Origin of the sequence: Desulfobacula phenolica (assembly GCF_900105645.1) — a bacterium.
GTDB classification, from domain to species: domain Bacteria; phylum Desulfobacterota; class Desulfobacteria; order Desulfobacterales; family Desulfobacteraceae; genus Desulfobacula; species Desulfobacula toluolica.
In genome coordinates, this window is the sequence record NZ_FNLL01000004.1 from 346,029 (window position 1) to 403,699 (window position 57,671).

The window sequence follows — 57,671 nt, forward strand, 5'->3', positions numbered from 1 at the left end:
CAGATCCATCACATGGATTACCGGAATGATCCCGTGGTTGAAAATTCCATGGATGACATGGATAAACTCGACAGGATACTTAACGCAACACTTGGGAAAGATGCTCTGTGGGCAAAAAGGATAAGAGTCAATGCAGTTGCCTCCAATGCCAGGCACTCCGGGGGCGTGATCCTTGTGGGGATTGAACCTGAAAAGGAAAAAAAGATCTCATTCATTGGAAACAGCGTAATATCGGGACGGTATCTTTCATTAGAAGATACAAATAAGATTGTGGTAGGAAGGGCGTTTCTTGAAAAATTCAATACCAAAATCGGCCATAAGCTGATTCTCATGTCCCAGGATACCCGAAAAGAGATTGCATCAAAGGCGTTCAAGATTGTGGGGGTTTTCAGTGCGGAATCAGAAGCAATTGAAAAGCAGTTTGTTTTTGTTCCCATTTCACAGGCGGCAAAGATGCTTAAAATGGGGCGTTCTATTTCAGAAATATCCATTTTGCTGCCCGGATCCGACATTGACGGCAAACAGGAAACCCGTGCCGCAGAAAAATTAAAATCAAGTCTTGCGGATGATACATTTCATGTTGAAACATGGCACCAGCTTTTGCCCATGATGAAAGCCTACCTGGAGATGTCGGGGTTTTTCCTTTATATCTGGTATGGTGTGGTTTTTGTAGCAATGGGCTTTGGCATTGCCAATACAACCCTTATGGCCGTGTTTGAGAGAACCAGGGAGTTCGGCCTGATGAAAGCCCTTGGCATGAGGCCAGTCCAGGTGATTAAAGGGGTTGTAACAGAGACGTTTTGTCTATTGGTACTGGGAATATTTACAGGAAACATACTGGGATTTTTAAGTGTTGCTGCCATTGCAAAAAACGGGATTGATCTGTCAGCCCTAGCAGCAGGCACTCAGATGTGGGGGATACCAAGAATACTGTACCCGGAAATCTGGACTCAGGATGTTGCCGTGGCAGGATTGATGGTACTGGTTTTAGGCATATTGGTAAGCCTGTATCCGGCTGTCAAGGCTGCCAGGTTCACCCCGACCCAGGCCATGCTAAAAAATTAGGACAAAATATTAGGATAAAAAAATAGCAGGTGGAGACAGGATATGGCAATTGTTGAAGCAAAAAATATTAAAAAAACATACAAACAGGGAAAAGTAAAAGTTGAAGCCCTTCGCGGCGTTGATCTTACCGTCGATAAAGGAGAGTTTTTTGCGCTTGCAGGCCCGTCAGGTTCGGGAAAAACAACACTGCTCAATATTATCGGCGGCCTTGACGTGCCTGACTCGGGTATTGTTATTGTTGACAACAATACCTTTAAAGACATGAACCAGGCAGACCTTGCCACGTTAAGACTGCATAAGATAGGATTTGTTTTCCAGGCGTATAATCTTATCCCGGTGCTGTCGGCCATTGAAAATGTCGAATATGTCATGCTGTTGCAGGGAGTGCCCAGAACAAAAAGACGCAACAGGGCAAAGGCCATACTGGATGATGTGGGCCTGGGAGGAAAATATGACAGGCGACCTGCCGAACTTTCAGGCGGCCAGCAGCAAAGGGTTGCCGTTGCCAGGGCTATTGTTTCCGGGCCGGCAATTGTGCTGGCGGACGAACCCACGGCCAATCTTGACTCAAAAACAGGCGAAGGCCTTTTATTAATGATGAAACAGATGAACCTGGAAAAAAAAGTCACCTTTATTTTTTCAACCCACGACAGCATGGTCATGGAGTATGCAGAGCGCCTTGTCACAATAAAGGACGGACGTATTGTAAACGATGAAAACAGATCATGATTCTATTGGCCGGCTTATTGTCTTTTTTTTATCCCTTTTATTTACCCAAACCCTTTGGGCAGGGCAGAATGCTGCATGGTCTGAAAAACTCGACAACCACTTGGGCGGGCATTTTAAATTTAAAGGGAATATAACCGGATATGATAACGGATCTTATTTTCAACCTTTGGGAACTAGTACCGGTTTCGACGGTCTTGCCAATACCAGGTTGACAGACAAGCTTATTTTATCGGAAATCGTTTATGTTCAAACCCATTATGAAGCTTTTCTCAAATTCGGGAACACCTATGAAAAACAGTATGCGGGCGGGAGGTCACCGGACACTTCGAATATTGATAAACGGCGGATTTTCGATTTAACCCAAACTGTTAAGGAAACAGCGGATTACATTTTATGGCATAGGCTTGACCGTCTGCTGTTGTCAATAAAACCCTCTTGGGGGGATATCATAGTTGGAAGACAGGCAGTGACATGGGGAAATGGTCTTATTTTCAACCCCATGGATCTTTTCAATCCATTTTCGCCTTCTGATACAAACCGCGATTACAAAATGGGCGATGATCTTGTGTCTGTCCGGTTCACCACCCAAGAGTCAGGAGAATTCAACCTGCTCTACGTTCCCAGAAGGGATGTGATAACAGGAGAAATTGATTTCAAAAGTTCTTCTATTGCAGGGAAAAATCACTTTTTTATAGGCGACATGGAAATGGATGTAATGGGGGCCTTGCATTATAATGAGACTGTTTTAGGTCTGGGGGCCTCAGGGTGTCTTGGGGATGCAGCATGGCGATGGGATCTTGTCTGGTCAACCATAAAAAAAGGGAACAGGCACAAAAACGGATATATTGAAGTTGTGCTGAATATGGATTATTCCTGGGTGTGGTTCAAAAAAAATATATACGGCCTGATTGAATATTATCATAACGGGCTGGGGAAAAATAATTATACAAATGCCTTGAAAGACACTGAAGTCGTGGAGAGAATCGACAGAGGGGAATCATTTGCCCTGGGGAAAAATTATGTAAGCTTGCAGATCCAGGTAGAACTCCACCCTTTATTTAATGTTTATGTCAATGTCATCAACAATTTCAGGGACCCTTCCGGCATTATCCAGCCCAGAGCAGTATGGAATACCACCCAGAATTCAAATATTCAGTTGGGTGCAAATTTTTATTACGGCAGGCCGGGAAGCGAATACGGCGGATTTTTAATACCGGACACGATCCATCATACCAATGCGGCACCAAGTGCCTATGTCCTGTTTACAACTTATTTTTAACAACACCGCCAATATCAAATTGGCCCCCCTTCCCTAAGGAATGCAGACAAGAAGGATATTGGCAATCCCAAATTGTTCTGATATATCTGACCCAGATTATGTTTAACATCTTTATCATGATTGGAGTTAAGATATCGGATACATCAACAAACAGATCCTGACGGCTGTGGTGGCGGCTGAAAACGGAGAAATCTTTGAACTGGAAGGCTATGGTGCGGTTGGGATGTCCGGCAACACCCCTGTTGTTCTGAAAAAAGATGCCACCGTGCCCATGCCCCACGGCAGCGAACTCATGATGCTGCCCCAAAGAAAACCTGTTGTCTATAATATTGCAACAGACCGGTTTGAAAGCATTGAGCAAAACCCATTTGCCCCGGAAGAAAAAATTTTCCCGGTTGCCGTGTTTAACTCACCGGGATATGTAAACCGACATTTCTGCGCTTATGATGACGAGGGCATCAAAGACCTGCTGCCATTGTTCTCCTATGGTGCCGTGGGATTTGGGAAAAACAATTTCAGGTCTGCGGCCATTGTTGTTGACACGGAACCCCGCCAGGATTTAAGGCTGATGCCCCGCAAAGGCATTGTCAAAGGCGTCAGCCAGATGCAGAAAAAATATCCAAAAAACCGCCTGATGCGGCATCTTGAAACCTGTGCATTGCAATACGGGTGTCCTGCCGGGAAAAACTTTTTTCTCAAACGTTATGAAGCCCCGCTGCCCACATCAACGGTGTGCAATGCCAACTGCTTAGGATGTATTTCCCTTCAAAAGGAAAACAACCTGTGTGCCTGCCAGGATCGAATCTCTTTTACCCCGTCTCCTGAAGAGATCGCCCAGGTCTTTTTAGAACATATTTCCCATGTTAAAAAAGCAGTGGTCAGTTTCGGCCAGGGATGTGAAGGAGAGCCGTTGACCGCCTTTACGGCCATCGAACCGGCCATACGACTGATACGGAAAAAAACAGACAAGGGCACCATCAACCTGAACACAAATGCAAGCCTGCCGAACCGGGTTGAAGAACTTTGCCGTGCCGGGCTTGATTCCATGAGGGTCAGTATGAATTCGGTCAGAAAAAATTGTTACACCGCCTATTTCAGGCCCAGATCCTATCATTTTTCAGATGTCCTTAAAAGTATTGATGCGGCAAAGCAGCAGGGAAAATTTGTTGCCATTAATTATCTTAACTGCCCGGGCTTTACGGATTCCCAAAAAGAGTTTGAAGTATTGAATGACTTTATCGACAACTTTAATATCGATATGATCCAGTGGCGCAACCTGAACTTTGATCCCAAAAAATATTGCGAACTCATGTCAACGGTTGAAGACGGCGGCAAGCCTTTGGGAATGGATCATATAATCCAACAATTGTCAAACCGGTTTCCCAAATTGATACACGGCTATTTTAATCCGCCCGTACGTTAATTAAATCATATTTTAATCCACCAATATTTTATCCAATAGGGGGAATATCATGGACAATAAAAAAATCACCATCATTGATGAAACCCTAAGGGAAGGCATGCAGTACAGGGGAGTGATGTTCTCCCAAAAGCAGCGGATAAAAATTCTTGAATTCCAGGAAAAACTGAACGTGGATATCTGCCAGGCAGGGTATCCGCCTGCCCATGACCTTGAAGCAGATGCCGTCAAAACACTGTGCCGGCATGCCAAAAAAAACGATTATAAAATCCGCATTGCCGCCATGGGACGGGCTAATCTTCATGATGCCGCAATCCTGCTGGACACCGGGGTGAAAGATCTGCATTTCCATTTACACATCAAAAACACTGTCACACCAGGTCATCTTAATAATGTTCTTGCAGACCTTTTAACCACCATTGAGTTTGTCAAAAAAAAAGCCCCTCACGCAGTCCTGTCAATTGCCATGCTGGATATCGGCAGATCCGATGATGCTATTATGGAACACTGCATTTCAATCTTAAATCTTCATTCTGTAGACATACTCTCTTTGCCGGACACCTCGGGAATCATGTCACCCAACCAGATCTTTGACAAAATACACCGGTTTTCCGCCAAAACCCAAAATCCCCGCATATCGGTTCACTGCCACAATGATCTGGGCATGGCCTCAGCCAATAGTGTGATGGGAATCATAGCCGGTGGACAGTTTCTTGAGGCGTCCGCCCTGGGCATTGGAGAAAGAAATGGGATTGCCGACCTTTACACCACGGCAAAAACACTACAGAATCAAGATTTTGATATCAATCTCAACACAAATGATATCAACACATTCAAAGCCTATTATGAGTATGTTGATGCCATCGTTTATGAGCAACACAATCACCACTTGTTAACCCTCAACACCCCTGTCTTTGGTGATGCAGTCAAAACCCATGTGGCCGGAACTCATGCAGGAGGCAACTTTGGCCTGGCATCGGAAGAAAAGTTCTTTTTAAACATCTTATGCGGCAAAAACCTGGTAAAAAAATACCTGGACCTTCACGCCATTGAGTATCCTGCGGACATGCTGGATATCCTGACCTTGAATATCAAGTCAAAAAGTACACAACTGAATCGCTGCCTGACCCTGACCGACATTAAATGCCTTGTTGCTTCATTATTGGATTAAAAAACCATTGCAAACCTATGAGGGTTTGTATTTGACTAATGTGCTGTTAATAAATATACTAAACGGATTGAAAAATTTTATTTTAAGGAAAATTGTTTGAATATTGATATTAAAGGAATTGTTATTATTTGCGGTAATTACGGCAGCGGTAAAACCGAAACAGCCGTAAATCTTGCCCTGAAACGAAAAATGGATGGCCTTGACGTAAAAATTGCGGATCTTGATCTTGTCAATCCCTATTTCAGAACCCGTGAGGCAAAAGGTTTGCTCGAAGATATGGGCATTGAGGTGGTCTTGCCTGACAAACGATACATGCATGCGGATCTGCCCATTCTCACCGCTGAGGTTGCCGGGATGATTCAGCAGCCGTCGGAATTGACCATCCTTGATGCAGGTGGAGATGATGTTGGGGTAACAGTGCTGGCTTCACTGGGAAACCATCTGTCCAAAAAAAAGGTTTGCATGCTGCAGGTGATCAATCCGTTCAGGCCTTTTACAGAAGATGTCCAGGGCTGTATCAAAATAAAAGAGGAGATCGAAATATCTTCAAAAATGAAAATAACAGGACTTGTCGGCAATGCCAATCTTATTGACGAGACAACCCCTGATCATATTTATAGCGGATATGACCTGTTAAAGGAGGTATCTGCGGCAACAGGAATTAAAATCGAATTTATCACGGTTTGTTCATATTTAATACCACAACTTGAGATGGGTCGTTTTACCTGCCCGGTATTGGAAATAGACAGAAAAATGAATCCACCCTGGAAATTGTTTTAAACCATAAGGAGTAGTTTCAATAAGGAGTAGTTCAAATGAAGTATCAACATATCATTGATTCTGAGCGTTGCAAGGGCTGCGGCCTGTGTGTCAATGTCTGCCCGAAAAATGTTCTTGAAATCACGGACAAAGTGAACGCAAAAGGACATTTTCCAGCCTTTCAGGCCCGGCCGGATGATTGCATTCACTGTACCATGTGCTGCATCATGTGCCCTGATGTTGCCATCAGCATCGTTGAAATCGAAAAAGAGACCATTGAATAATTAATAAGGATAAAAAATAATGGCAAAAGTGTTAATGAAAGGAAATGAAGCAATTGGCGAAGCCGCAATCCGGGCCGGATGTAAAAATTATTTTGCATACCCCATAACCCCCCAGTCCGAAGTTGCCGAATATCTGGCAAAAAGACTGCCGGAAGTTGACGGTGTTTTTTTGCAGGGAGAAAGTGAAGTCGCGGTCGGATACATGATTTTTGGTGCTGCAGGTGCAGGTGAAAGGGTAATGACAACATCTTCCAGCCCAGGTATCAGTTTGATGAGTGAAGCCCTCTCCTATATTGCAGGGGCACAATGTCCTGCCGTATTTGTCAATATTATGCGCGGCGGCCCTGGCCTGGGCGGAATCCTGCCGTCTCAGGGAGATTATTTCCAGGCCACCAAAGGCGGCGGACACGGAGATTACCACCTGCTGGTGCTGGCACCGGACGGTGTCCAGGAAGCCGTTGAAATGACCATGAGCGCGTTTACACTGGCGGAAAAATACCGGGGCCCCGTGATGATAATGGGTGACGGCTTGATCGGGCAGATGATGGAGCCCGTAGAGTTCCCCGAGGATCTTAAAACGGAACCGTCCGATAAAGACGACTGGGCCACAACCGGCATGGACAATCGAAAAAGCGGCAAACGCAATCTTGTAAAATCGCTTTTTCTTGATCCCACGGAACTCAACAACAACAACCTGGCACTGAAAGCCAAATATGACCAGATGAAAAAAGAAGACGTGCAGTATGAAGGATACAATACTGACACGGATTATAAGGTACTCATTGTCAGTTACGGCACCATGAGCCGAGTTTGCAAAACAGCCATTGACATGATGAAAGAAGAAGGGATCGAAGTCGGCCTCTTAAGACCCAAAACCCTGTTTCCGTTCCCGGAAAAAGCGGTTTTTGATGCAGCAACCAAAGAAAGCTGCAAATCGGTTATCAGTATTGAAATGAGCATGGGACAAATGGTCGAGGATGTGGAGCGCTGCGTTAAGGGCCAGAGAGAAGTTGATTTTTATGGCGAATGCGGGGGAGATATTCCCACACCTGAAAAAATTACCGATATTATCAAAAGACTGCTCTAACCGCAAAATTTAGGAGAAAGATATAATGGGAAAAGCATTTTCAAAGCCGGAAGCACTCAGTGATAATATGACGCATTATTGTCCCGGCTGTACCCATGGTATTGTTCACAGGCTTATAGCAGAAGCCATTGATGAGCTGGGTATCAGGGGAAGGACTGTAGGTATTGCTCCGGTGGGGTGTGCAGTGCTGGCGTATAATTATTTTAACTGTGACTTCCAGGAAGCCGCACATGGAAGGGCACCTGCCATGGCAACTGGAATGAAACGGGTGAGACCGGATCTCATCGTTTTTACTTACCAGGGCGACGGCGACCTTGCCAGCATCGGCATGGGTGAAATTATCCATGCAGCCAACCGAGGCGAAAAATTTACCACTATTTTTATCAACAATGCCATCTACGGCATGACCGGCGGCCAGATGGCACCGACCACCATGCCGGGTCAGAGGGCCACCACAGCCCCTGCCGGACGGGATACTGATCTGACCGGGATGCCCATCCGAATGGCAAACCTGCTGGGCGAACTGGTCACCCCGGGATATGTTACCCGGCAGGCAGTATTAAAGCCCCAGCAAATCAATAAAACTAAAAAAGCGATTAAAAAAGCATTTGAATACCAGATCGAAGGAAAATGTTTCAGTTTTGTGGAAGTGATCAGCACCTGCCCGACCAACTGGGGCCTGACCCCTCTGGATGCATTAAAATGGGCCGAGGACACTCTGCTGCCCTATTATGAACTGGGAGACTACAAAGTACCTGAATAGAATTTGAATTTAAATTCGTATTTTACTTTTATAATCGTTTTTTTGAAGGAATAAAAACCAATGCAAACAGAAATAAAATTTGCAGGATTTGGCGGACAGGGAATTTTGCTGAGCGCAAAGCTTTTAGCATATGCCGCAATGAAGCAGGGATTTTTTGTCGCCTGGGTCCCCTCATACGGACCGGAAATGAGAGGCGGAACCGCCTATTGTACCGTGGTTATCGGTGACAAGCGCATCGGATCGCCCATCATTAAAAATCCCAGCCATCTTGTGGCAATGAACCGCCCGTCCCTGGAAAAATTTGCCGATGACGTAAAACCGGGCGGTGTAATTTTAATCAACAGCTCTCTTATTCCAACCCGAAGCGGAAGAGATGATATTATAGAATTAATTGTTCCAGCCAATGAGACAGCCATAAAAACCGGCAGTGTCAAATGTGCCAACATCATAGCATTAAGTGCATTTGCCGCGAAATCAAAGGTTGTTGACCTGGATCTTTTAAAAGAGTGTGTTAAATCGGAATTTTCAGCCAAACCAAAAATCATTCCGCTGAACATGAAAGCGTTTGATGAAGGCGTAAATATCGCAAACAACAGTTAAGGTTAGGTTAACCTTAACCACTCAATTTTATGACTTAAGCTGTCTAATATGAGGGTCAGGCTTGTTTTATTGTGCTTTTCAAAACATATCATCAATCGGCAAAAAAAACGCAATAATGAAAGCCTGACCCAGCAAATTTCAGCAACTCCTAAAGTCGGGTTACAAACTAAAAAAAAAGGAGGCAGCATGATCAGAATAGAAATATCACTTTTTCTTAAAAATGCACCCGGAGAACTGGCACAATTAACCGAGCTTTTAAGTGAAGCCGATATTAACATTGATGCCATCACGATCCAGGATGCCTCTGCCTATGTCCAGAACCTTTTTGAGGCCAGGGGCAAATCCTTAAAACGGCTTGCATCCTCGGCAAGCTATAGCTCTATGAGCAGGGATTCCGCTCAATTTGCCCTTATCCGGCTTGTTGTGGACAAGCCTGAAAAAGCCATGGATCTGTTGAATGAAAAAGATTATCTGTTTGATTCAAAAGAGGTTGTGGCCATTAAGATCACCAACAGTCCTGGAGAATTGACAAAAATTACCAGAAAATTTGGCGAGGAACAGATCAATATCAATTATGTTTACGGGTCTGTTACGGATTCGGCCGGCAAATGCCTGTTTGTCTTCTGTCCCGAGGATGTCAAATCGGCTGCCGGCTTTTTTCAAGATGGTTATTAGCAAATTATTTTTTTTATAACCGATTTAAATTGCTAACCAAATCTGTTTGCAATTATCAGTTGAATAAATTATTTTTATACGTTAGGTATATCCGGTTAGTGTCATTAAGATGAGTTCTACTTATCCGAGATTTGTTTTTAGAAAGACGGTTATGAAAAATGATGCATGTGGTTTTACTCTAATTGAAGTCATTGCTATTCTCCTTATTGTCGGCATCTTGGGATCGGTCGCAGCAAGCCGATTAATTAATATCCAATCGGTTAATTCAGTGGTTGAGGCGGACACCATCAGGAACCGCATTCGTTTTGTCCAGTCCATGGCAATGAAAAGCAGCAGCTTCGGAAGCACTTCCGGGGAAAAATGCCGGGGAATCAAATGCCATCAAAACTTTTACTGGTTTTTCATTGGAAACGATTCAGAGGATGCAGGCAATCAGTTGAAGTTTCCAGGCGAACAGGATGTAAAAATAGCGCTTTCAGGTGTAACCGTTACCCCGTTCACAATTTTTTTCGATGTCTATGGCATTCCCTACACAGCCTTTACCGATGAAACCACAAATACCAGGCTAATGAACCCTCTCCAGATAACGGTAGGAAGCAAAACCATGACCCTGCTTCCCGAGACAGGATTTATTCAATGAAAACAAACGACCTTTATTCTATCCGGCAGATGGGCTTTACCCTTGTGGAGGTCATTATAACACTGCTCATGAGCGCTATTCTCGGAACGATCCTGGTTCAACTCGGGGGAACTGCCCTAACTAAAAGCGGCAGCACGGTGATAACCGTCATGGATGAAGTTGCCGGGCAGAAGTTGATGGAGGAGGTGGTTGCAGATTATGTAAGAGAGATCAATACAGATCCTGATAATGCCCTTAACAGCACCATGAACAACAACTACGGTACGGGGAACCAGGTGGTAAAACAGTATGTGACTTTTACAGGAGGGGTTATCTCCCCCCAAGGAACACCCGGCAATACCTTGATGGTTACGGTGAGTTCAGGCGGACATAAACTCACCACTCTTTTTGCAAAAACAAGAACCGCTTCATCCAATGATCCCAAGGAAAAATATTGAACATGAACAATCTCAGGAACGAAACAGGGAGTTCATTGCTTTTCATCATCATTACCATAATTGTTTTGGGGGTTCTCGGCACTGGAATGCTCTCCTTGTTTACCTCCTCTACGGTCTCGGTCTTCACTCCGAATTATTCTCTCAAGGCCCGTTACATGGCAGAGGCGGGAATTAGATATGCAAAAGGTGAGATGAGAAACGCAACTGACTTGGCAGCTGCGGTATCCACACTTAACAATAACGGTAACGATTATGTGCCGGAGGATGGAAGCGGTTTTACCTTGAATATATCGGGAAATTCCTCACCATACACCATCGTCTCCACAGGTTTTTCGGGCACAGGGGCTGCCGCTTCATACATAGAACTTTCAGACACCTTCGCGTTTGAAGATGGCTCCGGATCAGGCGGCAAGGATTTCGAATTCGTGGTTTCCGGAGGCAGCGGAACATCAATCCATGGGGCTGCGTCTGTAGAAGGGGGCATCAGCACTGCAAATGACTTTTCAATTCACGGAAGCGGAATACTGAAGGGGGATGTAAATGCCGGAGGAGATGTAACGGTCAACGGAAGCGGTAAAGTAGCCGGAGATATTGTTTCAGGAGGAGATATTGATGTCAGGGGAAGCGGAAATATTACCGGGAATATTGATGCCCAAGGAGATGTAAGCCTCACAGGGGATGCTCTTGTCGTCGGGGATATCACAGCCAAAGGAGATGTGGTGATCAGCGGCAGCAGCAGAGTTCTTGGAACTATCAATGCGGGAGGAAGCGTAATCATCAGTGGCAGCGGAAGCGTCGGGGGAAATATTGTCGCGGGCGGTGATGTGACACTCAAGGGTGGAAGCGTCGGTGGAAACGTTGACTCCGGGGGCAGCATAAGCCTTCATTGGGGATGCTCCATCGGGGGAAATGCAACTGCCGCAGACAGCATAGACTACAAAAGTTCAGAGGATATCGTCGGTTCCATATTGAAGCATACCGCATCTCCCCCAAGGCTTCTTCCACAAGACCCCGAAGAATATTACGAACCTGCCATACAATTCCCGGATATCCTGTTCACGGCAGGAGGAACAGATATCTGCGGTACAGGGACTCCACTCGCTCCGGGTAAATACGGCGTTCTTGAGACTATCTGGTCTTGCAAGAAAATCTACCTGAAGCCCGGAAAATACTATTTTGAGGAAATTGATGCAAAGGCCTGGTCCTCTGCCCTGTATCTTGATCTCTCCGACGCCACTGAGGAAAAGGGCATTGAAATTTTTGTGGTGGGCAATGCAAATTTTGGATCAGATTTCAAGGTAATGGTCTCCACGGACGGCATAAATTACGAAGATTCCGCCACGGTGGATAATTCGCTTGCCGCTCATCTTTATCTTGAAACTAGAGGAGAGTTCAATATGGGGTCGGGCGGACAGTGGTTCGGAGCTGTTTACTCCTGGGACAAATTGAGCATCTCCAGTGGACACAGCAGTTATATCGGTTCGTTTTATTTAAGAGATTTGACTAAGTTGGATATTAACAGCGATATTAATATCATTCTGATACCTTCAAACTACATAAGGAACAACTGGTAACAAAATGATAGACAAATCAGGTTTTACGCTTGTGGAAATCATTACGGTAATCGTTCTATTGGGAATCATCGGCCTGTTTTCTTCTATGTTTTTAAATTCTGGGGTAAAAACATTCCTCTTTAGCCGGACAAATTCGCAAACTGCATTGAATGCCAGCATTGCGTTGAACCGAATCGGCCTGGAACTCAAGGATATAAAGAATGTTTCCATCCAACCCAATGTTTCCATTGCCTACAAAAACAACAGTCCAAGCCTGCCAGGTTCACGAACCCTCACCTTTGGCTCTGGAGATAAAATCATTCTCACCGTTGACGGAAACGCTTATACCCTGCTCGATAATATCAGCTCCCCCACACTCACTGGCACCTATGACGACCTCGACTATGACGGGATTTCCGACAATATCTCCGGTATAGAAATCGGTTTTAATGTTGACATCAACGGCATTTCCAAAAGATTCAGTACAAAAATTTATCCTAGAAATTTTTGAAATAGTCATCTCGATTCTTTTTAAACCGTAACAAAGGTATTACTGGAATGTAGACCCATAAAGATGAAGGGTTGAGCATGATAATAAATGCCCAACCCTTTTAAAAAACTTTCACTCATCACGTTTCAATTAAATAACCTCAGACAAACAGGAATCCTAAGAAGTGAGTGCAATTATTATGGTAGAGTCCAGGTACCTGATGCCGCATATTCAGTATCACCGTTACGATCTGCCACTCCTATCGTGACAACATTACCTGCTACTGAAGTTGTCACTGTCCAAATATCAGGAGCAGTTCCTATGGTTTGCGTAGCACCTAATCCCGATGCGGTCATAACTTGAGTAATTGTTGCAGTACCGCCATTGTTCAACATCGCCTTTCCCCATGCTATTGAAAGAGTCCCTTTCATTTCCGCTACTTGCCCAACAGCAGCTTTAGCTTTTGCATCCGTTTGCAGATCCAAGTATTTAGGTACTGCAACTGCAGCCAGAATACCCAGAATAACCAGAACAGCAATGATTTCAATCAAGGTAAAACCTTTTTGATTTCGAATAATGTTTCTTTTTTCCATTTAAACGAACTCCTTTTAAAATATTAACTATAAACCCGAATTTACCCGACAGAGGTATATTCACAAACCTTCTGTCAAACATCTTTTACAACAACATAGCAGACACTAATATACACAAAACGTGCCGCCACAAAATATTTTTGTTAAAAAAAATCACACAGGACAATATTGCAGGGTTCACAACTTTCCCCTGTCATTTCACGGCAAATTTTCAGCAGCAAAACAGATGCAAGGTTCTCCAGATAATGGAGACGATTCTCCAGATCATGTAGGGGTCATCGGAAAGCATTCACATCAATCTTGTATTTTTTCACCCGGTTCCAGAGACTGCGCTGTTTGATGCCGAGGATATTGGCCGCCTTGACCTGAACTCCGCCAGTGCTTTTCAAAGCTTCGCAGATCATGGTTTTTTCAAATTCAATAAGGGTTTCATCAAGAGACAGACCATTAACCTTGAGGGCAGTTCCTGCCGAAAAGGCCTGAACTTTGTCCCGGGTTGATTTCAATAGATCTGGCAGATGTTCACATCCCACCACACTTTCGGCATCTGCCAGGACAACGGCACGTTCCACAATATTCTGAAGTTCCCGGACATTGCCCGGCCAGGAATGGCCTTTGAGCAGATCCAGGGCGGCGGGATCAAATTTTTTTCCAGGTGCGTTACAGCTCAGAAAATGGATGGCAAGAACTTCCACATCTTCTTGTCTTTCCCTCAAAGGAGGCAGAAAAATAGGAAAAACATTGATGCGGTAAAAAAGCTCCTCCCTGAAACTTCCTTTCCTGATCATGGTTTCCAGATTTTTGTTGGTGGCGGCAAGGATGCGGACGTTGACCTTAATCACGGTGTCTCCCCCAACCCTGAGAAACGATTGTTCCTGAAGTACCCTCAAAAGCTTTACCTGTAGTTCCAGGGGCATATCGCCAATCTCGTCTAGAAACAAAGTACCCCCGTCAGCCTGTTCAAAACATCCCTGCTTTTGGGCCACAGCCCCGGTGAATGACCCGCGTTCATGGCCAAAGAGTTCGCTTTCCATCAAATTAGGGGAAACAGCAGCGCAGTTAATAGTTATAAACGGGTTGTCTTTTCTGGAACTGTGTTCAACAATGCTCCCGGCAACAAGTTCTTTTCCAGTGCCGCTATCTCCGCAAATCAACACCGTGGCATCTGTCCGGGCCACCTTGGCAACCTGGGCAAGAACCTGGTGCATGGCACGGCTCTTTGCGACTATATCCGGAAAAAGGGTCTCATTGTCCAGGTTGGTCAGGGCATGGGCTGCCTGGTTAAATATTCTGGTAAATTTTTCCATCTCATCAGGGGAATGCTCAGGCTCATCCATAATCGTCTCTTTGGTCCGGACAGCCTGGGAATCTTTAATTTTTTCAATAAAGGTTTCAGACGGTTTCAGGATAAATCGGGTCAACACATACCCAATGGCAAGGGAAAGCAGAAAAATCAAACATCCGGCAGCAGCAAAAAAAAATTTTCCTGATCCGTGTTCATCGGCAAAATAACCGGTTATCCGATAGGTGACAACAAAAGAAAAGACTGTATACAGCCCGAAAATCAGTGGAACAATAAAATAGATATTGAAAAATATTTTTTTCATGGCCCTTATTGTACCATCTGAGTCAAATCCCACATGGGCAGAAAAATCGCAAGTGCAAAAAAACCCACAACCGCAGCAAGTCCGATCATGAGTATTGGTCCGATGGCCTCTGACATGCCTTTTGTGGCATATTCAACCTCGGCATCATAATGAACGGCAATCTCTTGAAGCATCTCATCAAGATTCCCGGATTCCTCGCCAACCGCAACCATATTGATCACCATGGGGGTAAAATACCGGGCCTGTCCCAGAGGCCGTGAAATACCTCTGCCCTCTTCCAGAAGCCCTCTTATTTTCTCAAACTCCCGGGAAATGGCGGCATTATTGATGGTATCCGTCAAGATCTGCATGGACTCCAGCACGGTGATGCCACTGGACTGAAGAATGGAAAAAATACTTGAAAACCGCGACATTGAGGATTTGACAAACAAAGGGCCGATGATGGGAATGCGCATCAGCCCGATATCTTTTAACAGCCTTCCCAAATCCGTTTTAACGAACCAGACAAGACCGACAATAAAAATGATTAATATAATACACATATAAAGCCAGTAGTGGTTTAAAAACTCATACATCATCATGCAGATCTGTGTTGGAACAGGAAGTTCTATTCCCGCTTTTTCAAAAATAGACACAAACTTAGGCACCACAAACGTAAGAAGGATCATAAATGCCACTGCAAGAAATGTCAACACAATCAAGGGATACCGGGCTGCTGATTTAATATCGTTCCTGACCTTTTCTTCATGCTCAATAATATAGATCAGCCGCTCCAGAATTCTGGGAAGGGAACCTGACTCTTCTCCTGCTTTTATCATGGAACAATACAGACGTGAAAATGCGGATTTATGGGCGGAAAAGCCTTTGAACAATGATGAGCCCTGTTTGACGTCTTCCTTCATTTTAGCCGTGACCTTTTTTAAGGACTTGTTTTCCGTCTGAGCCTCCAGAATCTGAAATATCATCAAAATAGACACCCCGGCCTTTAACAAAGTCTTAAACTGCTTGGTATATAAAATCAGATCCTTTGCCTGCACCTTGCGTTCCAGGAACTGAAAAGCCGATGCCCGGGAAATTTTTTCTTTCACGGATTCAGGAATATGGCCCTGGCGGGACAGAAGTTCCAATGCAGCCTGAGAAGAATCAGCTTCGATTTCCCCGGAAATGGTCTTTCCGTTTTCATTAACAGCTTTAAACAGATATATTGCCATATTATTTCACCAAAATAGCGGACATGGCCTCTTCCGAAGTGGTAATTCCCTGCACCACCTTGTGGGCCGCATCAAATTTAAGACTTTTCAGCCGCCCGGTTTTCCGGGCCAGCCTGGAAATATCCCGGGCTGATTTCTTGTCAATAATCATCTGACGGACATCATCATTAACATACAGGATTTCATAAAATCCCACCCGGCCTTTATACCCCGTATTCATGCACTGGCTGCACCCTTTGGCCTTCACAAACTCATATGCCCCGTCTTTGAGGTGCCAGTATTTTAAAACCTCAGGCGACGGAGTATAAGGCACCTTGCAATAGGGACAGGCCCGTCTGACAAGCCTCTGGGCAATGGTGACCAGCATGACCGACGCGACCATAAAAGGTTCGATTCCCAGATCAACAAACCGGGTAACGGCATCAGCAGCATCATTGGTATGTACCGTGGAAAAAACCATATGGCCGGTCAGGGCCGCCTGGACCGCTACGCTTGCGGTTTCCCTGTCCCGTATTTCACCAACCATGATTACGTCAGGATCCTGGCGCAGGATGGACCGAAGCCCCGAGGCAAAAGTCATACCCGCCTTATGATTTAACTGTACCTGTCTGACATGCTCCATCCGGTATTCCACCGGGTCCTCAAGGGTGATAATGTTGACGTCGGGCGAATTAATCCCCTGCAGCATGGAAAAAAGACTGGTGGTTTTTCCACTGCCAGTAGGGCCGGTACACAAAATCATGCCATAAGGCATTTTTATCATTTTCTCCAGCAGCCTTATATCCCGGGGTAAAAAACCCAGCTGATCCAGGCTGTGGATGCCGGTACTGGTATCTAAAAGCCGCAGCACCATATTTTCACCATGAACCGTGGGAATGGTTGAAACCCTGATATTAATTTCTTTTTTATTGATGATAACGGTCATTCGGCCGTCCTGAGGAATTCTTGAAACGGAAATATCAAGATTGGATAAAATTTTAATCCTGGAAACCATGGGGAGAAACATTCTTTTAGGCGGAGTGGGAATGGTGTGGAGTTTGCCGTCCACCCGGAAACGGATTTCAATATAATCCTTTTCAGGGCTGAAATGAATATCAGTGGCCCCTTCCCTCACCGCCTGGGACAAAATGGAATTGACCAGTTTGATCACCGGTGCTTCAGCAGCCATATCATGGAGTGTTGTTTCTATGGCATCGGACAGATATTCATCGTCTTCTGTTTCCCCTTCCATTTCAGCAATGTCCTGAACCTGCTTCATCACACCATCTTTGCCGGCATAAACTCCATAGAGGCCGGACATCAGGTAGGTGAAATTCTGTTCCGAACATATAAGGGTTTCAACCTCCATATTGGTCATGACCTCAATGGAGTCTATGGCAATAATGTCCAGGGGATCCACCATGGCAACGGTGAGAACCCCCTCTTTTTTCTCAACCGGAATGGCGTTTAATTTAATTACCGTGTCCACATCCATAATATTGGACAACTCCTGGGCCACGGTATAATCATTGGGGTTGTATTTTTTCAAATTCATCTGTGAGGCAACCGCCTCAAGAATGGCATTTTCAGATACAATATCATTTTTGATCAGGTATTCACCAAGTTTCATTCCGCTGGCTTTTGAGCCGGCTAATGATTCTTGCAGCAGGGTCTCTGAAATCAACCCCTGATCAATGAGAATTTCTCCAAGTCTCTTGCGTACAGCCAAGCCTATTCCTCCTTAATGATTAACCTGCAGGATTTCAATGATGCCGCATTCTGAGGGACAGCCGCAATACCCGGCGGGACCTTCCTCAAAAAAGCCAACGCTGTTTCCAAATTATTAAAGGGTGTGTCAACAACCACATTAAACTGGTAGCCTATGTCTTGACAATGAAACGGAAGAATCCTGACATCCAGATCCCTGTAAACGACTGAAGATGCCAGGTTAAATGCACGATTGAACTCCCTGGTCTGATAAATAACAAGGAATGTTGTGTGATCGGGATAATCCGTTTCCTCAGCCGGAACCGGAAAACGGACGGGAAACCCGGACAAAAGCCTGTCAGGAGCTGAAATTGTGCTGTTATACGCCATCACCTGGTTAAGCAGCTCAGGGGAAAACTTTCCATACACAAGGGTGATCATTCGATAAATGGTCGCATCTTCCGGCACAAGAATGCTTCCGTAAACATCTGAAGATGAGGACGGAAGAACAGGGGCAGGGGAAGGAGGAACCGTTTGGATGGAAGGGTTCTTATGGACGTCAATGCCGGTATGGGAGACGGGCATACTTCGGGAAACAGGATAAAGGATCTGTTTGGGTGTCTTTAACGGCCTGTAAAAATAACCGAAAGAGTAACCTCCGGCCAGAATAATACCGGCCAGAATAATACCGGCCAATAAAACACGGCGTTGCCTGTTGGATTTAGGAATAATCATTTTTTTCACACAGGACCTGACAAAAAAAGCCCCTGCTTTTTCCCGATCCTTGATAATCAAAGCGAGAATCACCTGGTGACAGAGAGTGACCATTTTCCGGGGAGACCCCTTGGTGGCAGCATAAATGATAACAAATGCTGCAGCTGAAAAAACAGGCCGCTGCTTTCCCTGGACAAAGGACTGATTCAACCGGTGTTGAATCAAGGCCTTGGATTCTTTAAAATTCAAGGCTGTCAGCGTGTATCTGAAATTAATCCGGTCCTGGAAATTTTTCACCTGATCCAGGGATTGATCAAATTCATTTTGTGCAAAAATGACGATCTGCAACAGCTTTTGAGAATTGGTTTCAAAATTCAGCAATTCTCTTAAAACTTCCAGGCAATCCAGGGATAATTTCTGGCCTTCGTCAATGACCAGAACAGTATTGATATTCTCATCAACCCCCCGGGTAAACAAATGAGTTTTAATGCGCTCTTTAAGGTTGCTTTCATCCAAATTCCCATCAAGGGGTTCACCCATCATTAATTGAACAATACAGGTTAAAAATCCATGGACGGATCTGAATCCGGGATCAAGAATAAGATAATATTCAATGGCTGTGTCATTGGAAATTTTCTGGATCAGCTGCCTGCTGACCGTTGTTTTTCCTGTGCCTATATCTCCTGCAACAACATTGAGTCCCCTTTTAAGGCGGATGGAAATCTCCAGTTTTTGTAAGACTTCAAGGTGCTGCGAAGAACGATAAAAGAGCCTGGGATCAGGGGAATTAGAAAACGGCTCCATTTTAAAATCCAATAATTTATAATAATCCATTATCTGTGCCTATTGTGTACGGATATTGACAGTTTCTTCCTTTAATATATGGGGAGTAATAAAAATAAGCAGTTCTTCCATTTCCTCTTCCTTGCCCACGCTTTTAAACAGCCACCCCAGACCCGGAACATTTTTCAACCCCGGCACCCCGTCTTCGCCGCCACTGGTTTTTTCCTTGTTCAACCCCCCGATTACAGTAGTCTGGCCATCAAAAAGCATTACAGTGGTTTGAGCATTTTTAGTGATAATAGTAGGATTACCGTTCACTTCATTGGTAAAATCCAGTTCATCCTTATGGGTCACAATTTCAAGCCTGATAATCTGGTCGTCTATTATGTGCGGAGTCACCTCAAGCTTGATGACCGCTTCTTTCCATTCAATACTGATTTCTCCGTCTTCAACTGTCTGGAACGGCACTTCCTTGCCGCTTTTAATGATGGCCATGCGGTGATCCAGAGTGGTAATTGACGGCTTAGACAAAATATTGAGCCTGCCCTGCTCTTCCAATGCCAGCAACTGGGCATAGAGAACATATTCACCCGCTTTCTGGGCCATGACCCCCAGACTCATGCCGGTTGCAGCCATAGTGGGCAGGTTGACGATATTGCCGTCAACCGGCTGATAGGGTTGATTAACACCATTTTCATACTTCAGGGACTGTGCAAACTCCGTCATGTTTCCACCAATGGAAAAGCTTTCTCGACTGGTTGTTGCAGCCGTTCCAAGCCCGCCCCACTGTACCCCGAGTTCCTTGCCTGTATTAGACTCTGCTTCAACTATATGGGCTTCAATGAGAACCTGTTTGATGGGCTGATCAAGACGCCGGACAAGGGGCATGATTTTTTTGATATCGGACCGGGAGACATGAAGGATAAGGGAGTTTGAAAATTCATCAATCATGACACTCCCGTGAAGTCCGGAGTCTTCTGGTCCGGCTGCAGGGTCCGTTGTCAATGCGGCAACAGTCCCGGCACCATCTTGTTTTTCCCGGGCAGACAGGTATTGAATCAGATTTTTCTGCAACGACGGCAAATCAGCATAGTGAATCTTGATGATTTTGGTCACCAAAGGTTCCAGTTGTTTCTTTTTTTGTGCCTGCTGCATAAGGGTCAGATCATGTTTGTTTTTCATTTTTTCATAATTTTGCCGGGCTTCCATCAGCTCCTGTTTTTTTTTTAGATCTTCAACACTGACCACCCGCACGATATCCCCGGTCCATTCATAGGTAAGGCCAAATGTATCCAGAACTCCCAAAAAAGCCTGATTCCATGGAACATCGGTAATAACTATTTTGGTCTGACCTTTAACGCTTTCATTGATCATGATATCCAGATTCGCCACTTTGGCAAGGGTACGGATCAATACGGGAAGGGAAATGTCATACATTTTCATGGTGACCGGCATGGTAGGCAGTTTTCGGGTATCGACTGCTTTTGTAGCAGACTCTGCTTCATCGGTGTTTACGGGTGGAAACATATCTTCCAGCACGGAATCATCATGCTTTTTTGCGACAGGCACAGGCGTTATGGATACGGATTTATCTGCCAGGGCCTGCCATTTTTTAACCTGTTCGGCTGTTTGCGTTTTTTTTTCATTCAACTGCGGCGAGGCACATCCGAACAGCAAAATAGACATGCCCAAAAAAACACTCCCTGTTATCAACCCCATGCGTGACAATAGTGTTCTCATAGCCTCCTTTTATTATTCTTCTTTTAAGCGTATAACAACCCGGTCTGTATTCTTTTGAAGAACCACTTTTTTTGGGGTTATGGTTATCACTTTATAACCATTTTCAGGTATGATTTCACCCGGCCTGTATTCAACCCCGTTGATGATGGCAAATAAAACATCTCCCACACGCATATACCCTGAATAGACAAAGCCGGGAACCTGAACAGATGAAGAAACATCCTGTTCAGCAAAGGTTTCCGAGTCCAGGGTCTTTGCAAAAGGATCATGTTCCCAATCGGATTCAATTTTTGAAATCAGGGTCTTCATATGGTTCTGTTGTATAAGATTTTCAAATTTTGAAATCTCGGCCATTGACTGGGTAGCAAACTCCGCAATGCTTTTATTGGTCCTGGCAATGGCCTGTCCTTTATCAGTACTCTTATTGTTTTTAGGCAGAACAAAAAAATCAATCAGTCCGTAAACCGACACCATAAAAGTCAAAATTAATATGATTTTTTCACGTTTATTCATGAACCATTCTTTTTTATTTTAATGTTCAGGGTCACGTTAAACTCTTTTATCGGGCCTTTGTGTGAGCTGATGCTCAAGTTCTCGATTGAATCAAAAAAATCCAATGCTATAATATCGATCAAAAATCGTCTGAAATCAAACAATTCCCCCTTTAATTTAACGGTTATGGAAGCAAACCTGGAATCATTCTTCAACGAATTGATATCAAAATCACTTTCAAACAAGGTCAATTGATTATGATTGGCCGTATCAAAAATTTTACCGGACAGTTGTGACAAGGCATCACGATGAATCCTAATCCTGTCTGGAAACGGCAGCAGGTGTTCAAAAGGATTTTGTTCCAAAGTTTTGGATCTGGCCAGTACCGGGTACAGTATCTTCAAACGGTCAATTTTTGCGGTTTGCTCCACAACAGCCTGCCGGGTTCTGGAAACTAAACGATAGGACGGATAAATAAAAAACAAAGCGTAAAGACAGATTACAGCCAGAAATACACCTCCCACGATAAAGGCTTGCCGGGAAGAGTGCTGTTGCCGATGGATTCCATCCATTCTCAAAGAACCTCCAACGTGGCTTTAAAAAAAAGTTTTTTATTTTTACCGTCCTGATATATCCGTTTGTCAGTGATTTTAATGTCTCCGAAAACAGGGGAGCCGGATAACTTTAAAATATAACTGCCAAGCTCTGAATCCAAAACATACTGATGGGCGGAAACCCGGCCTTCAATAAACAATTTTTGAAAAATCATGTCAGAGTTTTTTTTTTCTTTTATCTGATCATAGGTCATGGACGTAAGATCAATATGTTCCGGGGTAAAATGACAGATATCATAAATAACCGCCAGAGGAAGATAATTATCAATATATTGAGTTCTGGCAGAACTTTGTTTCTCAGCTTTGTCAATGGCATCGGTAATGGTTTGAGTCTGTATATCATGTTTAAATTGTGTCTGTTCCTGATTCAATTGAACCAGGGCGGACAGATTTTTTTCATATGTAACATTCAGCAGAAAATGGGCGCAAAAGCATATGACAAGCAGGATGATGCCGGCCATAACCGTTGCCATAGTAATTTTTTTTTGTTTTTTTGCCCGTTGCCGGTCATCAAAAGTAAATATAAAGTTTGGGGTGATATCATTGCCTGACAAAGCAATCCCAAAAGCTGTCAAAACACAATTGCGCTGTTGTGCGATAGCGGGAAGGCCGGATTCATCTGAGCCGGGAAGCACTGCCACAACCGGGTCCAATATGTCGACAGGGGCCGGGATCATGACGGATACCTGGTGCATAAACGGCTCACAATAATCTGTATCCCCATAAAAAAGATACCGCTGAATGGGAATATTGCCGGTATAATTATTGGTGCAATAATCACCGGTTCGAACAATTTTACTGATTAACCGCTCTGAATTCTCCTTAATCCTGGAAAATTCGTTTGTACCGTTTTTTATTGAAGAAGACAAGTAATCTACGGGATCGGTTTCCATTGAGGTGTCAAGCTCTTCTACAAGGCTCAGGGAACCGGTTCTAAGAGTACGAATCAGAAGAATTCCAGACTGGGAAAAACAATAAATATCGGAATTTTTCCTGGAGATATTGATTATGGAAAAATAAGGAGCATCCACCAGAATCTGTCCGGTCCTGATAAAATTTTGAACGGCAAATGGAGTGGCAGTAACACCTGCAAGGCCATATCCTGCCCGTTCAAAAATCTTTTCCAGAGATCTGACTTGATCGGTTGGAACACTGAAAACCAATAAATTTTTCTTTTTTATTCCTTCAATGGTAATATCACCGAGAATTTCAAAATCAAAAATTTCCCGGTTTTCGTTAAAATCTGTTTCCTTTTTCAAGCCCCAGAAGGCTGCATTGGCAATTTTAGGGTGTGGCACATCGGGAATGGTTATGTTTCTGATGTTCAAGCTGGAAGAATCCATGGCACACCAGATGGATATCTTTTTCTTGTCTTCCAGAAAATTATCCAGACAGGTGCCGAGAAAAGCGGAAAAATCATTGCTGTCAGGCTGCAGATTTGGCGGCAGGAGAATATGCTGCCACTTGACCAGTACCTTTTTAACTGCACCTGCCTTATCCGATGTCATCACCAGAGTAATATCCCGATGGGTTATCCAGACACCGGCATTCAAATGTTTATCTTTGATTGTTACCGGCAAAGAAAGCCCGGAATTATCTGAAACAGAATCACCTGAAAAAGTATCATCTAAATGGTCTTTTCCACCAGTTCGAATCAGATTCAGCAGCTTTTGAGTAGAATTTTCTTCTTTGAAATTTTTCAACAACACTCCAGCGTTTCAAATTGGTTGGAACACAAATTAGTTGAAACAATAAAAATGGCTTACTCTATTGAAAGGTCAGGTGTCAAGAAAAATGATCCAATCAAAAGTTTCTCCTGTCTTTAAGCACCTGATTTGAAATGACAATCCTCTGGATCTCACTGGTTCCTTCATAAATGGTAAAAACCCTTGCATCCCGATAAAATCGTTCAACATCATACTCCTTGGTAAACCCGTATCCGCCGTGTATCTGAATGGCCCGGGCCGTGATCTGGTTCACCATTTCAGAGGCAAACAGCTTGGCCATGGACGCTTGCTTTGTATGAGGTTGTTTTCGGTCTTTCATGGATGCGACTGAAAAAATCAATTGTTTGGCAGCCTCAATCTGGGTTGCCATATCAGCAATCTGGAACCGTATGGCCTGGTGCTTTGAAATGGTCATGCCGAATTGTTTTCTTTGTTTTGCGTATTTTACGGCAGCATCAAAAGCAGCCATGGCCACGCCGTAGGATTGAGCGGCAATACCGATTCTGCCGCTGTCCAGGCCTGACATGGCGATTTTAAACCCGTCCCCTTCTTTGCCCAGCATCAGATCTGCCGGCACCCTGCAGTTTTCAAAGATTAAATCCGTTGTATCAGATGCCCGCAACCCCATTTTATCTTCCAGATGGCCCACGACAAGACCGGGGGTCTTCTTGGGGACAATAAAACAGCTGATTCCTTTATGCCCTTTGCTTTCATCTGTTTTGGCAGTAACCAGAACAACTTTCGAATGTTTACCCGAAGTAATGAACCGCTTGGTTCCGTTCAACACATAATGATCTTTTTGCCTTACTGCCGTTGTCTGCTGGCTCACCGGATCAGATCCAGCCTCCGGTTCAGTCAAGGCAAATGCACCAATTATTTTACCTGAAGCCAGAGGAACCAGAAATTGTTGCTTTTGTTCTTCTGTTCCATATTTATAAAGGCTTTCACACACAATTGAATTTTGAACCGACATGACAACAGATGTTGATGCGCAAGAGTAGGCGATTTCAGACAATGCAAGGACATAGGAAATCGTATCAGCAGACTCACCGCCATACTGTTCGGGAATCATCATGCCCATCAATCCCAGCTCCCCCATCTGCCTGAAATTTTCAGCCGGGAATTCTTTTGTTTTATCCCTTTGTGCTGCAGTTGCTGCAATGACCTTGCGGGAAAACTCCCTGACCATATTCTGAATCATCAACTGTTCATCAGTAAGCTTGAATAACATGATCCCCCCTTTTACATGTACTGGTCACCATTGCTCCGCCCAAAAACTTCAGCTTTGGGCAGCTCAAGGTGCATACACCACAACAATAAGTTGAGCATCTGTCTTGCCTGTATTTCGCAAGTCATGCTTAACGCCGGAATTAAAATGAAGCGAGTCTCCTTTGTTCAATTTGTTAACATGATCACCGACCTGAATTTCCACTTTGCCGTCAAGCACATGGACAAATTCTTCTCCCTCATGCTGAAATCCTACACCGCCATGGCTTTTCCCGGCTTCAACCACAATCTTGAACGCTTTAAGATGTTTGTTTTCAGCACTGGGGGCCAATGGGGTGTAGGCATAGTGGTCAGTCCGTTTGGTATATGCTCTGGATCTTTCTTCAATAACATCATTCTGCTCTTTAAACAAAAAGCTCGAATCAATATGAAGGGCTCTTGAAATTTGCAACAAGTTTCCAACCGAAGGCCTTTGATCGCCTGCCTCAATTTTTTTAATCACTTCTTTTGACAGCCCGGTTTCATTGGCCATGGTATCCAGACTGATCTTTTTGTCCAGCCTGGTCTGCCTTATCCTCTTTCCAATTGGTATGATTCCTTTTTTTTTGGCCATGGTATCTCCAATCATTTGATTTTATGAACAAACCATATATTGATTGAGCGCTCGTTCAGCATATGTCGCTAAAAAAAATCGATCCTGATTTCCATATTAAAACTTGGGTTCCATATAAAATAAGAGTTAACCAATGAGTTCAAGCCAGTTTTCAGTATCTTCGGCTTTTCCGTACTGGATGTCGGTTAATGCATTATAGAACTTCATTGCGGTTTCACCAGGTGTACCATCCCCAATGGAAATAACCTTGTCTCCATACCGTATTTCACCCACAGGAGAAATCACCGCAGCTGTTCCTGAACCGAAAATTTCTGTCAGTTTACCGTCTTCATGAGCCTTAAATACTTCTTCAACGCTGATTTTCCTTTCAGATATATTCATGCCCCATTTTTTTGCCAGACTGATAACAGAATACCTTGTGATTCCAGGCAGAATACTCCCATTCAGAATGGGCGTCACCAGTTCATCCCCGATAAGCAGGAAAATATTCATGGCACCAACCTCTTCGATATACTTTCTTTCAATGCCATCCAGCCAGAGTACCTGGTCATATCCATTCTTTTTTGCCTCTTCAGATGCAAACAGACTGGCAGCATAATTAGCAGCAGTCTTAAATTCCCCCATCCCCCCTCTGATAGCCCTGACATGCTCCTTTTCCACCCAGATTTTCACAGGATTCAGACCGTCGGCATAGTATGCCCCAACAGAAGACAGAATAATGAAAAACTTATAAGTGTAAGACGCGCGCACCCCGAGGAACGGATCGGTTGCTATGATTGTGGGTCGTATATAAAGTGAGGTTCCAAGGGTTTCAGGAATCCATTTTTCTTCCAGTTTGATCAATTTTTTCATGGCATCCATGACAAAATCAACATCAATCTGCGGGATACACAGGCCTTTTGCAGACCGGTTCATTCTTTCAAAATTATCTTTTGCCCTGAAAAGGCAGATCTTTTTATCCGGGGTTTTATAGGCTTTTAATCCCTCAAAAATGGCCTGACCATAATGAAACACCATTGCAGAAGGTGGAACACTAAAATCAGCATAAGGTTCTATTCGAGCATCATGCCACCCGTTATCTTTAGAATAATCCATGACAAACATATGATCAGTAAACACATTGCCAAACCCTAACGCAGAATCCTGAGGCAGTGTTCTGTTCGTCTGGGCAAGGGTGACTTTAATTTCCATTCTTTCCTCCGTAAATTTAATTAATATTAATGGTGTTGTGCAAAAAATAAGCTGTAATTTCATTATTTGCCAAAATAATTTTATTTGTTTATATTGACGGGCTTATTTTTTTTCGGTTACTATATTAAATTATTTATCTGCTTAAGACAAAGGAAAAAAAAATGGATGTGAAATATCATGTTGAAACTGCCTGGACTCATTGTATCAATAATATTTTATCATTGATCATTCTTACGCTTGTTGTAGCGGCCGTCAGTATTTTTTCCATCGGCATCCTTGCGCCTGTTGCTTTTGCAGGGTATACCCACTCCTTGTATCAGCTGTTAAAATATAATCGGGAGCCCAAAGCCCAGGACGTTTTTTCACAACTCGGGCTGTTTTTACCGTTATTCATTTTCGGGCTGATTGTCTTTATTGTCACTATGGTTGGATTCACACTCTTTATTATTCCCGGCATTTTATTTTCCCTTATCATTGGCTACACATGCCTTTATATGATTCCCGTCATGGTGGACAAACAATACGGGCTTGTTGATGCCGTCAAAGAAAGCACGGCCATGGTAACAAGCTCTCCTGTGTCAGATCATATCATTGTTTTTATTATCTTCTTCGCCCTGACAACCATTGGTGCTTCATCTTTTATCGGTTTTTTGCTTCTTCAGCCATTTGCGACATTGTTTTTGCTGTCTGCGTATGAAAAACTCAAATAAAACAAGGAAATACCAGGAGATATCATGCAGGACAGTCCTTTAGAAACCTATGATTTTGAAACCGGCATGTACCGGCCGCCCAGTGAAGGCGGCAGTGCATCCCTTCTTGTGAGGCTTACCCGAAACTGCCCATGGAACCACTGCACATTCTGCGCCATGTACAAATCGGAAAAATTTGAACTGCGCAAACCAGAAGATATCATTCAAGATATAAATGTCATGAATGACATATATTTACAGATCAAAAAGATGTCCATAAAACTGGGGCAAGAAGGCCAAATCACAAACCAGGCAGTTGGTGAATTCATAAAAAAAGCACCCGGACTCTATTTCCACCCAGGTATTTCAATGCTCTTAACCTGGCTTGCCTCAGGAGGAAAAACCGTTTTTTTACAGGATGCAGACAGCCTGATCATGAAAACCGATCACATGATCCAGGTACTGAACCATTTAAAGACAACCTTTCCCACAATTGAAAGAATCACATCCTATGGCCGGTCAAGAACCATTGCCAGAAAACCTGCTGCCGACCTTGAAAAAATCCGCAAAGCAGGTCTTGACCGTCTCCATATCGGGCTTGAAACAGGTGATGCAGCCTTGTTGAAAAAAATCAAAAAAGGGGCAACACCGGAAGACCATGTAAAAGGCGGCCAAAAAGCCATGGAAGCAGGATTTCAGGTTTCGGAATACTGGATGCCGGGCCTTGGCGGCAAGACCTTTTCAAAAGACCATGCAGCAAATACAGCCCATACCCTCAACCTGATCAACCCACACTATATCAGGTCACGGCCCTTTACCCCCCGGCCAGGAACCATATTGCATGAAAAAGCGTCACGAAATGAACTGGATCGCCTGACACCCAAAGAACAGCTGTTGGAAATAAAACAGACCCTAAAAGCCCTTGACGTAACCTCCAAAGTCTGCTTTGACCATGCGGGAAATTTCTGGAGTGCCCCCAATGGACAACTCCTGTTAACACATGATTATGAAGGGTATCAATTTCCAAAAGAAAAAGAGAATTTAATGGCCTTGATTCAAAAAGGCATTGACCATTATTCATCACCTTTTATTTCTTGAATACGATAAAGACTGTCAAAGTCTCCTTTATAAATGGCATTTAATGAACAGGTGTGGTATAGGCTTTTTTATGGAGAATTATCAAACCGTATCTAAATTTATCGGATTTATCTGCCATGAAAACCATGAAAGCGCTTGTTAAAGCAAAGCCGGAACAAGGCTTATGGCTTCAGGATGTTCCAATTCCTGATATTGCACACAATGAGGTGCTGATAAAAATCATCAAAACCGCTATCTGCGGGACAGATGTCCATATTTACAACTGGGACAAATGGTCGCAAAAAACCATTCCAATTCCCATGCACATCGGCCATGAATTTGTGGGAACCATTGAAAAAACAGGTTCCCATGTGGTTGATTTTAAGCCGGGAGACCTTGTGTCAGGTGAAGGCCACCTGGTTTGCGGCCGTTGCCGCAACTGCCTGGCCGGACGGAGGCACTTGTGCAGGAACACCAAAGGCGTGGGGGTCAACAGACCAGGGGCACACGCCCAGTACCTGGCCATCCCGGTAACCAATGTATGGTATTGTGATAAAACAATCCCCCTTGATGTGCTGGCCTGTTTTGACCCTCTTGGAAATGCCACCCACACGGCCCTCTCCTTTGATGTCCTGGGTGAAGATGTCCTGATCACAGGGGCAGGCCCCATCGGATGCATGGCAGCAGCCATTGCAAAACATGCAGGGGCAAGATATGTGGTGGTGACAGATGTCAATCCCTACAGGCTTGATCTGGCAAAAAAAGCAGGGGCAACCCTGACCATTGATGTTACACAGCAAAGCATTGAGCAGGCCCAAAAAGAGCTTGGCATGAAAGAGGGATTTGATGTGGCCATGGAGATGTCCGGCAACCCTGCCGCCCTGGCTTCCATTCTGAATAATATGTGCCATGGGGGAAAAATCGCCCTTCTGGGCATCATGCCCGATAATACGGACATAGACTGGAACAAGGTTGTATTTAACATGTTGACCATCAAAGGCATTTACGGCAGGGAAATGTATGAAACCTGGTATAAAATGAACAGCATGATTCAAAGCGGACTTGATATTTCACCTTTGATCACACACACATTTGACTACACTGAATTTGAAAAAGGATTTGAGGCAATGAGATCCGGTCAATCAGGCAAAGTCATACTGAACTGGAACAAATAATGAGTACACACAAGCTTGACATATCCCTGGAACAGGAATTAGACGCCTTAAAACTCGAAGGCCGCGCCAAACCCACTGAAAGAATAATTGAACACTATATTCCGCCCAAAGGCAACAATGGCCCGCGATATAAACTTGAGGGAAATGATAATGAGTTTATCCGGCTGAACTCCAACTCTTACCTGTCTCTTTCCAATCACCCGGACCTTATAGATGCGGCAGACAAGGCAACTCATAAATTCGGCGTAGGACCAGGGGCTGTAAGATTCATAGACGGCACCTTTGTGTATCACGACCGTCTTGAAAAAAAAGTGGCGGCATTTACAAATAAACCTGCTGCCAAAATTTTCAATTCCGCCTACACTGCAAACTGCGGCCTTGCCCTCTCCATTTCCAACAAAAAAACCCATTGGATCGGTGACCAGCTCAACCATAACAGCATTATCAGGGCCATGCGAATCAGCAGTATTCCCAAAGAAAACAAAGGCATATTCAAGCACAATGACATGGCTGACCTGAAACGCTGCTTAGATGAGGTCAGCCCCTGCATGGAACGGGTTGTCGTTATATTTGACGGTATTTTCAGCATGAGAGGAGATTATGCTCCCATCAATGAAATCACTAAAATCTGCAAATCATATGATTCAAAATTCAAAGACGGAGTGATCACGGTTGTTGATGACTCACACGGGATCGGTGCCTATGGTGATACCGGGCGCGGCACCCCTGAATTTTGCAATGCAGCACCGGACATCATTATCGGAACCTTTGGCAAAGCCTTTGGTGTGAACGGAGGATTTATTTGTGCAAGCAACAGCATTATCGAATCCGTCCGGCAAAAGGCAGACACCTATATTTATACCAACCCGTTGAGTGTTGCAGACTGCGCCGCCGCCATAAAGGCCATTGATATTTGTGACAGCGCTCAGGGACGCCAATTGCTTTGTGACTTACAAAAAAGAACCAACCAATTCCGGCAGGGACTTGAAGGACTTGGCAAAGAATCTATCACAGGGCCCCATCCGGTTGTACCGTTATTGGTTAGAGACACAACAAAAACCCATGATCTTGTGAATTATTTATTCAATAATGGTGTCCTGGTTGTCGGATTAACATTTCCCGTTGTGCCCAAAGGAGATGAGACCATCAGATTTCAAATCAATGCCTGTCATACATTTGCCGATATAAATCATGTCATTGAATTATTAGATCAATTTGATTAAAATAACATCAAAATAATTTCCCATGATTGCCTGCAACTAAAACAGGAGCCTGAATGGACAATCAAAATATCCTTGAAAACAAAAAAATTCTTGTGGTTGATGATGAAACAGATATCTTGGAAACTCTTAAAGAGTTGCTTTACATGTGTTCGGTTGATACGGCTGCAACCTTTGAAGAGGCTGTCGCCCATTTGAGAAACAACACCTATGATGCTGCCGTTCTGGACATCATGGGAGTTAAGGGCTATGACCTTTTAAAAATCACCAATAAAATTGATATCCCCTCCTTGATGCTCACAGCTCATGCCCTCACTCCTGACAATTTAAAACAGTCCATTGAACAGCAGGCTGACGCTTATGTACCCAAAGACAAACTTGTGGATATTTCCCTTTATATTGCAGATATTTTGACCGCAAGACAACAAGGGAAAAAAGTCCATGTCACATGGTTTTCCCTTCTCAAGCCCGTATTTGATAAAATATTCGGGGAAGGCTGGCGAAAAAAAGACAGGGATTTCTGGGATGAATTTGATGAAAAACAGATCGCCTCAAGGGATGACATTCAAAAAATGGAATAACAGCCATGAATGATTGAGCTGCCACAACAAAAGACAAAAGAGATTTGATTCCAACAGGTTAGAAGTTATTTGATATATAAAAGCCTATAATGGAATCGTCACAATAAATTCAGCACCTTTTCCATCGTCTGAATTCAACTTAAGCGCGCCTCCCATATCCTTTAACAATATCATTACACCGGCAAGCCCAAGGCCATGACTTCGAATCGCACTCTCAATGGACGAGCCTGTGGTAAAATAGGTTTCAAAAATTTTCTGATGATCGGCCGGAGGTATGCCCCTGCCGTCATCTGTTACTCTTAAAATCAGTTGTTTTTCCACAATAGTGCCTGAAATCCCCACAAAAGAGGCGCGATGCTTAAATGCATTGCTCACAAGATTTCTCAAAATCTGTCTTACCTTGGCCTCGTCAAGATGAACCACGGTTTGCCAGACTTTTGGATCAAAAGATAACCCGGCCCTGCTATCCTGCAATGCCTGTTGAAATTCAGCATAGGTTCCGGTTTTTCGAATCATCTCTGCCACGCCTGGATTGGAAAGATCAAAAATTTCCATCAACACATTTTTCACAAGGGACGAGATGGAAAAATCAGTGGTGATCATTACCCCTTCCCTGGATCTTCCAAGCTCCAGCACATCATTTACAAGCCGCTGTGTTGTCAAGGTGTTCCTGATAATTCTTTTGAGTACTTTGATCTGTTTATCCGTAAGGGGACCATAGGAATCCTGTCGATTCAGCAATGATTTGGCCCCGGCATCTATTACTGAAATGGGCACCTTTAAATCATGAATAAGAATCTCGGTTTTGATCGTAGCGCTTGTTGTTTTTTCCTTCAAACTTTAAAATCCTTGCAATTTTAATCAATGATTTTATATATTGTAATCGCTTACATATTGTAATTGATTGTTACACATTAGCCGCACTTTGGCAAAGAACATTTAAAACCTTATTATCATTTGAATAAATCATAAATTTTGTTATACGGGTATCAACGAATCTTGTAAAGTCTTTTGGGGTTTATTTATGAAAAACAATGAAGAGTATGTTGCTGCACTTGAAAATAAAATAGAAAAGCTAGAAAAACAAAACCATGAGCTGAATAATATTATTTTCAAAGCTCCCATTCCCATGTTTGTCGTTGACAAAACCCATACCATCACCCATTTTAACAAGGCTCTTGAAGCATTGTCAGGACTGTCCGCCAGTGACATGATCGGCACAAAAAACCAGTGGAAGGCCTTTTATTCTTCAAAACGGCCGGTTATGGCGGACCTGATCATTGACAAATCTTCAGATGCCAAAATCATTGAGCATTACGGCCCAAAATACAATCACTCTTCCAAAGACAAAGAAAGATTTGCAGCCACCGACTTTTTCCAGGACTTGAATAAAGAAGGCAAATGGCTGTTTTTTACCGCATCTCCCTATACGGACGATCATGGAAACATTGCAGGTGCTGTTGAAACCCTCCAGGATGTAACCGAAACAAAAATGGCTGAAAGGAAAAAAAAAGAACTCTACCGTATTTATCGAAAAATTCTGGAATTTATCCCCTATCCCATTATCGTATATGATGAAAAAGGATTGGTTTCTTATTTAAACCCGTCTTTTTCAAAAACATTTGGATGGTCCATAGAAGAACTCAAAGGCAAACCTGTTCCGTTTGTGCCCCAAGCCCTTAAAGCGGAAACCCATGAAATGATAAATAAATTTGAAACACAAAAGTCCCTTGCCCGTTACGAAACACAGCGGCTTACACGGGAGGGCAAGGTACTGGATGTTGTACTATGGGCCGCATCCCATTCAAGAGTTAAAACAGGGCCAACGGAAACCTTTGTGATCTTAAGAGATATTACCGAAGAAAAACGGCTTGAAGCAAACAATAAGACCATTATGAGAATCAGTGCTGTTCTCCCGGAATATCCTGAACTTGAAGATCTGATGAATTATATTTCAAAAGAGGTCAAAGAGCTTTTAAACACTGAAGGAGCCGTGGTTCTCCTGTATGATGAGATCAAAGAGGAACTGTTTTTCACCGGTGCATCCTATGATGATTTTGATACGGAAAAAAGAACAAAAACCATCCGTTTTCCGGTTGATTCTCTCCTGGCCGGTAAAATTATCAAAACCGGTGAATATGCCCTGGTGAATGATATAGAAAAGCTGGCAGACAATTACCCTGAAAGGGATGAGAAACTGGGATACAAAACAAAAAGTCTCCTGGAAGTTCCCATTAAAAGCGAGGACAGAATCATCGGGGTTTTGTGCGCCATCAACAAAAAACAGAACCGGTTTGATTATAATGATATGGAACTTATGACCATGATAGCCGGAACCGTTGCCATCTCCATTGAAAATGCAAGGTTTGCCGAAGCTCTCAAAGAGGCTTACAGAGATGTGGCGTCCATGAACCGTGCCAAAGGAAAAGCCATCAACCACCTTTCCCATGAACTGAGAACACCTGTGGCCATACTTAACGGTTCTTTGCAGATCTTAAAAAAGAAGCTTGAATCAGTGAAAGGGATAGAGTCCAGCAGCACTCTGGACAGAATTGAAAGAACACTGAACAGAATCGTTGATATCCAGGATGAGGTGGCAGATATCATGGAAGACAAAACCTATTCTGCCCAAACTATGTTGTTAAAGATGTTTGAAATCTGCCAGGATGAACTTGAAACTCTTATCCTGGAAAACCTTAATTCAGACAATCTTGAACAATCAATCACGCAATTGATTGATGACAAATTCGGGCCCAGATCAATTAATTACAGGCCGATTGTCTTTTCCGAATATTTCAAAGAACTATACGATTCCCTTAAGCCTGAATTTGAATTCAGGCCCATTGATATTGAGATTTTTGTGGATGACAACCTGCCGGTTCTTCTGCTGCCCGAAGAAATCCTGGATAAAACAATTGGCGGACTTGTTAAAAATGCCATTGAAAATACCCCTGACTACGGCAAAATCCATATTTTTATTAAAACAAAAGATGCCGGAATTCTCTTTTGCATACATGATTTTGGTGTGGGCATTGAAGCAGATGCCCGGAAAAGAATCTTTGAAGGATTTTTCAGCACTCAGGAGACCTTGCTGTATTCCACGAAAACACCCTTTTCATTTAATGCAGGAGGTAAAGGTGCGGACCTGTTGCGTATGAAAATATTTTCAGACCGTCTTGGCTTTACACTGAAAATGGAATCAAAACGATGCCGCTTCCTTTTGGAGAAAAACGATGCGACATGCCCTGGTGATATCAAGGCTTGCCGGTTTTGCCAAACCCGGACGGATTGTTTAAATTCAGGATACTCAATTTTTACATTGTTCTTTCCGTGTGAAAAAAAAATAATAAAAAAAAGTCTTTGACAAACCAGAACAAATTAAATTATTACTAGAGACATATTGAGACTGAGCGCTCGTTTGGTTTGTCAATACTGGCTTAAATTGATTTCCAGCAAGATTTTAAAAAAAATGAGGTGAATTTTTACAGTTGATTGAATTTTTAAAGTTTTTTACAGTTTAACAGTTTATGCTTTTGGCAAGGAGTGACGCGTTATGAACAGTCTTCACAATCTGACCTATTTCGACATCTACGAAAGAAACGCACTTTACAAAGGTTCATCTTGTGCCATTCACTGGGAAGGATCGGATATCACCTATTCGGATCTTTTCTTGCAAGCCGGCAAACTTGCAAACGGCCTCAAAAACCTGAACCTGGCTTTTGGCAGCAGGGTAGCTGTTCTGTGCAAAAACCATCCTGTTTTTTTTCATCTGTTTGGTGCGGCATCCGCACTCAACATTACGCTTGTTCTCATCAACAGGCGACTGAGCCAGGACGAAATCAGCTTTATTATTGAAGATACAACGCCCTGCTTGATTGTCTGCGACAAAGAAATGGCTGATCAGGCCGGGAAACTTACGACATCATTTTCCTGTCTTGAACACTGTTATGTTGTTGACGATAAAAAAGATTCCGGTTTTTCAAAATTATATCATGACACGCCAATTAAAAACCCGGTTCCATGCCGCCCGACAGATCCTTTTGTAATAATTCATACAGCGGCCGTTCAGGGCAAACCCAGGGGGGCTGCACTGGGACAGGAAAATCTTATTCTGGCCAACCAGCAGATCATCAACGCATACAGCCTTGATGAAACCAAAACCTATTTAAACGTTTTGCCGTTATTTCATATTATGGGAATAAATATAGGGTTGGGAACACTTCAAGCAGGTGGTAAAAATGTGATACAAGAAAAATTTGACCCTCTCAAAACCCTGGAACTTATCCAGGAACAAAAAGTTAATATTTTTGGTTCCTTTCCCCCAATACTGACAAATCTGATGGATGCCATGAAAGAGCGCAAGTTTGATCTGTCAAGCCTTGAAATCGCGGCCGGGCTTGAAATGCAGGATACGGCAAAAAAATGGGAAAAAGTTACGGATTCCAAATTCTGGACCATGTACGGACAAACCGAAACATCAGGCCTGATCACATTTGCCGAATACTTTGCAAAACCTGGGTCAGCCGGCAGAATCTCACCTCTTGCCAATATTAAAACAGCAGATGAATATGACACGCTTCTGCCTCCCGGTGAAACCGGGGAAATCCTTGTCAAAGGGCCCCTGGTGTTTCAGGGGTACTGGAATGCCGACAAACTCAATGCCCACACCTTCAGGGGCGGGTGGCACCATACCGGAGACCTTGGAATGATTGATTCAGAGGGATTTTTGTTTTTTAAAGGCAGAAAAGCTGAAAAAGAACTTATCAAGCCGGGTGGAGAAAATGTTTTTCCCGCTGAAGTTGAACAAGCAATTCTTGAGCATGACGCAATCAAAGAAGTCTGTGTATTCGGGGTTCCGGACCCAAAATTCGGGGAAGGCATCAAAGCTGTCTGCTCGCTGAATCCAGGCTGCAAACTGACAGAAGATGAGCTGATACGATTTTGCGGATCACGCATTGCCGGTTACAAAAAACCAGGATATGTTCAATTTATAACCGATCTGCCAAAGGCAGGTGACGGCAAAATCGACCGTGAGAAAATTAAAATAAAATATGCCTGAAAACATTTCTTTTTATGAGATGCAGGTTCTCTTTAATCTGACTTAAAACCGGGGTTGTATATGGCACATTTAACTGTTTCTGACGTAACACTCTCTTTTGGCGGCCTTAAAGCCCTATCCAATGTAGACATGATCATTGAACCGGGTCTGATCACATCTATTATCGGCCCTAATGGCGCAGGCAAAACAAGTATGCTCAACTGCATATCAGGTTTTTACCACCCCACCCGCGGCGATATTTTTTACAAGGACAAAAAACTGACCAACTCTTCGCCCCACCAGGTATCAAATATGGGGATTGCAAGGGCATTTCAAAATCTTGAGCTTTTTTCCGGCCTTTCGGTTCTGGACAATCTTCTTCTGGCCCGTCACCAGAATTTAAAATACAGCTTTTTGCACGCGATATTTTTCTACGGAAAGGCCTCCCGGATTGAAGCTGAAAACAGGGCACATGTCGAAACCATCATAGATTTTATGGAACTGGAGCCTTACAGGAAAAGCCTTGTGGGGAACTTAAGCTATGGGGTGCAAAAAAAAGTCGAGGTGGCCCGTGCCTTAACCCTTGCACCGGATATCCTTCTTTTGGATGAACCCATGGCTGGAATGAACCAGGAAGAAAAAGAGGATATCGTCCGCTTTGTGATGGATATTCAAAAAGAAAAAGAGATTACTGTGGTGCTGGTAGAGCATGACCTTGGGGTTGTCATGGACATTTCAGACCAAATTTATGTTCTTGATTTCGGCGAGGTGATCGGTTCCGGAACTCCTGAGGAGGTTGCCCAGAATCCTAAAGTAATTGAAGCTTATATTGGAGAGGATTAAATCTATGAGCAAGAATGATCACCTACTTGAATACTCCATTCCCCAATTGCTTCGCTGGCGGGTTAACAGCACGCCCAAACGCCCGGCGCTAAGGGAAAAAGATTTTGGAATCTGGAACACCTATACCTGGGAAGATTACTATGACCATGTCCGCAAAACCGCCCTTGGTCTCAAAAACATCGGGCTGGGCAAAGGAGAAACCATTGCCATCATCAGTGATAATATTCCCGAACTTTTGTTTACAGCCATTGGAGCGCACGCCATTGGTGCTGTTTCAGCCGGTATCTATCAAACCAGCATGCCCCGTGAAATTGCCCAGATCATTCAATACCTGAAAGTTACCGTGGTATTTTGCGACAACCAGGAACAGGTGGACAAGGTTCTGGATATCAGAGATCAGATCCCCAATGTTAAAAAAGTCATTTTTGAAGACCCAAGAGGTATGAGAGAATATATGTCTGATGACTGGTTTGTTGATATCAAAGATATTTACAAACTGGGTGAAAAAATTCATGCAAAAGATCCTGATATTTTTGAAATCCTTGTGGATCAAGGCAAGCCGGACGATGCCTGTCACCTGTGCCTGACCTCTGGAACCACGGGGCTTCCCAAAGGCACCATCATGACCCATAAAAATTATATCAACATGGGAGTAAAAATAACCGATGTCGATCCTCTGGAGCCTACGGATGAATATGTCTCGTTTCTGCCTTTTGCCTGGATCGGTGAACAGATGAACTCATTCGGGGTTGCCATGGCCACGGGAATCACCATTAACTTTCCCGAATCCGTTGAAACAGCCATGTCGGATTTAAAGGAAATCGGACCCCATTTCATGTTCGGTGCCCCAAGGATTTATGAAACCATCCGGTCTGAAATCTGGCTGAAAATCGACCAGTCCTATTGGTTGAACAAATTATTCTATAATTATTTTATATCTGCAGGTTTAAAAGCCGCACACTACAGGATGACAGGCAAACCCATGCCGTTGGGATTAAAACTCAAATCATGGCTGGGCAAACAGATGGTCTTTCGCCCCCTGATCAACCAGATCGGGCTGTTGCGGCTAAAACGCGCCTATACTGGCGGTGCTGCATTAGGGCCGGAACTTTTCACCTTTTACCAGGCCATCGGGGTAAATTTGAAACAAATTTACGGGCAAACCGAAATAACCGGGATTGCCTATATGCACAGGGACGGTGATGTGAGGCCCGAAACCGTTGGCAAGCCATTGCCCGGAACCGAATGCAAAATCGCGGACAACGGGGAAATCCTGTCCAGATCCGCTTCTGTCTCCCCAGGCTATTATGATCTGCCGAAAAAATCCGAAGAACTGCTGGAGGGCGGTTGGCTTCACTCGGGAGATGCCGGATTTATTGATGAACACGGCCACCTGGTGGTTATCGACCGCCTGTCAGACGTGATGCACAACAATAAAGGAGAAATGTTCTCTCCCATGTTCCTGGAAAACGCCCTCAAATTCAGTCCATATATCAAAGAGGCGGTGATTTACGGCAACAACGAGGACTTTGTGGCGTGCCTGATCAACATTGATCCCGTTGTTGTGGGCAAATGGGCTGAAGACAAAGGCATTTCCTTTACCACATATATGGATCTTTCCGGCAGACCTGAAGTGGCTGAACTTATTATGGAACAGGTAAAGGATGTCAACTGTAGAGCTGAAAAAGAACATTTTAAAATCAAGCGGTTTGCCCTGCTCTACAAACTTTTGGATGTGGATGACGGGGAGTTGACCAAAACCGGTAAAATCCGCCGTCAATTTGTTCAGGAACGATACCAGAACCTGTATGATGCGCTTTATGACGAATCTATTGACAAAAAAGAGGTTGAGGCTTCCTTCCAGTATCAGGACGGGCAGTCAGCCAAGGTTAAAACAAGCATTTTGTTTTACACGGTGAAAGGATTTTGATGAGTTATTTTTTTCAAATTTTAGTCAGCGGCATTGTGGTCGGCTCTATTTATGCTTTAGCCGCATTGGGACTGGTGCTGGTCTATAAATCCAGCCGTGTGGCAAACTTTGCCCATGGGCAGATTATTGCAGCAGGTGCATTTATCACCTATTACCTTACTGTAGGATTAGGAATACCGATCTTCTTTTCTTTTCTGGCCGGCATGATAATCACATTTTTTCTGGCCATGAGCGTTGAAAGAATTTTTTTACGCCGCCTGATCGGAGAACCCATCATTTCGGTTATCATGGTGACAATTGGGCTGGCCTCTATAATTGACGGTTTGATCTTTATCACCCCTTTTGGCACGGAAAATTTTTCTTTTCCGCCATTTTTGCCCCAGACCCCTCTGACCTTTGGAGGTGTTTCCATTTCATGGACACAGCTTGTGGGTGTGATAATCACCTGTCTTCTGATCGGGGCATTTTCCTGGTTTTTCAAAAAATCAACTGTTGGCATTTCCATGCGGGCAGTGTCCGACGATCAGTTCGGTGCCATGTCCGTGGGTATCTCCGTGCCAAAGGTCTTCGGACTTGCCTGGGCAACCGCAGGGCTGTCGGCGGCAGCGGCAGGCTGTATCATCGGCAACATAACCGGGTTGAACTTTGAAACGCTCCAGGCATTTGGTATTATTGTGTTTCCCGTGGTCATCCTGGGAGGCCTTGATTCAATTTTAGGCGCGGTTGTGGCAGGAATCATTATGGGATTGATCCAGCAGTTTGCAAGCGGTTACCTGGATGGTAATTTCGGATTGAACGGCACCGGGGATGTCATGCCATATATTATTTTATTAATCATTCTTCTGTTTAAACCCCACGGTTTATTTGGAATTCATGAAATTGAGCGGGTGTAGCCTATGTCAGCAAATTCATGGTTAGCAACGGGTAATTTTCACACAACCTACAGGCAGGAACAAAAAACGTTTTTTACAAGTCTTGACCGTTCCGTGTTTACATTATTCTTGTTAATTCTTTTCATCTGGCCCCTGTTATTTCCCTTGAGCAACAAATATATGCTTGTGGTGGATAATATTCTCATTGCCATTGTGGCAGTTATGGGATTGAACCTGGTGACAGGGTTTGCAGGCCTTATATCCATCGGCCATGCAGCATTTGTCGGTATCGGGGCGTACACAATAGCATCCTTTTGCAGAACCATTGGAGATTCCCATATCATTGTCACCCATTTCTGGCCTGTGCTGATTCTTATCAGCGGATTTGTGGGTGCTGCATTCGGTGCCCTTGTCGGGCTGCCGGCCCTGCGGCTGAAACATCTTTACCTGGCTATTGCCACTCTTTCATTTCAAATGATTTTCCAGTGGGTTATTAATTTTATGACCTTTTTCAACCAGGGCCAGACCATATTTGTGGGCAGGGTGTTCTGGTTTACGGGTAAAGTGGGACGAAAGGATCATTATCTGTTCTGGTATTATATTATCCTTGTCATAGTGGTTCTGCTGGGGTTTGGGGTAAGAAACCTTTTAAAAACCCGCTATGGACGATCTCTTGTAGCGGTCAGGGACAATGACCGTGCCGCAGATGCCATGGGAATCAACCCCGGTCTTACAAAAGTCTATGCATTTGCACTGGCAGGTTTCTTTGCCGGTGTTGCAGGTGCCCTGCATGCATATCTTTACCGGGGTGTCGGGTTTGAATCCTTTACCCTGCATGAATCCATTTCTTATCTTGCCATGGCCATTGTCGGGGGCCTTGGAACTTTAAACGGATCATTCTGGGGACCTGTGGCCATTAAATTTCTGGACCTGCAGGTGGAGCATCTTTCAGAGGCTGCCGGACAATACCTGCCATCCAGCATGAATCTTGCAACAGCATTAAAACCTTTTAGCTTCGGCCTTGTTATTGTTTTGTTCCTGATGTTTGAACCCAGGGGAATTGCAAACTGGTGGAGAATCGCCAAATCATACACAAAGCTGTGGCCATTCCGTTATTGATATTTTTTTTGATAATGATGGTCTTGCTTTATAATTTTTCAAATGCCTTAAACCCAAACCAAGGAGGAACAAAAAACATGAAAATCCAAAAACTATTTTTTTTGAACGCTTTACTGGTTATTGTCGTTATGTTTGCATTTACCGCACCTGCAAATGCCGGAGGAAAGGCATACAAACTGGGACTGTCGCTGGCCATCACAGGCCCGACATCTGATGCTGGAAATCCTTATGCAAAAGGGGTTGAGGATTATTTTAAATTTGTGAATGAAACAAACATACTCGGTGACGATAAAATTGACTGCACCATCAGGGATGACCAGTATAAAACCGATATCACCAAAAGAAATTTTGAAGAGTATCTTGATGACGGTATAGTCATGTATCTGAACTATTCCACCGGCAGCACCCTGGGGCTGAAAAGGGATTTTGAAGAAGAACGGATTGCGGTTCTTCCCGCCTCCTACCATGCGGGAAACCTGGATGATTCCAACTATATCTTTCTGCCTGTAGCCTCCTATTCGGAACAATTGGTTGCTCTTTCCGAGTATGTGGCACAAAACCACACTGACGGCAAAGCCAAAGTTGCCATGTTTATCCATCCATCCGCATTTGGACGCGGGCCGGTTGATGATGCAAAAAAAGCGGTTGCCGCAGGCCTTAACCTGGAAATTGTTGAAGTTGTTGAACACGGCAAAGACCTTGACAATTCAGCCATGTTAAAACGGCTTATGAGCAAGGGGGTTCAATATGTTTTGTGCCATACGGTTCAATCTCCTGTTGCAACAATGCTCAAAGATTCATCCCGCCTGGGACTGACGGCCAAAACCTATGGCGAACAAGGGAAAATGACCTTCCTGGGCGTTCATTACACCGGTGGAAACGACCTGATTGCACTGGCCGGGGATGCATGCGAAGGATACTTCTGGACCTGCTCTTTTAACCTGACATCTGAAAAAGGTGAAGGAACAACAAAACAGCTGGCCCTTGCCCAATTGTATGGACGTGACGACAAGGCTGCCAATTCCCATAATTATGCTGCCGGCATAATGGTGGCACAGGTTGCAACCGAGACCATCAAAAGAGTCAAGGCAAAGGGGAAAAAAATAACCAAAGAAACTTTATACAACGAACTCAATTCAATGAATGGTGCAAATGCATATAATCCCTATACAACCATGGGACCTGTGACCTATTCAAAAACAGACCGTGCAGGTGTTGACATGCTCCAGATTTACAGTGTCCAGAATGGTGTGTTCAAAAAGATAGGAGAACCAATGCAGTCAAAATTCATGAAAAAAATAAAATAAGCAAAGGCAAATGATTCTTGAGCCATCAAATCAAATTTGTGACCTAAGCTGAACCTTAATTTACCGGAAATCCAGTTGTAGCTTAACCCGGATTTCCGGTAAAATTAACCTGAAAAAAAAGAAAACGAATATGGGAAAAAACCTGCTTGAAGTAAATAATATTGAGGTTGTCTATAATGATATCATCCAGGTATTGCGAGGTGTGAGCCTGAATGTTCCCAAAGGCGGTATCGTATCCTTGCTGGGTACCAATGGTGCGGGCAAAACAACCACTTTAAGGGCGATCTCCGGTCTTTTAAAGCCTGAAAACGGTGCCATCAAGGAAGGATATATCAAATTCAACGGGACTGATACCACCCATCTTATGGGAACGGATATTGTTAAAATGGGCGCTGTTATGGTGCCTGAAGGCAGACGGGTGTTCAAACACCTGACCGTTAATGAAAACATAATTGTAGGGTCCATTACCCGCAAGGACGGATCAGCTAAAATCCGTGAAGACAATGAGCTGATGTACAAACATTTTCCCAGGCTCTCAAATGTAACCAACCGGATGGCCGGATACAGCTCCGGCGGGGAGCAGCAGATGATTGCCATTGCCAGGGCATTGATGGCAGCCCCTGAAATGCTGATGCTGGATGAACCGTCTCTTGGCCTGGCACCTTTGCTGGTCAAAGAAATATTTGATAATATTCAAAAAATCAATAAAGAACTTGATACCACAATCCTGGTGGTTGAGCAGAATGCAAAAGTGGCGCTGGCCATATCAGATTATGCGTATATCATGGAGTCCGGTAAAATTGTTCTGGAAGGTCCGTCAAAAGAGCTGCAGGACAATCCTGATGTAAAAGAGTTTTATATGGGAATCACCAAAGGCGGCAAAAGAAAATCCTTTAAGGATGTAAAGTCTTATAAAAGACGTAAACGCTGGATGTAAAATATAATTTCAGGAGATTTATATGAAAATACTTGTTGGATATAATGGTGGAGAAGTCGGAAGACTCGCTTTATCCCTTGCAAGGGATTATGCCCTGAAAAACAATGCTTCTGTTTATATCATCACCTCAATGCAGGGTGGAACTTCTGAAAAACAGTCAAATATTTTAAAAGCAGAAGAAAATCTTGAGTTTGCCGGAAAACTGATGGAGCATTCAAAAGTAAAATACGATGCTCAACAAAGCGTAAGAGGACTTTCACCGGGAGAAGATCTGGTTAAGTTTGCACAGGAAAATGACATTGATCATATTTTTCTGGGAATAAAGAAAACTTCCAGAACACAGAAAGCCTTTCTGGGTTCCACATCACGCCATGTCATCCTCAAAGCCCCCTGCCCTGTCACCACGGTCAAATTTAACCTGGACAATATGACAACCCAAGAACTCTTAAGGGACCGGAGGCTTCTGGTACTTGATGATGAACCTGATATCCTGGAAACGGTTGAAGAGTTGCTGGACATGTGTTTTCTTGATCAGGCAGCCACTTTTGATGAGGCCAGAAAACTGATTGAACATAATCGATATGATGTTGCCATCCTGGATATCATGGGTGTAAGCGGTTATGATATTCTTGAACTTGCCCGTAAAAAAGATATTCCTGCGCTCATGCTGACCGCCCATGCCCTGACCCCTGAAAATTTAAAAGAATCCATTCAAAAAGGTGCGGACTCCTATATTCCCAAAGATGAGCTGGCCAATCTTGGCGACCATGTTGCCGATGTCATCAAAACCCGGATACAGGGGAACCAGGGTTATGGCGCCTGGTTTAAAAAGTTAAAACCCTTTTTTGATAAATCCTTTGGTAAAGGCTGGCGGGAAAAGGACAGAAAATTCTGGAACTCTTTTGATGATAAATATGGAGGATGATAAACACAGTTAATCATAAAATTTATTTAACAAACAGACACATATACGATCAAGCCGTTAAAAATTTATCTCTTGAAAATATAAATTCGGATCTTTTTATTCCTTTTTTTGCATATTGTGAAAAAAAATTCACAATCCATGAACTTTTTTCCACAATAGAGAGTTGCTTTCTCATCAATTCTTATAATTAACTTGTTGTTTTTTTTATATGAAAGTCTTCAAAAATCCAAACAGCGACTTTCATTTTTTGTTGTGGGCAAATCTGAGCAAAAAACCAGGTCTGTCCGTGGCAGTCATATCACAATAGTGCCTGATATCCTGAAATGTCTTGTCATTCAAAACCTTCAAACCAAAAAATCATTATCAACCCCTCACAATCCGCTCTGAAAATTTTATTAAAAAATGCAGGTATACAAATTGCATTTTTAAAATATGCCACGACACAATTTTTTATTTTCCGGAGGATGATAATGACAAACCGTTTACAGCCAATCCATATTGCAACCATAGTCATTTCTATGTTTTTAATTTCCGGGTGTTCATCTGCCAAGACAAAAACCGGGCAATTTCTTTCAGAAGCACAGACCTATTTTGATCATTCAGAATATCAAAAAGCGGTTATTCAGCTTAAAAACGCCATAAAATCAGACAATACATCTGTTAAGGCTTACAACCTTCTTGCCAAAACATACATGAAACTCGGAGATGCCAAGGAAACATTTAAAGTGCTGTTAAGGCTTGAACAAATCGACCCTGAAAACCTGGAACATAAACTCCAGTTGGCCTATTTTTATCTTCTGGGAAAAAAAAGACCGGAAGCCGAGCGCAGGGTCAAAGAGGTTCTTGAAAAAGCCCCGGAGAATATACAGGCCCTGTACCTGAATGCCTCAATACTCAAAGATAAAAAAGAAGACCTGGAGAAGATTGAAACGATCTATTTTAAAATACTAAAGATTGATGCAAAACAGGCAAAAGCCCACCTGATACTTGCAAGACTGTATGTCGCCGAAAAAAAATATCTGAAAGCGGAAAAAAATCTGAAACAAGCTGTAGCAATTGAACCGGAAAACATCGTCTATTCCAAGGCTTTGTTTGGATTTTATTTAGCCGACAGGCAACTTGATGCTGCTGAGACAGTACTCACTGATTTTATTTCAAAAAAGCCGGGCACTGCTGAACCGCTTATCCTCCTGGCAAACTTTTATGCAAGCCAAAAAAAACCGGAGAAGGCGCAAATCACCTTTTTAAAAGCCATTGATACTGACCCGAAAAATTTGAATGCCTATATGCTCCTGACAAGATTATTGAACAGCCAAAAAAGGACAGCAGAGGCGGAAAAATTTATCCAAAAAGCCCTTAAAATTGAACCGGACAACTTTTCAGTCCAAAACGCATATGCAAATTTTCATTTTTCCAATAAAAACATTTTAAAAGCAGAAACACTTGTTGATGAAATTTTGGAAAAACGACCGAATTACCTGCCTGCAAAGATGCTCAAAGGAAAAATTCTTGCAACCCGAAAAGACTATGACAAAGCAATTGAAATTTTTCAGGATCTTGTCAAGCATGAACCTGAATCCGCCATGTTTAATTTTCTTTTAGGATCAATATTTTTTGAAAAAAAGGACTTCAAACAGGCCAAAATTTTTCTTTCAAAAGCACTGGAGAAAAATCCGAATTTTTTTAAAGCATTAGTAATGATGGCAGACATCCATTACCGCCAGGGAGATATTTATTTTGCCGAGGACAGCATAAAAAAAGCACTGAACCTAATACCCAACCATTATGCCGCCAATATTCTTTCAGGTAATATTCAGATGGCCAATAAAAAGTACGACATAGCAAAAGCCATATTTAAAAACATGACTGAGCTTGACCCCAAAAATCCTTCTGCTTTTTTCAGACTGGGCATTATAAACCGCATGGAAAAAAATAATAGTGAGGCCCTGACTAACTTTAACAAAGCCATGGAATTAAATCCCCTTCTCATGGATGTGTTTACAAACCTGATAGCGGTTTATGCATCTGAAAAACAGTATAAAACAGCATTAAACAAATGCGATAATCAATTAAAAAAGACACGGCATTCACCTGTTATCAGTTCAATCGTTCTCAACCTTAAAGCAAACCTTCTGCTGGCCGGCCAAAAAATTGACAAGGCAAAGGCGGTATTAAAACAATCCATTGAAAAAAACCCGGCCTATATAACCCCTTACCTGACCCTGGGAAGAATTTTTAACAGCGAAAATAAAACTGACAAGGCAATTGATCTTTATAAAGACCTGATTAAAAACAGGCCTGATCAAGCATCTCCCCACAGCCTTATCGGCACCCTCTATGAAAAACAGCAGAGAATTGACCTGGCAGAAGCCCATTACAAAAAAGCACTGAAGATCAATCCGGATTATATTCCTGCCGTGAACAACCTGGCGTTTTTATATGCCGAGCAGGACAGGGAACTGAACAAGGCCCTGGATCTTGCCCTCAAAGCAAAAGAACGGCTCGGAAAAATGCCTGCCATTATGGATACCTTGGGATGGGTCTATTATAAAAAAGAACTTTATGACAGTGCGGCAACGGAATTTAAAACCTGTATTGATCAAGCACCTGAAAACCCTATTTTCCATTACCACCTGGGCCTGGCCTATAATAAGATGGGTAAATATATTAAAGCGGAAAAAGCCTTAAAAAAAGCCCTGGCATTGCAAAGCAATTTTAAAGGCTCGGATGACGCCAAAAAAGTATTAGACCTTTTATAATATGGCAATCTCGTCACTGAATGTTGTCAGGGATTCAAGAGAGTTTTGCGTTACCAGCAATGAATTTTCTATACCCACAACCCCTTTTCCCGGCAAAACGACTTTAGGCTCAAGAGCAATGATCATGCCTTTTTCAAGGGCCAGTTTCTGTCCTTGGGCGATAAAGGGGAATTCATCCAGTTCAAGACCTAATCCATGGCCTGTAAACCGGATTCTTCTCTCTCCTGCCCCCATAAAATAGTCTTTGTATCCTTTGGCTTCTGCCATGGATATCATCATTTCGTACAAATCCCCTGTAATGCTTCCAGGGATTGCGTTTTGTTTTACCATGTCCTGAATTTCCAGCATTGCATCATGGGCCTTTAAAAGGTCATCCGGCAGAGAACCAAGAGAAAAGATCCGGGTGTGGTCACTGATATATCCATCTAAAACAAAAATATAATCCACAAGTATTGGTTCATTGCGTTTTATAAGATCAAATCCTGGTCCCTGGGCAATACTTGGATTCACTCCCCTGCCGCCGGTGGGCGAAGCAAAGCAGCTGGGAACGGCAGCTCCCGGCCCGGCCATGATATGGCCGTAAAAAAGATCATTGTCCCACATTCGCATCCGGACAAGACCCTGGTGACCAAGGCTTCTGGCATAAGCTTCAACCAGCCCTGCAAATTCAATCTCGGTCATTCCTTCTTTGATCAAATCGGGAACTTTGGCCGCAACCTTATCTGCCATGTGTGAAGACTTGCGCATCAAGCCGATTTCATAATCTGACTTTACAGCCCTCTGCAGCCTTATTTGAAGTGATATATCAATCATGTTTGACCCGGAAAATATTTTTTGAAATAAAATATACTGGTTAACACTCAACACATCCATTTCAAGGCCCAGATTTTTTGGAATTGAACACCCGAATCGGGCAATCGTTTGTGGGATCTTTTTTGGGCTGACAAGGCAAACAACCTGTTGAAGCCCTGATTCTTCTCTGGCCCGGTGAAAATCCTTAAAAATCATCAGCACGGGTTCTCCCTGTACCGGGATATACAGCCATCCCTGCTGAGCAGTTCCTGAATAATAGAACATATCGACTTTCTGTAAAATCAAAACACCGTCAACATCATTTTTCTCAAGTCTTTGCTGTAATGCAAGTATCCGTGATTGCTGCTCTGCTTCAGGGGTGGTACGGCTATATTTAATCATCTGTTTCACCATTATTTTCTGATCAAAACAAAAAAAGCTATGGCAATGCATCCATTTTTTAATGCCATGCCATAGCTTTCATTTAAAATAACTATTAAAAATTAATTATTTGTAATCATAAAACCCTTTTCCGGTCTTTCTTCCAAGCCAGCCGGCTTCAACATATTTTCTCAAGAGCGGGCAGGGTCTGTATTTGGAATCTTTTAATCCATCATACAAAGTCTCCATGATGGCAAGGCAGGTATCCAGGCCTATAAGGTCTGCCAGGGCAAGGGGGCCCATGGGATGGTTGGCACCCAGCCGCATAACCGTATCAATGTCTTCGGGTTTTCCAACACTCTGATACAGACAGAAAACTGCCTCATTGATCATGGGGATCAATATCCTGTTGGCAATAAATCCAGGATAATCATTGGCTTCAGCAGGGGTTTTTCCAAAGTCCTGGCAAAGCTTCCAGGTGACATCAAAAGTTTCATCTGATGTTGCAAGCCCTCTGATAACCTCAACCAGTTTCATGACAGGAACCGGGTTCATGAAATGCATGCCGATAACCTTGTCCGGCCGGGATGTTCTGGAGGCAATACGACCGATGGGGATGGAAGATGTATTGGTGGCCAAAATGACTTGTGGCGGACAGATTTCATCCAGATCTTCAAAAATTTTAAATTTCAGATCTTCTCTTTCCACAGCTGCTTCAACAACAAAATCAACAGATGCCATATCTTTCAAATCAGTGGTGGTAGTTATTCTGCCAAGGATTGCAGCTTTATCATCCTCGGATATTTTTTCTTTTTTCACCATTCTGTCAAGATTTTTTGTAATAGTGGCAATACCGTTTGCACAAAATTCTTCTTTAATATCACTCATCACAACTTCAAGTCCGCTGGCCGCTACAACCTGTGCAATACCATTACCCATCTGTCCTGATCCGATAACACCAAATCTCTTTACTTCCATTTTTCCTCCTTAATTATACCTCGATAATTATACGTCTATCCCAATAGTTTTAGTTCATTGTCCTTTTTGACAATTATTTGTCATATCACCTGTTGACAACAAGCGCAACAGCTTCTCCACCTCCAAGGCAAAGAGAGGCAAGACCGCGATTAACATCTCTTTTTTCCATTTCATATAACAAGGTAGTCAATACCCTGGCCCCGGAAGCACCAATGGGGTGCCCAAGAGCAACGCTGCCGCCGTTCACGTTTACCTGTTCAGGATCAAGGCCCAGCTCATTGTTGATGCCTGCAGAGCTGCCGGAAAACGCTTCATTGATTTCAAACAGATCTATATCTGAAATAGAAATTCCCTCTTTTTTCAACACCTTGGGTATGGCATAAATGGGAGCCATCAAAACATACTTCATATCAATGCCATAGGAGGCCTGGGAACCAATGGTTGCCATGATATTGCAGCCCAGTTCTCTGGCTTTTTTTTCACTCATGACAACCAGGGCACAAGCCCCGTCACTTATGATTGATGCATTCCCGGCAGTTCCCACCCCGTCTTTTTTAAATGCCGGTTTCATTTTTGAGAGCAATTCCAATCCAGTCTCTTTTGGGCATTCATCCGTATCAAACATAATGGGATTGCCTTTTCTCTGGGGAATCTGCACTGGTACGATTTCGTCTTTAAACCGCCCTTGTGCAATGGCGGCATTGGCTTTTTTATACGATTGTGCCGCATATTCATCCTGCTCCTGCCTGGACACCTCCCATTTTTCAGAACAAAGTTCATTGGACATACCCATGTGAAAATCATTGATCACATCCCAAAGCCCGTCATGAACCATGTGGTCTTCGATACGACCGGGCCCCATGCGATGTCCCCAGCGGGCCTTATCCATATAATAAGGGGCACGGCTCATGTTTTCCATGCCGCCTGCAACCACCACCTCGGCATCACCGCACTGGATGGCCTGGGCTGCAAGCATCACTGCTTTTAATGATGACCCGCACACCTTATTTACCGTAATGGATTCAACTTCCCAGGGCAGCCCTGCTTTAACCGCAGCAATCTTTCCGGGATTCTGGCCATATCCGCAGGGCAGAACCATGCCCATGATGCACTCATTGATCTCTTGTTTATCAATGCCGGCCCGTGCAATGGCTTCGTTTATCACATGGGCACCCAGATCAGTGGCACCAATAGTAGCCAATGTGCCGCCAAAATTTCCCAAAGGGGTCCGTGTAGCACTGACAATAACTGCTTTATTCATATTAAACACTCTCCTAATCTGTTGTTTTTTACATATTTCGTCTGTATTTTCCGCCGACCTCATACAATGCCTGAGTGATGGTTCCCAAACTGCAGACCTTAACCGTCTCCATAAGCCTTGCAAAAATATTTTCACCCTTTAAAACCGTCTGTTTAAGGTCTTGAATCGCTTGTTCCGATTGATCCTTATATCGCTCTTTAAACGCAGCCAGCCTTTGAAGCTGGGCATTTTTCTGATCATCCGTGGCCCTTGAAAGCTCCAGATGATTTGCCATTTGTGCATAATCCGCATCAGGATCTTCAAATGTATTAACCCCAACAATAGGATACCCTCCTGAATGCTTCAGATATTCATAATACATTGATTCTTCCTGGATTTTGCCCCTCTGGTATCCGGTTTCCATGGCACCCAGCACACCTCCTCGTTCAGTTATTCTTTCAAATTCAATCAGAACAGCTTCTTCCACAAGATCTGTGAGTTCATCCACAATAAAGCTTCCCTGCAACGGGTTTTCATTTTTTGCCAGTCCCCACTCCCGGTTGACAATCAACTGAATGGCAAGGGCGCGCCTCACAGATTCCGCAGAAGGTGTGGTAATTGCTTCGTCAAATGCATTTGTATGAAGACTGTTGCAATTATCATAAACCGCGCACAGCCCCTGGAGCGTGGTCCTGATGTCATTGAACTGAATATCCTGGCTGTGCAGGGATCTGCCGGATGTCTGGATATGATATTTCAGCTTCCTGGATTTTTCATTTGCCTTATATTTATATTTCATGGCCACGGCCCAGATCCGCCTGGCCACCCTTCCGATCACGGTATACTCAGGGTCCATGCCATTGGAAAAGAAAAACGAAAGAGAATGCGCAAAGCTGTTGATATCCATGCCACGGGACAAATAATATTCCACATAGGTGAACCCGTTTGCCAGGGTCAGAGCAAGCTGGGTAATGGGATTGGCACCGGCCTCTGCAATATGATAGCCTGAGATGGAAACCGAATAAAAATTTTTCACCTGATGATCAATAAAATACTGCTGAATATCCCCCATCATTTTCAAGGCAAAATCAATGGAAAAAATGCAGGTATTCTGCCCCTGGTCTTCTTTTAAAATATCCGCCTGAACCGTTCCCCTGACATTTGACAAGGCAAACTGCCAAAGGGTTGCGGCCTCATCTTCAGACGGTTTGCGGCCGTTTTTTTCTTTAAACGCCTCCACCTGACAGGCAATGGCCGTATTCATAAACATGGCCAGCATCATGGGGGCCGGTCCATTAATGGTCATGGAAACCGAGGTATTGGGCGCACACAGATCAAACCCGCTGTACAGCACCTTTACATCATCCAGGGTGCAGATGCTCACCCCCGAGGTTCCGATCTTACCGTATATATCCGGCCGCGTATCCGGGTCAAATCCGTAAAGAGTAACCGAATCAAAGGCCGTGGAAAGCCGTTTGGCCGGATAACTGGCCGACAGAAGCTTGAACCGTTTGTTGGTATCAGCAGGGCCGCCTTCTCCTGCAAACATACGGGTGGGATCTTCATCCGACCGTTTTAAGGGAAACACCCCGGCTGTGTATGGAAAATTGCCTGCAAAATTCTCTTTTCTCATCCAGGCATATTGTTCCCCCGGATCAGTAAATTGCGGCAGGGAAATTTTTGGAATTTTGGAATGGGACAGGGATTTGCTGTACAAAGGCAAGCTTACGTCTTCACCACGGACATGATACACCAGCTCATCTTTTGCATATACGCTTTTTAAGGTATTGAACTCATCAATAATCTCATTGGTTTCTTTTTCCACGAGAGCCTGGGCATCGGCAACCGCAGCCTTCAGTTTTTCCAGGAGATCCGGCAATTGATCAAGCCCCTTGTCTTTCAAAGTTTTGGAGGCTTCAATCAAATGCCATCTATTTCGTACAGCTTCTGCCTGCTCTTGGGTTGTCTTGTGGTATTGCCTTATTGTATCGGCAATTTCAGCCAGATACCGCGTTCTTGCACCCGGAATAATAATGGTTTTTGAAGAGGATTCTTTTTTATCCGGTCTTGGAAGACTGGATTTAAATTTAATCTTTTTCTTTTCAAAAATAATATCCAGCAACCCGAGATAAAATGCAGTAACTCCGTCATCGTTAAACTTGGATGCAATGGTTCCGTATACCGGCAGATCTTTTGGGTCCGTATCCCAGGCCTTACGATTTCTCTGAACCTGTTTTCGCACATCCCGTAAAGCATCTTCACTGCCTTTTTTCTCATACTTGTTCAACACGACCATATCAGCATAATCCAGCATATCAATCTTTTCCAGCTGAGAAGGCGCGCCGAATTCGGCTGTCATGACATATATGGATATATCCACCAGATCGACAATCCTGGAATCACCCTGGCCGATACCGGCTGTTTCAATGATAATAATGTCATACCCTGCTGCCTTGACCACACGGATCGCATCCGGCAAAGCTTCGGGAAGCTCTGTTTGAGAAAGTCGTGTGGCCAGAGACCGCATATAAACGCGCCCTGTTTCAATGGAATTCATCCTGATCCTGTCACCCAGCAGAGCGCCGCCTGTTTTTCGCCGGGACGGATCACAGGAGATGACGGCGATATTAACATCATTAAGATCATGCAGCATCCGGATAATTAATTCATCGGTCAAAGACGACTTGCCTGCACCGCCTGTTCCGGTTAATCCAATGACGGGAACATCTTTTTTAGCAGCCGATTTAAAAATAGGTGACATGATTTTTTCAATAGCATCCCGGTCGTTTTTCCAGGCTTCCTGGACTGCAGAGATAAAAGTTGCCGTCACATATTTGTTCTCGACGTTCAGATTCTCATAGTCCAGTTTATCATACCCTGCACAAGGGAAGTCCATGGATTGCATCATATCATTGATCATGCCCTGAAGCCCCATTTTTGATCCGTCTTCAGGAGAATAGATCCTTGTCACACCATAGGCATGAAGCTCGTCCATTTCAGAAGGAATGATAACACCGCCGCCGCCGCCAAAAATTTTGATATGGGATGCGCCTCTTTCTTTTAACAGATCCTTCATGTACTTGAAATATTCAACATGCCCCCCCTGATAACTGGATACGGCAATCCCCTGGGCATCTTCTTCTATGGCTGCTGCAACCACTTCCTGTGCAGAACGGTTATGCCCGATATGAATCACTTCCGCACCACAATCCTGCAAAATTCTTCTCATGATATTTATGGATGCATCATGACCGTCAAAAAGAGAGGTGGCTGTCACCACTTTAACTGAATATTCAGGGGTATACCTTTTGATTTGCATATTCATACTGTCTCCTTTTCAGACATTTTTTTTAAAATATCAAGCCAAAGATGAAATCGGTCTGAATATCAATATATTCTTCAATAGTAAAATTGCGTTGCATATGCCATCGCCTAAACGCCCACATCTGACCCAGAACCGATATATTGTGACCCACAAGATTCAATATTTTAGCATCAAGCGTTGGAAAGATATCTTTTCCGGAAAGCGAAGAAAGCGCATTGATAAAAACATCCGTAATATCCAACTCGTTGACAAGGACCCTTTTCTTCCATTTTTCCGGCAGAAACTGGGTAACCTGATACATGAGAAGAATATGGTCTCCCATCTTATCGCAGACATAAAAATATTGACGAATGGCCTCGGCAAGCCTTTCTTTTCCCTTATCCTTATTTGACAGGGCTTTTTCAACCGCATCCCGGACTTCTTCGTGAATGGCATTACATACCAGGTACAAAAGATCTTCTTTGGAACTGACGTATTCGTATAAAGAACCAATTGAAAAATTAGCAGCTTTTGCAATCATCCGGGTTGTAGTCTTATGATATCCGTGTTCAATAAACAATTGAACCGTAGAATCAATAATCTGACGCCGTCGCTTACTCACCAGTTCAGGATTCTTTATTTGTGTCGGAACATCGCCGCCGGATAACGGTGTCTTGGATTTTTTAAATCTTCCCAAACAATCAGTCCTTTTCCTTTAAAAAACATCAATGACAATACTCGAACGAGCGCTCAGTCATAGATTTTTTTACATTTATTCCCATCCTTGTCAAGGAATTATCCACCGGCTATTTTGAATTTCAACCTTTTAATACAGTAGTCAAAACGCCCTGGCAAAAGAAAACATTTAAAAACCATTTGACAAAAGAATTGCTTTAAATATAGTATTTTAAACATAGACTGAGCGCTCGATCACTTTTCGTCATTACCGAGCGGCTTTACAGATAAAAAACCATAAGCGCCACAAAAAAAACAACTCATAATCCAAAGGAGGCCCGGGGTGGATTTTGACCTTACCAACGAGCAAAAAATGATCCGTAAGGAAGTTAGAAAGTTTGCCCAAAAAGAGATTGCGCCCATTGCAGGAGAGCTTGACGAAAAAGAAGAATTTTCCGAAGCCCTCACTCGAAAAATGGGAGAAATCGGTCTTTTCGGCATGTTTGTTTCAGAAGAATATGATGGCCAGGCAATGGACTATATTTCATACATTATAGGCGTTGAAGAAATCGCAAGAATTGACGGTTCTCAGGCTGCCACAATTGCAGCAGGCAATTCACTGGGCATAGGCCCGATCTACTATTTCGGGACAAAAGAGCAAAAACAAAAATATCTGCCCAAGCTTTGTGAAGGGAAAGGCTTATGGGGATTCGGCCTTACCGAACCAACAGCCGGATCAGATGCTGGCGGCAGCAAAACAACAGCTGTTCTTGACGGCAATGAATGGGTCATTAACGGGTCTAAAATATTCATCACCAATGCTGCCTGCGATATGACCATGGGGGTCACTGTCCAGGCCATCACCGGCACAAGAGACAATGGCAAACCCGAGTATTCCTGTATCCTTGTTGAGACAGGGACACCCGGGTTTAAAGCTGTCACAATGAAAAAAAAATTCATGTGGCGTGCTTCCAACACGGCTGAACTCTATTTTGATGATGTAAGGGTTCCAAAAAATAACATTCTGGGTAAAAAAGGCGACGGATTTCACCAGATGCTGGCAACCCTTGACGGAGGAAGGCTCTCCATAGGGGCTATGGGCCTTGGCGGCGCACAGGGAGCCTATGAGCTTGGATTGAAATATGCCCGGACAAGAGAGCAGTTCGGACAGCCCATCTCCAAATTCCAGGCCATTGCATTCAAGCTGGCAGACTGTGCCATGGAAATCGAGTGCGCCAGAAACCTTTTATACAAAGCCTGCTGGCTGAAAAGCAATAACCGGCCCTTTGAAAAGGAGGCTGCCATGGGCAAGCTGTATTGTTCCGAAGTGATGTCAAGAGTTGTGGATCATGCCATCCAGATCCACGGGGGATATGGTCTCATGAAAGAATATAATGTGGAACGGTTTTACAGGGACCAGAAGCTTCTGGAAATCGGTGAAGGGACTTCCGAAGTCCAGCGAATTGTAATTTCACGATATATTGGCTGTTAAAAACCGCTTTAATCTAGGAGAAAAAATCATGAGTACAAACGACCAGCTTCTGGTGGAAGAAAAAAACCAGGCGGTTATCCTGACCATGAATAGACCTGAAGTGATGAATTGTTTTAATTTCAATCTGTTGCACCTGATCAGGGAACAGGTTGACGCACTGCACTATCGAAATGATGTCAGGGCCGTAATTATTACAGGTGCGGGCAAAAAAGCCTTTTGTACAGGTGCTGACTTAAAAGAAAGAGCAACCCTGTCACCTGACGGAGTAAAAAAATTTGTTCTCACCATCAGAAACCTTTTGACCGCAATCCAACAGTTGCCCATGCCGGTGATCTGTGCCGTGAACGGGCTGGCCCTTGGCGGAGGCACGGAATTCATGCTGGCATCCGACATGCGCATTGCATCCAAAAACGCAGTCATGGGATTGACAGAGACAAGACTTGCCATCATCCCTGGAGCTGGCGGCACCCAGCGGTTGCCCAGGCTCATTGGGGTGGCAAAGGCCAAGGAGATGATCTTTACCGGCAGAAAGGTGGATGCCAAAGAAGCACTTGAAATCGGCTTGGTCAACAAGGTCACCCCTTCTGAAAACCTCATGGACGAATGCATGAAGCTTTTGGCCATGATTTGTGAAACCGGTCCCATTGCCGTTGAAATGGCCAAATATGCCATTGACAAAGGCATTGAAACCGACCTTGCAACAGGACTTGCCATAGAATCCAATGCCTACAGGGTTACCATCCCAACTGAGGACAGAACCGAAGGCTTTACAGCATTTAATGAAAAAAGAAAGCCCCGTTACAAAGGCAGATAAAAAAAAACTGCAAATACAAATAAAACATTTCTGCAAGCTGAATGGCGGGAAGCTGAATTGAAGTAAAAATGGAATGAAAATGGATAGGAATGGAGTGAAAATGGAGTAAAAAAAAATAAAACTTTCAGTTTAAAAGCAATAAGGAGGAAAACACCATGACCGAATATGATTACTGGAAAATATTTCCAAGAATGCCCAGAAAAGTAACCATCGGTGATATTACTGTCAGAGACGGATTTCAGCACCTTGAAAAATTTGTTTCCACACCTGCCAAAATCACCTATCTTGAAGAATTGATTTTTGCAGGATGCCGCAATATTGAAGTCACCAACCTGGGAAATCCCAGACTCATGCCCCAGTTCAGTGATGCCGA

The 57,671-nt window shown here is 43.6% G+C and carries 51 protein-coding genes (2 of these 51 cut by a window edge); 33 read left to right on the plus strand and 18 right to left on the minus strand.

Going from position 1 to position 57,671, the window contains the following annotated elements:
• The 15 genes from BLT94_RS08710 to BLT94_RS08780 form a co-directional block, all read left to right on the plus strand.
• Window positions 1–1,065: the 3' portion of an ABC transporter permease gene (locus tag BLT94_RS08710; protein WP_092232815.1), read on the plus strand. 171 nt of this gene lie to the left of the window's left edge; the window shows 1,065 of its 1,236 coding nt (coding positions 172–1,236); its start codon lies beyond the left edge, outside the window; it ends in the stop codon at window positions 1,063–1,065.
• A gap of 42 nt (window positions 1,066–1,107) precedes the next feature.
• Window positions 1,108–1,794, plus strand: coding sequence for an ABC transporter ATP-binding protein (locus tag BLT94_RS08715; protein WP_092232818.1), 687 nt, complete (start codon window positions 1,108–1,110; stop codon window positions 1,792–1,794).
• Entirely contained in the window at window positions 1,778–3,073 is a 1,296-nt protein-coding gene (locus BLT94_RS08720) for a hypothetical protein (protein WP_092232820.1), read from the plus strand. The genes BLT94_RS08715 and BLT94_RS08720 overlap by 17 nt, the downstream gene beginning before the upstream one ends.
• 166 nt (window positions 3,074–3,239) lie before the next feature.
• Window positions 3,240–4,496 (plus strand): radical SAM protein, encoded by a 1,257-nt coding sequence (locus BLT94_RS08725; protein ID WP_092232823.1) that lies wholly within the window; start codon window positions 3,240–3,242, stop codon window positions 4,494–4,496.
• A gap of 49 nt (window positions 4,497–4,545) precedes the next feature.
• Window positions 4,546–5,664, plus strand: coding sequence for a hypothetical protein (locus BLT94_RS08730; RefSeq protein WP_092232826.1), 1,119 nt, complete (start codon window positions 4,546–4,548; stop codon window positions 5,662–5,664).
• Window positions 5,665–5,760: 96 nt separating this feature from the next.
• On the plus strand, window positions 5,761–6,444 hold the full coding sequence (locus BLT94_RS08735) for a hypothetical protein (RefSeq protein WP_014956238.1): 684 nt from the start codon (window positions 5,761–5,763) through the stop codon (window positions 6,442–6,444).
• A 35-nt stretch (window positions 6,445–6,479) separates the two neighbouring features.
• Complete coding sequence (locus tag BLT94_RS08740; protein WP_014956237.1) at window positions 6,480–6,707, plus strand: 4Fe-4S dicluster domain-containing protein; 228 nt, start codon at window positions 6,480–6,482, stop codon at window positions 6,705–6,707.
• A 19-nt stretch (window positions 6,708–6,726) separates the two neighbouring features.
• Window positions 6,727–7,794 (plus strand): 3-methyl-2-oxobutanoate dehydrogenase subunit VorB, encoded by a 1,068-nt coding sequence (vorB, locus tag BLT94_RS08745; protein ID WP_014956236.1) that lies wholly within the window; start codon window positions 6,727–6,729, stop codon window positions 7,792–7,794.
• A gap of 25 nt (window positions 7,795–7,819) precedes the next feature.
• A complete protein-coding gene (locus BLT94_RS08750; protein WP_014956235.1) occupies window positions 7,820–8,557 on the plus strand; it encodes a thiamine pyrophosphate-dependent enzyme in 738 nt (245 codons plus the stop codon).
• 60 nt (window positions 8,558–8,617) lie between these two features.
• Window positions 8,618–9,157: a 2-oxoacid:acceptor oxidoreductase family protein gene (locus BLT94_RS08755; RefSeq protein ID WP_092232829.1), complete on the plus strand. Its 540-nt coding sequence runs from the start codon at window positions 8,618–8,620 to the stop codon at window positions 9,155–9,157.
• Window positions 9,158–9,343: 186 nt separating this feature from the next.
• The gene (locus BLT94_RS08760; RefSeq protein ID WP_092233012.1) at window positions 9,344–9,832 is read left to right on the plus strand and encodes an amino acid-binding protein; all 489 of its coding nucleotides are present in this window, start codon (window positions 9,344–9,346) and stop codon (window positions 9,830–9,832) included.
• Between the two features lie 151 nt (window positions 9,833–9,983).
• Complete coding sequence (locus tag BLT94_RS08765; protein WP_175530307.1) at window positions 9,984–10,472, plus strand: pilus assembly FimT family protein; 489 nt, start codon at window positions 9,984–9,986, stop codon at window positions 10,470–10,472.
• Window positions 10,469–10,909: a type II secretion system protein gene (locus BLT94_RS08770; protein WP_092232835.1), complete on the plus strand. Its 441-nt coding sequence runs from the start codon at window positions 10,469–10,471 to the stop codon at window positions 10,907–10,909. Before BLT94_RS08765 ends, BLT94_RS08770 begins: the two co-directional genes overlap by 4 nt.
• Window positions 10,910–10,911: 2 nt before the next feature.
• Window positions 10,912–12,483, plus strand: coding sequence for a polymer-forming cytoskeletal protein (locus tag BLT94_RS08775; protein ID WP_092232838.1), 1,572 nt, complete (start codon window positions 10,912–10,914; stop codon window positions 12,481–12,483).
• A gap of 4 nt (window positions 12,484–12,487) precedes the next feature.
• A complete protein-coding gene (locus tag BLT94_RS08780; protein WP_092232841.1) occupies window positions 12,488–12,973 on the plus strand; it encodes a prepilin-type N-terminal cleavage/methylation domain-containing protein in 486 nt (161 codons plus the stop codon).
• A gap of 176 nt (window positions 12,974–13,149) precedes the next feature.
• On the opposite strand, the gene BLT94_RS22590 is transcribed toward BLT94_RS08780, so the two are convergent.
• The 12 genes from BLT94_RS22590 to BLT94_RS08840 form a co-directional block, all read right to left on the minus strand.
• Window positions 13,150–13,545: a prepilin-type N-terminal cleavage/methylation domain-containing protein gene (locus BLT94_RS22590; protein ID WP_092232844.1), complete on the minus strand. Its 396-nt coding sequence runs from the start codon at window positions 13,543–13,545 to the stop codon at window positions 13,150–13,152.
• Between the two features lie 275 nt (window positions 13,546–13,820).
• Complete coding sequence (locus BLT94_RS08790) at window positions 13,821–15,152, minus strand: sigma-54 interaction domain-containing protein (protein WP_092232848.1); 1,332 nt, start codon at window positions 15,150–15,152, stop codon at window positions 13,821–13,823.
• A gap of 5 nt (window positions 15,153–15,157) precedes the next feature.
• Window positions 15,158–16,363 carry a type II secretion system F family protein gene (locus BLT94_RS08795; RefSeq protein WP_092232851.1) on the minus strand — a complete coding sequence of 402 codons (1,206 nt, stop codon included), beginning with the start codon at window positions 16,361–16,363 and terminating at the stop codon, window positions 15,158–15,160.
• 1 nt (window position 16,364) lies between these two features.
• Window positions 16,365–18,071, minus strand: a complete 1,707-nt coding sequence (locus BLT94_RS08800; RefSeq protein ID WP_092232853.1) for a GspE/PulE family protein — start codon at window positions 18,069–18,071, stop codon at window positions 16,365–16,367.
• 2 nt (window positions 18,072–18,073) lie between these two features.
• The gene (locus BLT94_RS08805) at window positions 18,074–19,597 is read right to left on the minus strand and encodes an ExeA family protein (protein ID WP_092232857.1); all 1,524 of its coding nucleotides are present in this window, start codon (window positions 19,595–19,597) and stop codon (window positions 18,074–18,076) included.
• Between the two features lie 9 nt (window positions 19,598–19,606).
• Complete coding sequence (pilQ, locus tag BLT94_RS08810) at window positions 19,607–21,286, minus strand: type IV pilus secretin PilQ (RefSeq protein ID WP_092232860.1); 1,680 nt, start codon at window positions 21,284–21,286, stop codon at window positions 19,607–19,609.
• A gap of 12 nt (window positions 21,287–21,298) precedes the next feature.
• Window positions 21,299–21,799 carry a hypothetical protein gene (locus BLT94_RS08815; RefSeq protein WP_092232862.1) on the minus strand — a complete coding sequence of 167 codons (501 nt, stop codon included), beginning with the start codon at window positions 21,797–21,799 and terminating at the stop codon, window positions 21,299–21,301.
• A complete protein-coding gene (locus BLT94_RS08820; RefSeq protein WP_092232865.1) occupies window positions 21,796–22,350 on the minus strand; it encodes a hypothetical protein in 555 nt (184 codons plus the stop codon). The genes BLT94_RS08815 and BLT94_RS08820 overlap by 4 nt, the downstream gene beginning before the upstream one ends.
• Window positions 22,351–22,352: 2 nt before the next feature.
• Complete coding sequence (gene pilM / locus BLT94_RS08825) at window positions 22,353–24,095, minus strand: type IV pilus biogenesis protein PilM (RefSeq protein WP_092232868.1); 1,743 nt, start codon at window positions 24,093–24,095, stop codon at window positions 22,353–22,355.
• A gap of 100 nt (window positions 24,096–24,195) precedes the next feature.
• Window positions 24,196–25,350, minus strand: a complete 1,155-nt coding sequence (locus tag BLT94_RS08830; RefSeq protein ID WP_092232871.1) for an acyl-CoA dehydrogenase — start codon at window positions 25,348–25,350, stop codon at window positions 24,196–24,198.
• 63 nt (window positions 25,351–25,413) lie between these two features.
• Entirely contained in the window at window positions 25,414–25,959 is a 546-nt protein-coding gene (locus BLT94_RS08835; RefSeq protein ID WP_092232873.1) for a helix-turn-helix domain-containing protein, read from the minus strand.
• A 126-nt stretch (window positions 25,960–26,085) separates the two neighbouring features.
• Window positions 26,086–27,150: a branched-chain amino acid aminotransferase gene (locus tag BLT94_RS08840; RefSeq protein ID WP_092232876.1), complete on the minus strand. Its 1,065-nt coding sequence runs from the start codon at window positions 27,148–27,150 to the stop codon at window positions 26,086–26,088.
• Between the two features lie 161 nt (window positions 27,151–27,311).
• Here BLT94_RS08840 and BLT94_RS08845 point away from each other — a divergent pair, with 161 nt between their 5' ends.
• The 5 genes from BLT94_RS08845 to BLT94_RS08865 all read left to right on the plus strand — a co-directional run bounded on the left by BLT94_RS08845 (window position 27,312) and on the right by BLT94_RS08865 (window position 31,892).
• The gene (locus BLT94_RS08845; protein ID WP_092232879.1) at window positions 27,312–27,860 is read left to right on the plus strand and encodes a hypothetical protein; all 549 of its coding nucleotides are present in this window, start codon (window positions 27,312–27,314) and stop codon (window positions 27,858–27,860) included.
• A gap of 24 nt (window positions 27,861–27,884) precedes the next feature.
• Window positions 27,885–28,937, plus strand: a complete 1,053-nt coding sequence (locus tag BLT94_RS08850) for a radical SAM protein (protein ID WP_092232882.1) — start codon at window positions 27,885–27,887, stop codon at window positions 28,935–28,937.
• A gap of 116 nt (window positions 28,938–29,053) precedes the next feature.
• Entirely contained in the window at window positions 29,054–30,091 is a 1,038-nt protein-coding gene (gene tdh, locus BLT94_RS08855; RefSeq protein WP_245743058.1) for an L-threonine 3-dehydrogenase, read from the plus strand.
• The gene (locus tag BLT94_RS08860; RefSeq protein ID WP_092232885.1) at window positions 30,091–31,314 is read left to right on the plus strand and encodes an aminotransferase class I/II-fold pyridoxal phosphate-dependent enzyme; all 1,224 of its coding nucleotides are present in this window, start codon (window positions 30,091–30,093) and stop codon (window positions 31,312–31,314) included. The genes tdh and BLT94_RS08860 overlap by 1 nt, the downstream gene beginning before the upstream one ends.
• A gap of 53 nt (window positions 31,315–31,367) precedes the next feature.
• Window positions 31,368–31,892: a response regulator gene (locus BLT94_RS08865; RefSeq protein ID WP_092232888.1), complete on the plus strand. Its 525-nt coding sequence runs from the start codon at window positions 31,368–31,370 to the stop codon at window positions 31,890–31,892.
• Window positions 31,893–31,976: 84 nt separating this feature from the next.
• Here the strand turns inward: BLT94_RS08865 and BLT94_RS08870 are convergent, their stop codons facing one another.
• A complete protein-coding gene (locus tag BLT94_RS08870; RefSeq protein ID WP_092232891.1) occupies window positions 31,977–32,729 on the minus strand; it encodes a sensor histidine kinase in 753 nt (250 codons plus the stop codon).
• A 187-nt stretch (window positions 32,730–32,916) separates the two neighbouring features.
• On the opposite strand from BLT94_RS08870, the gene BLT94_RS08875 reads away from it, so the two are divergent.
• From BLT94_RS08875 to BLT94_RS08930, 10 genes are all read left to right on the plus strand, one after another.
• Window positions 32,917–35,256 carry a sensor histidine kinase gene (locus BLT94_RS08875; RefSeq protein ID WP_092232894.1) on the plus strand — a complete coding sequence of 780 codons (2,340 nt, stop codon included), beginning with the start codon at window positions 32,917–32,919 and terminating at the stop codon, window positions 35,254–35,256.
• A gap of 189 nt (window positions 35,257–35,445) precedes the next feature.
• Window positions 35,446–36,951 carry an AMP-binding protein gene (locus BLT94_RS08880; RefSeq protein WP_092232897.1) on the plus strand — a complete coding sequence of 502 codons (1,506 nt, stop codon included), beginning with the start codon at window positions 35,446–35,448 and terminating at the stop codon, window positions 36,949–36,951.
• A gap of 60 nt (window positions 36,952–37,011) precedes the next feature.
• The gene (locus tag BLT94_RS08885) at window positions 37,012–37,773 is read left to right on the plus strand and encodes an ABC transporter ATP-binding protein (RefSeq protein ID WP_014956208.1); all 762 of its coding nucleotides are present in this window, start codon (window positions 37,012–37,014) and stop codon (window positions 37,771–37,773) included.
• A 4-nt stretch (window positions 37,774–37,777) separates the two neighbouring features.
• On the plus strand, window positions 37,778–39,703 hold the full coding sequence (locus BLT94_RS08890; RefSeq protein WP_092232900.1) for an AMP-binding protein: 1,926 nt from the start codon (window positions 37,778–37,780) through the stop codon (window positions 39,701–39,703).
• The gene (locus BLT94_RS08895; RefSeq protein WP_092232903.1) at window positions 39,703–40,596 is read left to right on the plus strand and encodes a branched-chain amino acid ABC transporter permease; all 894 of its coding nucleotides are present in this window, start codon (window positions 39,703–39,705) and stop codon (window positions 40,594–40,596) included. Before BLT94_RS08890 ends, BLT94_RS08895 begins: the two co-directional genes overlap by 1 nt.
• Window positions 40,597–40,599: 3 nt before the next feature.
• The gene (locus tag BLT94_RS08900; RefSeq protein ID WP_092232906.1) at window positions 40,600–41,694 is read left to right on the plus strand and encodes a branched-chain amino acid ABC transporter permease; all 1,095 of its coding nucleotides are present in this window, start codon (window positions 40,600–40,602) and stop codon (window positions 41,692–41,694) included.
• A 77-nt stretch (window positions 41,695–41,771) separates the two neighbouring features.
• Complete coding sequence (locus tag BLT94_RS08905) at window positions 41,772–43,001, plus strand: ABC transporter substrate-binding protein (protein ID WP_092233018.1); 1,230 nt, start codon at window positions 41,772–41,774, stop codon at window positions 42,999–43,001.
• Window positions 43,002–43,131: 130 nt separating this feature from the next.
• A complete protein-coding gene (locus BLT94_RS08910; RefSeq protein WP_092232909.1) occupies window positions 43,132–43,938 on the plus strand; it encodes an ABC transporter ATP-binding protein in 807 nt (268 codons plus the stop codon).
• Window positions 43,939–43,960: 22 nt separating this feature from the next.
• Entirely contained in the window at window positions 43,961–44,863 is a 903-nt protein-coding gene (locus BLT94_RS08915; protein ID WP_092232912.1) for a universal stress protein, read from the plus strand.
• Window positions 44,864–45,333: 470 nt separating this feature from the next.
• Window positions 45,334–47,622 carry a tetratricopeptide repeat protein gene (locus tag BLT94_RS08930; RefSeq protein ID WP_092232921.1) on the plus strand — a complete coding sequence of 763 codons (2,289 nt, stop codon included), beginning with the start codon at window positions 45,334–45,336 and terminating at the stop codon, window positions 47,620–47,622.
• Here BLT94_RS08930 and BLT94_RS08935 read toward each other — a convergent pair.
• The 5 genes from BLT94_RS08935 to BLT94_RS08955 form a co-directional block, all read right to left on the minus strand.
• A complete protein-coding gene (locus BLT94_RS08935; RefSeq protein WP_092232924.1) occupies window positions 47,617–48,816 on the minus strand; it encodes a M24 family metallopeptidase in 1,200 nt (399 codons plus the stop codon). The two genes, BLT94_RS08930 and BLT94_RS08935, sit on opposite strands and share 6 nt — an antisense overlap.
• A gap of 105 nt (window positions 48,817–48,921) precedes the next feature.
• The gene (locus BLT94_RS08940) at window positions 48,922–49,773 is read right to left on the minus strand and encodes a 3-hydroxybutyryl-CoA dehydrogenase (protein WP_014956199.1); all 852 of its coding nucleotides are present in this window, start codon (window positions 49,771–49,773) and stop codon (window positions 48,922–48,924) included.
• Window positions 49,774–49,858: 85 nt separating this feature from the next.
• Entirely contained in the window at window positions 49,859–51,034 is a 1,176-nt protein-coding gene (locus BLT94_RS08945; protein WP_092232927.1) for an acetyl-CoA C-acetyltransferase, read from the minus strand.
• 28 nt (window positions 51,035–51,062) lie between these two features.
• Window positions 51,063–54,338 (minus strand): fused isobutyryl-CoA mutase/GTPase IcmF, encoded by a 3,276-nt coding sequence (gene icmF, locus BLT94_RS08950; protein ID WP_092232930.1) that lies wholly within the window; start codon window positions 54,336–54,338, stop codon window positions 51,063–51,065.
• Between the two features lie 25 nt (window positions 54,339–54,363).
• The gene (locus tag BLT94_RS08955) at window positions 54,364–55,014 is read right to left on the minus strand and encodes a TetR/AcrR family transcriptional regulator (protein ID WP_092232933.1); all 651 of its coding nucleotides are present in this window, start codon (window positions 55,012–55,014) and stop codon (window positions 54,364–54,366) included.
• A 321-nt stretch (window positions 55,015–55,335) separates the two neighbouring features.
• Here BLT94_RS08955 and BLT94_RS08960 point away from each other — a divergent pair, with 321 nt between their 5' ends.
• The 3 genes from BLT94_RS08960 to BLT94_RS08970 form a co-directional block, all read left to right on the plus strand.
• Window positions 55,336–56,484, plus strand: a complete 1,149-nt coding sequence (locus BLT94_RS08960; protein WP_092232936.1) for an acyl-CoA dehydrogenase family protein — start codon at window positions 55,336–55,338, stop codon at window positions 56,482–56,484.
• Between the two features lie 28 nt (window positions 56,485–56,512).
• Window positions 56,513–57,298: an enoyl-CoA hydratase-related protein gene (locus tag BLT94_RS08965; protein WP_092232939.1), complete on the plus strand. Its 786-nt coding sequence runs from the start codon at window positions 56,513–56,515 to the stop codon at window positions 57,296–57,298.
• A gap of 155 nt (window positions 57,299–57,453) precedes the next feature.
• A protein-coding gene (locus tag BLT94_RS08970; RefSeq protein ID WP_092232942.1) for a beta/alpha barrel domain-containing protein crosses the window boundary here: on the plus strand, window positions 57,454–57,671 show its 5' end (the start). 907 nt of this gene lie beyond the right edge of the window; the window shows 218 of its 1,125 coding nt (coding positions 1–218); the start codon lies at window positions 57,454–57,456; the stop codon falls past the right edge of the window.

Bases quoted from the DNA above. Each gene is read 5' to 3' on its own strand.
- BLT94_RS08770 (WP_092232835.1), top strand. From the start codon at position 10,469: ATGAAAACAAACGACCTTTATTCTATCCGGCAGATGGGCTTTACCCTT.
- BLT94_RS08850 (WP_092232882.1), top strand. From the start codon at position 27,885: ATGCAGGACAGTCCTTTAGAAACCTATGATTTTGAAACCGGCATGTAC.
- BLT94_RS08945 (WP_092232927.1), bottom strand. From the start codon at position 51,034: ATGAATAAAGCAGTTATTGTCAGTGCTACACGGACCCCTTTGGGAAAT.
- BLT94_RS08730 (WP_092232826.1), top strand. From the start codon at position 4,546: ATGGACAATAAAAAAATCACCATCATTGATGAAACCCTAAGGGAAGGC.
- BLT94_RS08840 (WP_092232876.1), bottom strand. From the start codon at position 27,150: ATGGAAATTAAAGTCACCCTTGCCCAGACGAACAGAACACTGCCTCAG.
- BLT94_RS08930 (WP_092232921.1), top strand. From the start codon at position 45,334: ATGACAAACCGTTTACAGCCAATCCATATTGCAACCATAGTCATTTCT.
- BLT94_RS08805 (WP_092232857.1), bottom strand. From the start codon at position 19,597: ATGGATTATTATAAATTATTGGATTTTAAAATGGAGCCGTTTTCTAAT.
- tdh (WP_245743058.1), top strand. From the start codon at position 29,054: ATGAAAACCATGAAAGCGCTTGTTAAAGCAAAGCCGGAACAAGGCTTA.
- vorB (WP_014956236.1), top strand. From the start codon at position 6,727: ATGGCAAAAGTGTTAATGAAAGGAAATGAAGCAATTGGCGAAGCCGCA.
- BLT94_RS08750 (WP_014956235.1), top strand. From the start codon at position 7,820: ATGGGAAAAGCATTTTCAAAGCCGGAAGCACTCAGTGATAATATGACG.
- BLT94_RS08830 (WP_092232871.1), bottom strand. From the start codon at position 25,350: ATGTTATTCAAGCTTACTGATGAACAGTTGATGATTCAGAATATGGTC.
- BLT94_RS08715 (WP_092232818.1), top strand. From the start codon at position 1,108: ATGGCAATTGTTGAAGCAAAAAATATTAAAAAAACATACAAACAGGGA.
- BLT94_RS08905 (WP_092233018.1), top strand. From the start codon at position 41,772: ATGAAAATCCAAAAACTATTTTTTTTGAACGCTTTACTGGTTATTGTC.
- BLT94_RS08720 (WP_092232820.1), top strand. From the start codon at position 1,778: ATGAAAACAGATCATGATTCTATTGGCCGGCTTATTGTCTTTTTTTTA.
- BLT94_RS08915 (WP_092232912.1), top strand. From the start codon at position 43,961: ATGAAAATACTTGTTGGATATAATGGTGGAGAAGTCGGAAGACTCGCT.
- BLT94_RS08760 (WP_092233012.1), top strand. From the start codon at position 9,344: ATGATCAGAATAGAAATATCACTTTTTCTTAAAAATGCACCCGGAGAA.
- BLT94_RS08845 (WP_092232879.1), top strand. From the start codon at position 27,312: ATGGATGTGAAATATCATGTTGAAACTGCCTGGACTCATTGTATCAAT.
- BLT94_RS08885 (WP_014956208.1), top strand. From the start codon at position 37,012: ATGGCACATTTAACTGTTTCTGACGTAACACTCTCTTTTGGCGGCCTT.
- BLT94_RS08890 (WP_092232900.1), top strand. From the start codon at position 37,778: ATGAGCAAGAATGATCACCTACTTGAATACTCCATTCCCCAATTGCTT.
- BLT94_RS08865 (WP_092232888.1), top strand. From the start codon at position 31,368: ATGGACAATCAAAATATCCTTGAAAACAAAAAAATTCTTGTGGTTGAT.
- BLT94_RS22590 (WP_092232844.1), bottom strand. From the start codon at position 13,545: ATGGAAAAAAGAAACATTATTCGAAATCAAAAAGGTTTTACCTTGATT.
- BLT94_RS08940 (WP_014956199.1), bottom strand. From the start codon at position 49,773: ATGGAAGTAAAGAGATTTGGTGTTATCGGATCAGGACAGATGGGTAAT.
- BLT94_RS08935 (WP_092232924.1), bottom strand. From the start codon at position 48,816: ATGATTAAATATAGCCGTACCACCCCTGAAGCAGAGCAGCAATCACGG.
- BLT94_RS08875 (WP_092232894.1), top strand. From the start codon at position 32,917: ATGAAAAACAATGAAGAGTATGTTGCTGCACTTGAAAATAAAATAGAA.
- BLT94_RS08910 (WP_092232909.1), top strand. From the start codon at position 43,132: ATGGGAAAAAACCTGCTTGAAGTAAATAATATTGAGGTTGTCTATAAT.
- BLT94_RS08900 (WP_092232906.1), top strand. From the start codon at position 40,600: ATGTCAGCAAATTCATGGTTAGCAACGGGTAATTTTCACACAACCTAC.
- BLT94_RS08820 (WP_092232865.1), bottom strand. From the start codon at position 22,350: ATGGATGGAATCCATCGGCAACAGCACTCTTCCCGGCAAGCCTTTATC.
- BLT94_RS08835 (WP_092232873.1), bottom strand. From the start codon at position 25,959: ATGGCCAAAAAAAAAGGAATCATACCAATTGGAAAGAGGATAAGGCAG.
- BLT94_RS08790 (WP_092232848.1), bottom strand. From the start codon at position 15,152: ATGAAAAAAATATTTTTCAATATCTATTTTATTGTTCCACTGATTTTC.
- BLT94_RS08775 (WP_092232838.1), top strand. From the start codon at position 10,912: ATGAACAATCTCAGGAACGAAACAGGGAGTTCATTGCTTTTCATCATC.
- BLT94_RS08965 (WP_092232939.1), top strand. From the start codon at position 56,513: ATGAGTACAAACGACCAGCTTCTGGTGGAAGAAAAAAACCAGGCGGTT.
- BLT94_RS08755 (WP_092232829.1), top strand. From the start codon at position 8,618: ATGCAAACAGAAATAAAATTTGCAGGATTTGGCGGACAGGGAATTTTG.
- BLT94_RS08780 (WP_092232841.1), top strand. From the start codon at position 12,488: ATGATAGACAAATCAGGTTTTACGCTTGTGGAAATCATTACGGTAATC.
- pilQ (WP_092232860.1), bottom strand. From the start codon at position 21,286: ATGAGAACACTATTGTCACGCATGGGGTTGATAACAGGGAGTGTTTTT.
- BLT94_RS08895 (WP_092232903.1), top strand. From the start codon at position 39,703: ATGAGTTATTTTTTTCAAATTTTAGTCAGCGGCATTGTGGTCGGCTCT.
- BLT94_RS08880 (WP_092232897.1), top strand. From the start codon at position 35,446: ATGAACAGTCTTCACAATCTGACCTATTTCGACATCTACGAAAGAAAC.
- BLT94_RS08795 (WP_092232851.1), bottom strand. From the start codon at position 16,363: ATGGCAATATATCTGTTTAAAGCTGTTAATGAAAACGGAAAGACCATT.
- BLT94_RS08815 (WP_092232862.1), bottom strand. From the start codon at position 21,799: ATGAATAAACGTGAAAAAATCATATTAATTTTGACTTTTATGGTGTCG.
- BLT94_RS08765 (WP_175530307.1), top strand. From the start codon at position 9,984: ATGAAAAATGATGCATGTGGTTTTACTCTAATTGAAGTCATTGCTATT.
- icmF (WP_092232930.1), bottom strand. From the start codon at position 54,338: ATGAATATGCAAATCAAAAGGTATACCCCTGAATATTCAGTTAAAGTG.
- BLT94_RS08740 (WP_014956237.1), top strand. From the start codon at position 6,480: ATGAAGTATCAACATATCATTGATTCTGAGCGTTGCAAGGGCTGCGGC.
- BLT94_RS08860 (WP_092232885.1), top strand. From the start codon at position 30,091: ATGAGTACACACAAGCTTGACATATCCCTGGAACAGGAATTAGACGCC.